This window comes from Shewanella sp. MF08487 (assembly GCF_050848685.1).
In the GTDB taxonomy this organism is placed as follows: Bacteria; Pseudomonadota; Gammaproteobacteria; order Enterobacterales; family Shewanellaceae; genus Shewanella; species Shewanella glacialipiscicola.
Window position 1 is genome coordinate 115344 of sequence record NZ_JBOZPB010000001.1, and the last position, 57671, is coordinate 173014.

At 44.5% G+C, this 57671-nt stretch carries 48 protein-coding genes and 1 pseudogene (2 of these 49 cut by a window edge); 24 read left to right on the top strand and 25 right to left on the bottom strand.

Going from position 1 to position 57671, the window contains the following annotated elements:
• A protein-coding gene (locus tag ACRN9H_RS00465) for an MlaD family protein (protein ID WP_432311988.1) crosses the window boundary here: on the top strand, positions 1–284 show its 3' portion. It extends 2356 nt beyond the left edge of the window; 284 of the gene's 2640 nt are visible here — the last part of the coding sequence; the start codon falls outside the window, past its left edge; the stop codon is at positions 282–284.
• A gap of 148 nt (positions 285–432) precedes the next feature.
• Here the strand turns inward: ACRN9H_RS00465 and ACRN9H_RS00470 are convergent, their stop codons facing one another.
• Positions 433–1659, bottom strand: coding sequence for a nucleoside recognition domain-containing protein (locus ACRN9H_RS00470; RefSeq protein ID WP_432311989.1), 1227 nt, complete (start codon positions 1657–1659; stop codon positions 433–435).
• A 240-nt stretch (positions 1660–1899) separates the two neighbouring features.
• On the opposite strand from ACRN9H_RS00470, the gene rsmF reads away from it, so the two are divergent.
• The gene (gene rsmF / locus ACRN9H_RS00475) at positions 1900–3360 is read left to right on the top strand and encodes a 16S rRNA (cytosine(1407)-C(5))-methyltransferase RsmF (RefSeq protein WP_432311990.1); all 1461 of its coding nucleotides are present in this window, start codon (positions 1900–1902) and stop codon (positions 3358–3360) included.
• Between the two features lie 242 nt (positions 3361–3602).
• Here the strand turns inward: rsmF and ACRN9H_RS00480 are convergent, their stop codons facing one another.
• The 9 genes from ACRN9H_RS00480 to apbC form a co-directional block, all read right to left on the bottom strand.
• Positions 3603–4391: a TatD family hydrolase gene (locus ACRN9H_RS00480; RefSeq protein ID WP_432311991.1), complete on the bottom strand. Its 789-nt coding sequence runs from the start codon at positions 4389–4391 to the stop codon at positions 3603–3605.
• Between the two features lie 140 nt (positions 4392–4531).
• Positions 4532–4858 carry a PilZ domain-containing protein gene (locus ACRN9H_RS00485; RefSeq protein WP_076499726.1) on the bottom strand — a complete coding sequence of 109 codons (327 nt, stop codon included), beginning with the start codon at positions 4856–4858 and terminating at the stop codon, positions 4532–4534.
• Between the two features lie 10 nt (positions 4859–4868).
• Positions 4869–5822: a DNA polymerase III subunit delta' gene (gene holB / locus ACRN9H_RS00490; RefSeq protein ID WP_432311992.1), complete on the bottom strand. Its 954-nt coding sequence runs from the start codon at positions 5820–5822 to the stop codon at positions 4869–4871.
• A complete protein-coding gene (gene tmk / locus ACRN9H_RS00495) occupies positions 5816–6442 on the bottom strand; it encodes a dTMP kinase (RefSeq protein WP_432311993.1) in 627 nt (208 codons plus the stop codon). The genes holB and tmk overlap by 7 nt, the downstream gene beginning before the upstream one ends.
• 18 nt (positions 6443–6460) lie before the next feature.
• On the bottom strand, positions 6461–7498 hold the full coding sequence (gene mltG, locus ACRN9H_RS00500) for an endolytic transglycosylase MltG (protein ID WP_432311994.1): 1038 nt from the start codon (positions 7496–7498) through the stop codon (positions 6461–6463).
• The gene (gene pabC, locus ACRN9H_RS00505; RefSeq protein WP_432311995.1) at positions 7495–8304 is read right to left on the bottom strand and encodes an aminodeoxychorismate lyase; all 810 of its coding nucleotides are present in this window, start codon (positions 8302–8304) and stop codon (positions 7495–7497) included. The genes mltG and pabC overlap by 4 nt, the downstream gene beginning before the upstream one ends.
• Positions 8305–8309: 5 nt before the next feature.
• Positions 8310–8891 (bottom strand): dCTP deaminase, encoded by a 582-nt coding sequence (dcd, locus tag ACRN9H_RS00510; RefSeq protein WP_432311996.1) that lies wholly within the window; start codon positions 8889–8891, stop codon positions 8310–8312.
• A 30-nt stretch (positions 8892–8921) separates the two neighbouring features.
• Positions 8922–9560, bottom strand: coding sequence for a uridine kinase (gene udk, locus ACRN9H_RS00515; protein ID WP_432311997.1), 639 nt, complete (start codon positions 9558–9560; stop codon positions 8922–8924).
• A gap of 11 nt (positions 9561–9571) precedes the next feature.
• Positions 9572–10687, bottom strand: a complete 1116-nt coding sequence (gene apbC / locus ACRN9H_RS00520) for an iron-sulfur cluster carrier protein ApbC (protein WP_432311998.1) — start codon at positions 10685–10687, stop codon at positions 9572–9574.
• Between the two features lie 160 nt (positions 10688–10847).
• Between apbC and metG the strand changes: the two genes are divergently transcribed.
• Entirely contained in the window at positions 10848–12917 is a 2070-nt protein-coding gene (gene metG, locus ACRN9H_RS00525; RefSeq protein ID WP_432311999.1) for a methionine--tRNA ligase, read from the top strand.
• A gap of 270 nt (positions 12918–13187) precedes the next feature.
• Positions 13188–14144 carry an AEC family transporter gene (locus tag ACRN9H_RS00530; protein ID WP_432312000.1) on the top strand — a complete coding sequence of 319 codons (957 nt, stop codon included), beginning with the start codon at positions 13188–13190 and terminating at the stop codon, positions 14142–14144.
• Between the two features lie 156 nt (positions 14145–14300).
• On the opposite strand, the gene ACRN9H_RS00535 is transcribed toward ACRN9H_RS00530, so the two are convergent.
• Together ACRN9H_RS00535 and ACRN9H_RS00540 are read right to left on the bottom strand one after the other, a co-directional pair.
• The gene (locus ACRN9H_RS00535) at positions 14301–15053 is read right to left on the bottom strand and encodes a Nif3-like dinuclear metal center hexameric protein (protein WP_432312001.1); all 753 of its coding nucleotides are present in this window, start codon (positions 15051–15053) and stop codon (positions 14301–14303) included.
• A 40-nt stretch (positions 15054–15093) separates the two neighbouring features.
• Positions 15094–15564 carry a glycine zipper 2TM domain-containing protein gene (locus ACRN9H_RS00540; RefSeq protein ID WP_432312002.1) on the bottom strand — a complete coding sequence of 157 codons (471 nt, stop codon included), beginning with the start codon at positions 15562–15564 and terminating at the stop codon, positions 15094–15096.
• Positions 15565–15618: 54 nt separating this feature from the next.
• Here ACRN9H_RS00540 and aat point away from each other — a divergent pair, with 54 nt between their 5' ends.
• From aat to infA, 3 genes are all read left to right on the top strand, one after another.
• Positions 15619–16332 (top strand): leucyl/phenylalanyl-tRNA--protein transferase, encoded by a 714-nt coding sequence (aat, locus tag ACRN9H_RS00545; protein ID WP_432312003.1) that lies wholly within the window; start codon positions 15619–15621, stop codon positions 16330–16332.
• Positions 16319–17029 carry an arginyltransferase gene (locus ACRN9H_RS00550; protein WP_432312004.1) on the top strand — a complete coding sequence of 237 codons (711 nt, stop codon included), beginning with the start codon at positions 16319–16321 and terminating at the stop codon, positions 17027–17029. Before aat ends, ACRN9H_RS00550 begins: the two co-directional genes overlap by 14 nt.
• Before the next feature lie 81 nt (positions 17030–17110).
• Positions 17111–17329, top strand: coding sequence for a translation initiation factor IF-1 (gene infA / locus ACRN9H_RS00555; protein ID WP_006081934.1), 219 nt, complete (start codon positions 17111–17113; stop codon positions 17327–17329).
• A gap of 116 nt (positions 17330–17445) precedes the next feature.
• Here the strand turns inward: infA and clpA are convergent, their stop codons facing one another.
• On the bottom strand, positions 17446–19713 hold the full coding sequence (clpA, locus tag ACRN9H_RS00560) for an ATP-dependent Clp protease ATP-binding subunit ClpA (protein WP_432312005.1): 2268 nt from the start codon (positions 19711–19713) through the stop codon (positions 17446–17448).
• A 44-nt stretch (positions 19714–19757) separates the two neighbouring features.
• Positions 19758–20066, bottom strand: a complete 309-nt coding sequence (gene clpS / locus ACRN9H_RS00565) for an ATP-dependent Clp protease adapter ClpS (protein ID WP_263189082.1) — start codon at positions 20064–20066, stop codon at positions 19758–19760.
• A gap of 194 nt (positions 20067–20260) precedes the next feature.
• On the opposite strand from clpS, the gene cspD reads away from it, so the two are divergent.
• A complete protein-coding gene (cspD, locus tag ACRN9H_RS00570) occupies positions 20261–20467 on the top strand; it encodes a cold shock domain-containing protein CspD (RefSeq protein ID WP_006081937.1) in 207 nt (68 codons plus the stop codon).
• A 153-nt stretch (positions 20468–20620) separates the two neighbouring features.
• Here cspD and ACRN9H_RS00575 read toward each other — a convergent pair whose 3' ends face one another.
• A complete protein-coding gene (locus ACRN9H_RS00575; protein WP_432312006.1) occupies positions 20621–22846 on the bottom strand; it encodes an NADP-dependent isocitrate dehydrogenase in 2226 nt (741 codons plus the stop codon).
• A 361-nt stretch (positions 22847–23207) separates the two neighbouring features.
• Here ACRN9H_RS00575 and rluE point away from each other — a divergent pair, with 361 nt between their 5' ends.
• From rluE to ACRN9H_RS00615, 8 genes are all read left to right on the top strand, one after another.
• A complete protein-coding gene (rluE, locus tag ACRN9H_RS00580) occupies positions 23208–24011 on the top strand; it encodes a 23S rRNA pseudouridine(2457) synthase RluE (RefSeq protein WP_432312007.1) in 804 nt (267 codons plus the stop codon).
• Positions 24012–24057: 46 nt separating this feature from the next.
• Complete coding sequence (locus tag ACRN9H_RS00585) at positions 24058–24552, top strand: NUDIX hydrolase (protein ID WP_432312008.1); 495 nt, start codon at positions 24058–24060, stop codon at positions 24550–24552.
• A 251-nt stretch (positions 24553–24803) separates the two neighbouring features.
• Positions 24804–25922, top strand: a complete 1119-nt coding sequence (gene mnmA, locus ACRN9H_RS00590) for a tRNA 2-thiouridine(34) synthase MnmA (RefSeq protein ID WP_432312009.1) — start codon at positions 24804–24806, stop codon at positions 25920–25922.
• Between the two features lie 3 nt (positions 25923–25925).
• Positions 25926–26543 (top strand): high frequency lysogenization protein HflD, encoded by a 618-nt coding sequence (hflD, locus tag ACRN9H_RS00595; protein ID WP_432312010.1) that lies wholly within the window; start codon positions 25926–25928, stop codon positions 26541–26543.
• Positions 26544–26572: 29 nt separating this feature from the next.
• The gene (gene purB / locus ACRN9H_RS00600; RefSeq protein WP_432312011.1) at positions 26573–27943 is read left to right on the top strand and encodes an adenylosuccinate lyase; all 1371 of its coding nucleotides are present in this window, start codon (positions 26573–26575) and stop codon (positions 27941–27943) included.
• A 117-nt stretch (positions 27944–28060) separates the two neighbouring features.
• Positions 28061–29215 (top strand): JmjC domain-containing protein, encoded by a 1155-nt coding sequence (locus ACRN9H_RS00605; RefSeq protein ID WP_432312012.1) that lies wholly within the window; start codon positions 28061–28063, stop codon positions 29213–29215.
• A 483-nt stretch (positions 29216–29698) separates the two neighbouring features.
• On the top strand, positions 29699–30697 hold the full coding sequence (locus ACRN9H_RS00610) for a sulfotransferase (protein ID WP_432312013.1): 999 nt from the start codon (positions 29699–29701) through the stop codon (positions 30695–30697).
• A gap of 22 nt (positions 30698–30719) precedes the next feature.
• Entirely contained in the window at positions 30720–31817 is a 1098-nt protein-coding gene (locus ACRN9H_RS00615) for an aspartyl/asparaginyl beta-hydroxylase domain-containing protein (protein ID WP_432312014.1), read from the top strand.
• Positions 31818–31862: 45 nt separating this feature from the next.
• Here ACRN9H_RS00615 and ACRN9H_RS00620 read toward each other — a convergent pair whose 3' ends face one another.
• Both ACRN9H_RS00620 and ACRN9H_RS00625 read right to left on the bottom strand, forming a co-directional pair.
• Complete coding sequence (locus ACRN9H_RS00620; RefSeq protein ID WP_432312015.1) at positions 31863–33434, bottom strand: tetratricopeptide repeat-containing sulfotransferase family protein; 1572 nt, start codon at positions 33432–33434, stop codon at positions 31863–31865.
• A 340-nt stretch (positions 33435–33774) separates the two neighbouring features.
• A complete protein-coding gene (locus tag ACRN9H_RS00625) occupies positions 33775–34230 on the bottom strand; it encodes a DUF4826 family protein (protein WP_432312016.1) in 456 nt (151 codons plus the stop codon).
• Positions 34231–34510: 280 nt separating this feature from the next.
• On the opposite strand from ACRN9H_RS00625, the gene ACRN9H_RS00630 reads away from it, so the two are divergent.
• The gene (locus tag ACRN9H_RS00630) at positions 34511–35551 is read left to right on the top strand and encodes a Glu/Leu/Phe/Val dehydrogenase dimerization domain-containing protein (protein WP_432312017.1); all 1041 of its coding nucleotides are present in this window, start codon (positions 34511–34513) and stop codon (positions 35549–35551) included.
• 187 nt (positions 35552–35738) lie between these two features.
• Complete coding sequence (locus tag ACRN9H_RS00635; RefSeq protein WP_432312018.1) at positions 35739–36083, top strand: hypothetical protein; 345 nt, start codon at positions 35739–35741, stop codon at positions 36081–36083.
• Positions 36084–36213: 130 nt separating this feature from the next.
• Here the strand turns inward: ACRN9H_RS00635 and ACRN9H_RS00640 are convergent, their stop codons facing one another.
• The 4 genes from ACRN9H_RS00640 to ppsA all read right to left on the bottom strand — a co-directional run bounded on the left by ACRN9H_RS00640 (position 36214) and on the right by ppsA (position 42877).
• On the bottom strand, positions 36214–36630 hold the full coding sequence (locus tag ACRN9H_RS00640; protein WP_432312019.1) for a MarR family winged helix-turn-helix transcriptional regulator: 417 nt from the start codon (positions 36628–36630) through the stop codon (positions 36214–36216).
• 143 nt (positions 36631–36773) lie between these two features.
• A complete protein-coding gene (locus tag ACRN9H_RS00645; protein WP_432312020.1) occupies positions 36774–37244 on the bottom strand; it encodes a DUF1285 domain-containing protein in 471 nt (156 codons plus the stop codon).
• A 123-nt stretch (positions 37245–37367) separates the two neighbouring features.
• Positions 37368–40409 carry a D-2-hydroxyglutarate dehydrogenase YdiJ gene (gene ydiJ, locus ACRN9H_RS00650; RefSeq protein WP_432312021.1) on the bottom strand — a complete coding sequence of 1014 codons (3042 nt, stop codon included), beginning with the start codon at positions 40407–40409 and terminating at the stop codon, positions 37368–37370.
• Between the two features lie 98 nt (positions 40410–40507).
• Positions 40508–42877, bottom strand: coding sequence for a phosphoenolpyruvate synthase (ppsA, locus tag ACRN9H_RS00655; protein ID WP_432312022.1), 2370 nt, complete (start codon positions 42875–42877; stop codon positions 40508–40510).
• Positions 42878–43001: 124 nt separating this feature from the next.
• Here ppsA and ppsR point away from each other — a divergent pair, with 124 nt between their 5' ends.
• Both ppsR and ACRN9H_RS00665 read left to right on the top strand, forming a co-directional pair.
• Positions 43002–43814, top strand: a complete 813-nt coding sequence (gene ppsR, locus ACRN9H_RS00660; RefSeq protein WP_076499664.1) for a posphoenolpyruvate synthetase regulatory kinase/phosphorylase PpsR — start codon at positions 43002–43004, stop codon at positions 43812–43814.
• A gap of 183 nt (positions 43815–43997) precedes the next feature.
• The gene (locus ACRN9H_RS00665) at positions 43998–45062 is read left to right on the top strand and encodes a 3-deoxy-7-phosphoheptulonate synthase (protein ID WP_432312023.1); all 1065 of its coding nucleotides are present in this window, start codon (positions 43998–44000) and stop codon (positions 45060–45062) included.
• 167 nt (positions 45063–45229) lie between these two features.
• Here ACRN9H_RS00665 and ACRN9H_RS00670 read toward each other — a convergent pair.
• Positions 45230–48613: pseudogene (locus ACRN9H_RS00670) on the bottom strand (chitinase C-terminal domain-containing protein).
• Between the two features lie 367 nt (positions 48614–48980).
• Between ACRN9H_RS00670 and ACRN9H_RS00675 the strand changes: the two are divergent.
• Both ACRN9H_RS00675 and ACRN9H_RS00680 read left to right on the top strand, forming a co-directional pair.
• Positions 48981–49445 carry an acyl-CoA thioesterase gene (locus ACRN9H_RS00675; protein WP_432312024.1) on the top strand — a complete coding sequence of 155 codons (465 nt, stop codon included), beginning with the start codon at positions 48981–48983 and terminating at the stop codon, positions 49443–49445.
• Positions 49446–49665: 220 nt separating this feature from the next.
• Positions 49666–50355 carry a response regulator transcription factor gene (locus tag ACRN9H_RS00680; RefSeq protein ID WP_432312025.1) on the top strand — a complete coding sequence of 230 codons (690 nt, stop codon included), beginning with the start codon at positions 49666–49668 and terminating at the stop codon, positions 50353–50355.
• A 125-nt stretch (positions 50356–50480) separates the two neighbouring features.
• Here the strand turns inward: ACRN9H_RS00680 and cysB are convergent, their stop codons facing one another.
• Complete coding sequence (gene cysB / locus ACRN9H_RS00685) at positions 50481–51464, bottom strand: HTH-type transcriptional regulator CysB (RefSeq protein ID WP_432312026.1); 984 nt, start codon at positions 51462–51464, stop codon at positions 50481–50483.
• Between the two features lie 228 nt (positions 51465–51692).
• On the opposite strand from cysB, the gene zomB reads away from it, so the two are divergent.
• Positions 51693–52472 (top strand): flagellar motor control protein ZomB, encoded by a 780-nt coding sequence (zomB, locus tag ACRN9H_RS00690; RefSeq protein ID WP_432312027.1) that lies wholly within the window; start codon positions 51693–51695, stop codon positions 52470–52472.
• Positions 52473–52646: 174 nt separating this feature from the next.
• Here the strand turns inward: zomB and topA are convergent, their stop codons facing one another.
• Positions 52647–55289 carry a type I DNA topoisomerase gene (gene topA, locus ACRN9H_RS00695; RefSeq protein ID WP_432312028.1) on the bottom strand — a complete coding sequence of 881 codons (2643 nt, stop codon included), beginning with the start codon at positions 55287–55289 and terminating at the stop codon, positions 52647–52649.
• Positions 55290–55620: 331 nt separating this feature from the next.
• Between topA and astB the strand changes: the two genes are divergently transcribed.
• Entirely contained in the window at positions 55621–56955 is a 1335-nt protein-coding gene (gene astB, locus ACRN9H_RS00700; protein WP_432312029.1) for an N-succinylarginine dihydrolase, read from the top strand.
• Between the two features lie 126 nt (positions 56956–57081).
• Here the strand turns inward: astB and ACRN9H_RS00705 are convergent, their stop codons facing one another.
• On the bottom strand, positions 57082–57671 hold the end of the coding sequence (locus ACRN9H_RS00705) for a hypothetical protein (RefSeq protein WP_432312030.1). It continues 1963 nt past the right edge of the window; 590 of the gene's 2553 nt are visible here — the last part of the coding sequence; the start codon falls outside the window, past its right edge — the gene reads right to left on this strand; its stop codon occupies positions 57082–57084.

A 57671-nucleotide genomic window follows, 5' to 3' on the forward strand; every position in this document is an offset into this window, starting at 1 on the left:
CACAGGGTAACAGTGTATTGATGCAGGCCCATATCGAGGCACAGTACAGTCACTTAGTGAATCAAAGCAGTCAGTTCTGGGATGCCTCAGGGATTAAAGTCGATGTCGGCCTCTTCTCTGGTGCCCAAATCGAAGCGGGCTCGCTGGAAACCTTACTCGCTGGCGGCATCAATGTGGCGACTAAGGACACAACTCAAGAGGGTAATCGTTTAGCGACTGGTGCAGTATTAAGATTGCAACACAAAGCCGAAAACGAATGGCAGGAATGGGCGCCAGCCCAGTAATCCAGCGCATTACAATCCCTAATTAAAGCTGTTAAAAATTAGTCAAAGCTGTTACAAATCAATCAGGCGCATTATGCGCCTGATTGATTTTTAGCTTCTCGAACTGTTATTGGCACATTCTAGGGTGCTCAAGACACTTGCCATCCTGTTAACCATAAAACCAATAGCAAACGGCAATCGCGGCACTGATCCCCGCAAAATCGGCGGTTAATCCACAGGCTAAAGCGTGGCGGCCGTGACGAATACCCACTGATCCAAAATACACCGCTAAAACATAAAAAGTGGTTTCGGTACTGCCCTGAAAAATGGCTGCGAGCCTGCCAGCAAAAGAATCGACGCCATGGTGATCCATTGTCTCAAGCATCATGGCTCTGGCGCCTGAGCCACTAAAAGGTTTCATCAGCGCAGTTGGCATCGCATCGACAAAACGGGTATCAAAACCCAATATCCGCACGCCAGTGACAATCAGCTGCAATAAATAATCCAGAGCACCAGATGCGCGCAGCAAACCAATGGCCAATAACATAGCGAGCAGATAAGGGATCAACTGAATTGATTGAGCAAACCCTGCTTTTGCCCCATCAATAAATTCATCATAAACCGCCACCTTGCGAATACCAGCAACAATCACGAAGGTAAATACCAGTAACAGTAAGATACCATTGCCCATTACCGTCGATACTGTACCTATCGCCTGTGCACTTAAGGTCATTAAATAAAACCCACTCGCCACTAAGCTAGAGAGCATCAAGGCGCCGTAACCGAGCACCACCGAGTTCAATAATGAAATCCGCTGCACTAATGCTACAACCAGTAAGCCCGCCAGTGTTGATGCTGAGGTTGCCAGTAAAATCGGCAGAAAAATATCCGCAGGGGCAGCAGCACCTTGCTGGGCGCGGTAAAGAAATACAGTTACTGGCACTAAAGTGACAGAGGAAGTATTGAGTACTAAGAATAAGATTTGCGCATTGGTCGCCACCGTTTTTAATGGATTTAAACTCTGCAAATCATGCATCGCCCTTAAACCAAGCGGCGTGGCGGCATTATCCAAGCCAAAAATATTCGCCGTTAAATTCATAGTAATGCTGCCAAAGGCGGGATGTCCCTTAGGGACTTCGGGCATCAAACGGCGCAGTAATGGCTCAAACACAAAGGCGATAGCACCAACCACACCGGCCTTCTCGCCTACCTGCATCAATCCCATCCACAGGGAAAGCACGCCAATCAGTCCAAGGGATATTTCAGCGGCAAGCTTAGCGCTAGCAAACAATGCCGCTACCGAAACCGATAAAACGTCAAAGTGACCATTGAACAACTGCACCGCAATTGCGAGCAGTGCCGTGATAAAAAAAGCTAACCACACACGATTTAACACACCTATCCCCCTTTATTTTACTTATTTTTATTCTATTAGCTTAACGCTGTAGTGCGTTAACTTTGGCGGCTCAATTCAATATCTGTACGATTGTCAGTACCTATCGTGTTAAGTCGTCACATCCACAGAGTATCAAAGGAGAAAATCTCAGCCCTAATAAGGGATTATGATATACTTGCGCCAGTTGAAACACAGTCTATTTCCCTCTCGTGCAATGAAATCAATGGTCCAATGAAGTCAATGGTTCAATTAAATCAAAATTTTATCAACACAATCACCCAAGAACTCCCCGCCCATTTATCCATGGACGAGTTTATTGCCGCTTGCGACAGGCCGCTTAGACGTTCTATTCGGGTCAATACCTTAAAAATCAGCAGCAACGACTTTAAGACTCTGATGCAGCCTAAGGGCTGGACGTTCCAGTCGATTCCTTGGTGTGAAGACGGATTTTGGATCAGTTACGATGAAGAAGAACAACTCGGCAATGCCTTAGAGCACATTCAAGGCTTATTCTACATTCAAGAAGCCAGCTCTATGTTGCCGCCAACCGCACTTTTTACGCCTAGTGCATTTACGACTAGTGCAAAGTGGCAGTGCGTACTCGATCTCGCCTCTGCGCCGGGTTCAAAAACCACTCAAATGGCCGCGTTAATGCAAAACCAAGGTTTATTAGTGGCCAATGAGTATTCGGCAAGCCGCGTGAAAGTCTTACACGCCAACGTACTGCGTATGGGCGCAAGCCACTGCGCACTGACCCATTTCGATGGCCGTGTTTTTGGTGAATACTTGTATGAAAGTTTTGATGCTGTGCTCATCGATGCGCCCTGTGGCGGCGAAGGCACGATACGTAAAGACGTCGATGCGCTAAAGCATTGGAGCCTAGACGATGTGTTGGCGATTAGCGAAACCCAAAAAGCCTTAATTGAATCCGCATTTCTCGCCCTGAAACCCGGCGGCAGTTTAGTTTACTCGACCTGCACCTTAAATCGCCTCGAAAACCAAGGCGTATGTGAGTATTTAAAGCAAGCCTACGGCGATGCCGTGCAATTTGAATCCTTACATGATTTATTTGATGGTGCAGAAAAGGCCACTACTGCCGAAGGTTTCTTACATGTCTGGCCACAGATTTACGACAGTGAAGGTTTTTTCGTCGCGAAATTAACCAAAATCGCCTCAGTGCCGCGTTTACTGCCCGAGCCTAAACTGCAGAAAAATTTCCCCTTCACGACTACATCAGCGAAACAAGCCCAAGGGATCAAAGACTATTTTCAGCAGGATTTAGGCATCAGCTTACCGGACGAACTCATCATGGTTCGCGATGATGAATTTTGGTTATTTCCGCACGAATTCAACGCTTTTATCGGCCGTATGCGCTTTCAGCGTATTGGCATTAAACTCGCAGATAACAGTAAGCACGGTTTTAAAGTCCGCCATGAAGCGATTATTGCTTTAGCGGGAAAACAACTTAGCCCAACGGCAAAAACGGTCGATGTGAGCGATGTTGAAGCTAAAGAGTATTTGATGGGGCGAGATATTCCCTTAGCTACGGCAGGCAAAGCCCAAGGTGAAGTGATCGTCTGTTATGGCGGCGCGCCATTAGGCATGGCGAAACATTTAGGCAATAAGTTAAAAAACAACCTGCCCAGAGACTTAGTGAAAGATAAAGTGTTATTGCTACCAGAACAGACAAAATCGTTATAGTTCTGCTGTTTTTTAGCGATAAATAACCTAAAAAAGGGGAAGGTGAACGCGACTCTAGGGCAAAAGCTCGACTACACTGAGTCTATATGTAAAGCGCACTGCATGGCGCTTTCACCTGTAGCGCACGGCTCTTCAACGAGCCATTCCCCTAGGCCCAAACAGCTTTAATCGTTTTGGGCCTTTTTTTATGCATGTACGCTGACAATCACGCAATCGCATAAAGTGATTAAAAGCACTTGCAGCTAACGGCCAACTAAACGCGCTGCATCTTTGAATAAATTAAAGAAGTTATTGCTGGTGTATTCAGCAAGATCTTCGTAACGCTCACCTCTAAGCTCAGCCACAAACTCAGCAACATCGCGCACATAGGCGGGCTGATTCTCTTGTCCACGGTGTGGAATAGGCGCCAAATAAGGCGAATCAGTTTCTACGAGCAGACGATCCTGAGGCACTTTGCGGATAACGGTTCGCAGATCACCGGCATTTTTAAAGGTAACGATACCTGACACTGAAATATAAAAGCCGAGATCAATCGCCGCTTTCGCCATCTCCCAGTTCTCGGTAAAGCAATGCAGCACGCCGCCGACGTTATCCGCATTGCCCAGCTTAAGCATATTGATGGTGTCTTCACGTGCATCACGGGTATGCACAATCAAAGGTTTATTCACTTCTACCGCAAGGGCAATCTGCTGCTCAAAACATTGCTGTTGTAGCAGTTTAGTGTCGTCTGCATAAAAATAATCTAACCCCGTTTCACCAATCGCGACCACTTTAGGATCGGTGGCAAAGCGGCGAATTTGCTCAACATCGAGGCCTTCTTTAACGTCTAATGGATGCACACCCGATGACAAAAATACCTGTTCGAAGGCTGCAACTTTATCTCGCATCGATTCAAATCCTTGTTGGCGGACATTGACGCACAACATATAATCGACGCCACGAGCTTTAGCACTAGCAAGAATATTTTCAAGAGTTTGTTGATCAGGCGCCGCTTTGAGGCGATCAAGATGACAGTGTGAATCAATAAGCACAGAGATTTCCAAGCAGAGTAACAAAATGACGACAAGGATACCCAGCCAAGGGATCGAGGTCAAATTCGACAGCAATGAATAATAGGTTTGGACAGCGAGTAAACACTAAAAAATACGGCAATAATGCAAGTGGGATATACCTACATAGTACAGGTTAAATCCCCAGAGGCGAGTTCGCGGGACAGTAACTTTTCGATATGGTGCTTATGACTATCTGGCTCAGACACAATTTTAATCCCAATGCCCACAGGACGTCCACCCGAAGCACCTAAAGGATTTATCCAGACCACTATACCGCGAAATTCATTCATAAGCGTTGCGCCCGGTAAACGATACGAAATCGTCAGGGGTTGACCGAGATAATGGCTTTCGCTGGTTGCAATGAATAATCCTGCCGGCTTAATAAAAGGCATATAGGCGCGATATAGCTGATGTAACGTATCAAAATTAACGACGAGATCTACCATGGTTTATTACTTATTTTATTATCTCTCTATATTCTAAGACATAACTTTGACACAAGGCCAGATAATTGACGCTCGGCATTGTACTTAAGCTATGACACATTCCCATGATCTTTGCCGCCAAGTTCCCGATCTGCGCTTGAATAAACGCATCTTGATGGCTGTTTTTCAATAAAACCTGTCGCATAAGTAGGTATAGAACCTTAAGAACATCAATTATTTGTTGTTCACTTATCATTAACAAACTAGCACACAGATGACCCGACGACAAACTTTGAGCCCAATCTTTGCGAAACTGTAGCAAGGATTGATAACGGCTTTGTTGGGCACCGTCAGATAGCAAACTCTCTGCCAACTTTAGCGGTCCACCCACCACGCTCAGACACCAAGTGACATCCTCTTGGATATCACATTGCTGCGCTAACCAGTTTTTGATGATCTCTCGACTTGGCACAACGAAGGGAATGCGTTGGCAGCGGCTGCTGACCGTCGCCATTAGACGTGCAGGCGTATCCGACTGCAATATCAGTAAAGTATCTTTACCGGGTTCTTCAAGAGTTTTAAGTAGCGCATTGGCAGCGGCGGAGTTAAGCCGCTCACTATGATGAATAAGAGCGATACGTCGGCCATTTTGCTGTGCTGTGGCGGTTAGACGAGTACAAAGCTCACGAATTTGATCGACCTTAATTTGATTACCGTCGGCGGCAATATGGTAAAAATCAGGATGATTACCCGCATCAAAGAGCTGACAAGACTTACAAAAACCGCAGGCTCCCACTCGCGTAGGTTGCAAACACATGGCCGCACGCGCCATAAAAACAGCCAACAATTCGCCGCCATAGGCAGAATCAATACCGACGAGCTGAGCATGGGGGATTTTTTGCCTGGTTAATTGCGCTAAAAATGCTTGTCTTGGTGCTTCGAGCCAAGGCAATTGCTCAGACGTAAATTCCAACCCGGCTACCATGCCATCGCCTGTAACACAGCTAAGATATCCTTATGGACTTCGGCCATGGTTTGACTCGCATCAATAACAATAATACTGTCATCTTCGCTGGCAAGTTTAAGGTACGTAGCGCGAGCCCGCTCAAAAAAGTCAATCGCTTGCTGCTCAATTCTATCCAGTTCACCGCGCTTAGCTGCGCGCCTAAGTCCAAGCTTAGGATCTAAATCTAGGTACAAGGTCAAATCGGGTTTGAATCCTTTTAGCGTGGCATGACTCACCGCCTCCACTAACGGCATTAAGCCGCGGCCACCGCCCTGATAGGCAAGCGACGATAGATTATGCCGATCGCCCAATACCCATTGACCCTTTGCAAGCGCGGGTTTAATCACATTGGCAACCAACTGAGCTCTAGCGGCATAGATGAGTAAACACTCGGCTTCATCACACAGAGGATCGCTTACATCGGCTATTTTGACTAAATCGCGGATACGTTCAGCAAGCGGCGTACCACCGGGCTCACGGGTACAAATAGGCGCTTGTCCAGTGTGTTTTTCAATAAAATCACGAATAAGGTTAATCGCACTCGACTTACCAGCGCCTTCTAAACCCTCAATAACAATAAATTTTGCATAAACTGACATGGGATTACTCTGCGTTTTTTACTCGGGTGACTTTTCTAGCGTCGTCGGTTTTTTCTTACGCTGATATATATCAACGGCGCGGTTGTGTTCTTCAAGCGTGGTTGAAAACACATGTGTGCCATCGTTACGCGACACGAAATAAACATATTTCACACTGGCGGGCTTAGATACGGCCGCAAGTGATGCTTTACTTGGCGCGGCAATAGGCGTAGGGGGTAAACCAAAGATACGATAAGTATTAAAGGGTGTTTCTTCGACTAAATCTTTACGGGTGATATTACCTTTATAGCGCTCACCCATGCCATAAATAACCGTCGGATCGGTTTGCAGACGCATGCCTTGGTTGAGACGATTAACGAATACTCCGGCAATTTGATCGCGTTCATGGGCTTGGCCGGTTTCCTTCTCCACTATCGAAGCCAAGATCAGCATTTCATAGGGAGATTTTAACGGCAAATTCGGCGCCCGTTCTGCCCACGCTTTGGCAAGTTCTTGCTCCATCATCTTATAGCTTTGAGTCAGCAGGACTTTTGCATTAGCCTCAGCGGTATAATGGTAAGTATCAGGAAAAAATTTACCTTCGGGTAACGCTGAATCATCGCCCTGCTCCATCAATACCGCCACAAAAACCTCTGGTGACATCTGTAGATGCGGTGCATTGGCTAATTGTTGTTCCCACTCTGCAATAGTTTTCCCCTCAACTAACGTCAAACTGAAGGTTTTGACTTTGCCAGCGATCAAATCATTGAGTAAATCAGTAATCGTTTGTGAAGGTGATATTTCATAAAGTCCCGTGCGAATTTTGGCAAGCTCAGGACGAAACTTAAGCAGCCACTTGAGTTTCCAAGTATCTTGGATCACGCCGTCGTCAGTGAGTTGTTGTGCTAGTTGATTCACACTGGTGCCGCGTTCAACCGTCAACTCTTTAGGCTCGCTGAGACTCAGCGGCGTTTGACTGTATTCGATAACCGTTTGATAGCCCCAAAAGGCGCCCACACAGGCTAACGTTAACAGGGTCAATAAAGTTGAACTGGCAATAACAATGATTTTTTTCATAGAGTAAGTAAAAGTGTCTGTCTAAGTTGCGCAGTAATAGGAGTGCGGGTGAATGTAAGCGAATCAATCGCCAGCACATCCACAATGCCTAAAATGCTGTTAGTGATAAACGCTGAGTCAAATTCGATTAAACGCTCAGCGCCAACGGGCAAACATTCGATATTTAGATGCTGTTCAAGCAAGGCCAGCATCACGTGCTCACGCATCACTCCCGCCACGCCGCACTGGGCTAATGAAGGGGTTAGTACCTGATTGCCTTTGATAAAAAATATGTTAGCCATTGAAGATTCGATTATATTATCTTCAATATCAGCCACTAGCCAGTCGTCAAAGCCCTGCGGTAAAATATGAGATTTAATCAGCACTTGCTCAAGCCGGTTTAAATGCTTAATTCCTGCCAACAGAGGCTGCAACCCCAATCGTACCGACGAAGTTTTAAGGCTAATACCCATTTGTTGCCACTGGGCATAATGGCGCGGGATAGCATGAACTGAAACAATTTCGGTAGGCTTAACTATTTCTGGCGGTGTATAGCCTCGGCCACCCACACCACGAGAAACTATTAGCTTAATACAATGCAGTGGATACTCAATGGCTAAAGCCTGAAGCTGCTGTTGCAATGCTTCACTCATTTGCCATTGAAATCCAAGTCTTGCGGCGCCTATGGTTAAACGAGCTTGATGGGTTTCAAAAAATAAAATCCCCTCAGCGCCAGTTCGCATAGTCGCAAACAGGCCATCCCCGTAGGCAATACCTCGATCAGAAGGATCCACATTCGCCTGTGGTACACCATTTACCCAAATCACCAGAACTAGTCCTGACTGATACGGCTAGCAACCGCTTCTTGCTGATCTTTGTATTTAGCATTCTTGCGAGTGTTATAAGGACGCGCAACCGCATGATTTAAGCGTTCAAAATTAAGCGCGCCTATGGTCATACGTGGGCGCAGCGCCAATGGTAACTTGCCGCTGTTATAAAACTCGAGCACGATTTTACCCTGCCAACCTGGATCGATTCGGTGTGCCGTCACGTGTACCATTAAGCCTAATCGTGCCAATGATGAACGGCCATCAAGCCAACCGACGATGTCAGCAGGTAAAGTTACGCTCTCGTAAGTCACAGCCAAAGCCAATTCGCCAGGATGCAAGAAAAATGCTTCGCCATCGGGGATTTCGATAATCTCACTCATCACCCGATCGAGCGCCGCTTGCATCTCAGCACTTGGACCACTCAAGTCGATAAAAGGCGCGGTATGATCTTTAAAGACGCGAAACTGTCCACCCAAGCGCACATCAACACTGACGCCTGAAATAGCTTCTATGCCCGGGCGAGGTTCTATTACGATAGTGCCGTTATCAAGGGCCTGTTCAATTTCGATATCAGTTAAGCGCATCTTGCCTATTACTCCTTGGTTTTTATCTCGTTATTTTGCCAGTAAATGTTGGATACGAGTCTTTAAAATATCGGTCGCTATACGATTTTTGCCGCCACGGGGAACGATAATATCGGCGTATTGTTTCGATGGTTCAATAAACTGTAAGAACATAGGACGCACGGTTTTTTTGTACTGTGAAATCACAGATTCCATCGTACGACCCCGCTCGGCCACATCCCGAGTTAAGCGACGTAGGAAACAAATGTCCAGCGGCGTATCCATAAACACACTCGCGTCCATCAGGGCACGTAGCTTAGGATCGGTCAGCAATAAGATACCTTCTAAAATGATCACCTTTTTCGGTGTCATCTTTAAGGTTTCCGCGGTGCGGGTGTGTTCTGTATAGCTATAACAAGGGATATCAACAGCTTCGCCAGATTTAAGCAACTGTAAATGGGTGCACAACAGTTGGTGGTCTAACGCTTTTGGATGATCGTAATTCGTTAATATCCGTTCATCCATAGATAAATGACTCTGATCGCGATAATACGCATCTTCATTAATTACCCCTATTTGATCTGTGCCTAAATCACGGCGCAATTCGTCAAAAATCGTTTTGGCAATTAAACTTTTGCCCGATGCTGACGCGCCTGCAATTGCGATAACGACACACTGCTGAGAATTCATACCCTTAAACCTTACTCGTCATCTGAAACACTAATAGAAACTGTTTTCTGGCTTTGCTTTAAAGCCAATTCGGCGCCCACTTTACGGGCAATTTCCCGATAAAGAGCGGCCACTTCGCTGTCTGGATCGGCAACGACCGTCGGTGCACCGATATCCATTGCTTCACGAATATTAATATGTAGCGGCAAAGCCCCTAACAATGGCACGTTATAACGCTCGGCCATTTTACTGCCACCGTGCGTACCAAATGGATGTTCTTTATGGCCACATTCAGGACATAAATGAAAACTCATATTTTCGACAATACCCAGTACTGGAATGTTCACTTTTTGGAACATGTTGATGCCCTTTTGGGCGTCAGCCAGTGCAATATCTTGCGGTGTAGTCACAATAACAGCGCCACTGACGGGCACTTTTTGCGATAACGTAAGCTGAATATCCCCTGTACCTGGCGGCATATCAATCACTAAATAATCCAACTCAGGCCATTGGGTTTCGTTCAGTAGCTGCGCCAGCGCGCCAGCGGCCATAGGACCACGCCATACGGCCGCTTCATCACCACTGAGCATAAAACCAATCGATTGCGCCGCAATACCATGGGCACTGGCAGCGGTCATATGTTTGCCATCGGGAGAAAGCGGTCTGAAATTAGGAATACCTAACATCATCGGCACTGACGGACCGTAAATATCCGCATCGAGGATGCCGACTTGTGCGCCTTCTGCCGCTAACGCTAAAGCAAGGTTAACCGCAGTAGTTGATTTACCCACACCACCTTTACCTGATGCAACTGCAATCACTTGTTTTACATTAGCAATAGGTGCAATAGCCGATAACGCTGAATAAACTTTAGGTTGAAAATCAATTTCGCATTCAACCTCATCGATAGCATCAAGGACTGCGAGCTTGTTGGTTAATGCCATCACAGTATCGCGATACTGTGTCATGCAAGGGTACGGATAAACTAAGCCAAGCAACAAACGCTTACCTTCCAACGCAAGTTTGTTTACGCATCCTGCGCTCACTAACCCCTTTGATAAATACGGGTCAACAAATGAATCGAGAATAGCCAGAACAGGCTCGAGAAGATCGTCATTTAAACGATAATCGGTTTGTATTGAAGACAAAAGAATTACCCCCACTGATAAATTTGTGCAAGTGTACCAGATAATGCTTAAAACATTAGCGCAGTTTTAGCTCGATCAACTCAGGTTTTGATGAAAGTCATCCTGTAATCAGTTAGTATCTCTACCAATATTTTTGGCCCACCACGATATTTGAGAACAGATGGCAACTTCACAACGTAAAATTCTCGTGACCAGCGCACTTCCCTATGCAAACGGACCGATCCACTTAGGTCACATGTTGGAATACATCCAGACTGATATCTGGTCGCGTTATCAAAAGCTTCGTGGACATGAGTGCCACTATATTTGTGCCGATGACGCCCATGGCACGCCAATCATGCTTAAAGCACAGCAATTAGGCATAGCGCCAGAAGACATGATTGCCCAAGTGAACAAAGAACATCAGCAGGATTTTGCCGATTTCAATATTGCATTCGATAACTATCACAGCACCCACAGCGAAGAAAACCGCGTGTTAGCGAACGATATTTATCTCAAACTGCGTGCCAATGGCTACATTAAAAGCAAGAGTATTTCTCAGTTGTTCGATCCTGAAAAATCCATGTTTTTGCCTGACCGTTTCGTTAAAGGAACGTGTCCTAAGTGTAAGTCGCCTGACCAATACGGCGATAACTGCGACGCCTGCGGCGCGACTTATAGCCCAACCGAACTGATAAATCCTAAATCAGCGGTATCGGGTGCAACACCAGTAATGAAAGATTCTGAGCACTTTTTCTTTGACCTACCCGCCTTCGAAGGCATGCTAAAAGAGTGGACCCGCTCGGGCGCTCTGCAAGTCGAAATGGCCAATAAACTCGATGAATGGTTCGAACAAGGTTTAAAACAGTGGGATATTACCCGTGATGCACCGTATTTTGGTTTCGAAATCCCCGATGCGCCGGGCAAATATTTCTACGTTTGGCTCGATGCGCCAATTGGCTACATGGGTTCATTCAAAAATCTGTGTGACAAACGCCCAGAGTTGAGCTTCGATGAGTTTTGGGGTAAAGATTCTACAGCGGAGGTTTATCATTTTATTGGTAAAGATATCGTTTACTTCCACAGCTTGTTCTGGCCCGCTATGCTGCACGGCTCAGGCTATCGCCAGCCAAACAGCGTCTATGCACACGGCTATGTAACAGTCAACGGTGCGAAAATGTCAAAATCCAAAGGCACTTTCATCAAGGCGCGCACGTATCTAGACCATTTAGATCCTGAATATTTACGTTATTACTACGCCGCCAAACTCAGTAGCCGTATCGACGACTTAGACTTGAATCTAGAAGATTTCGCCCAGCGAGTTAACTCAGATCTAGTCGGTAAATTAGTGAATTTAGCCTCACGCACCGCCGGTTTTATCACTAAACGCTTCGATGGCAAGCTCGCGAAAATTGCTGATACTACGCTGACCGAAGCGTTTTTAGCCAAGCAAGACGTGATTGCTGAATTTTACGAGACTCGCGAATACGGCAAAGCCGTGCGCGAAATCATGGCACTGGCAGATATTGCCAACGGTTTTGTGGCTGATGCCGCGCCTTGGCAAATGGTGAAACATGACGATCAACAGGAAGCAGCCCATCAAGTGTGTTCAAACGCCTTGAATCTGTTCCGTATTTTAGTGACGTATCTCAAACCTGTATTGCCACGTTTAGCTCAAGATGTGGAAGCCTTCTTCCAATTGCCACTGACTTGGGATGCATTGGGCCAAGATTTAGCGGGTCATGAAATCGCCCCATTCAAGGCAATGATGCAACGTGTTGAGCTAGATAAAGTCAATGCCATGGTTGCTGATTCCAAAGATAACCTGCAAGTCACGGCCGATGCGCCAAAGACAGCAGCACCTGAAAAAACAGCTAAAGCTTCATCGGTTAGCAGTGAACCGCTGGTTGACGATCCGATCAGTGAGACCATCAACTTTGATGATTTTGCGAAAATCGATCTACGTATCGCTCGCATTGTTAAAGCCGAACATGTTGCAGATGCCGACAAGTTACTGAAGTTACAACTCGACATCGGTGGCGAAACGCGCCAAGTGTTTGCAGGCATTAAATCAGCCTATTCGCCAGAAGATCTCGAAGGTAAGTTGACTGTGATGGTAGCTAACTTAGCACCACGTAAAATGCGTTTTGGCATGTCAGAAGGCATGGTTTTGGCCGCTGGTCCTGGTGGCAGCGACCTGTGGATTTTAGAACCCCATGAAGGCGCACAGCCTGGCATGCGGGTTAAGTAATCGGCACTAGATAACGCTCGAAAAATCAATAAGGCCGCATTTTATGTGGCCTTATTTGTTGGTATCGTTCGTGGGCACTGAGTATCTCTTATTTCTTAAGCTGTTGAATGTAAAGATTGAGTTTAAGAGGCCAAGTTTACAACACATAGTTTAAGAGATTAAGTTGATGCACGCATCTCTATCACCACAACATTTGCTGCAGTGTGGTATTCATATCTGTGACAAGTCTAAAATCGACAGGATTTTAAGTGAAGAACTCAAGGAATGACTATGGAAATGATCATTGAGCAGTTACTGTTTTCTGCATCAATAACGGGTCCTATTTGTTTAATGCTAGCACTCGGCGTGCTCCTAAAACGCACCCAAATCATCAATGACAACTTTATTGAGGTCGCATCAAAATTAGTCTTTAACGTAACACTGCCTGCATTGCTGTTTCTCAGTATCATCAGCTCCAATCACGATCTTGCCTCCAGCGCCCCCTTGATTGGCTATGGTTTAGCGGCCAATTTCCTGTTTTTTATATTATCCACCTATGCAACTGGGCGGCTATTTCCCAAGCACAAAGACCAAGGTGTGATCATTCAAGGGGGATTTAGGGCCAATACCGCCATTATCGGCTTAGCTTATGTTTCCAACGCCTATGGCAGTTCTGGCGTTGCCTTAGCCGCGGTCTATGTCGCCTCGATGACGCTGCTGTATAACATTCAAGCGGTTATTTGCCTAAGCCCTAAAGGCGAAGAATCCAGCCAACGCGCATTTGGCGTGATCATCAAGACCATCACCAAAAACCCGCTGATCATTGCCATTATGGTCGGCATGTTGTTCTATTTATTTGCTATTCCAGTACCGAAAATGGTGCTCGATGCGGGACAATACTTTGCCAATATGACCCTACCCTTAGCACTACTGTGCACTGGCGGTTCGCTCGATATTGGTTCACTCAAACATGAAAAGCATTCGACTTGGTTCTCAACCTCATTGAAACTGATCTTTGCCCCACTTTTTATCACGATTGGAGCCTTGCTGTTGGGCTATCGAGGGATTGAGTTAGCACTGGTTTTTTTAATGAGTTCTGCGCCCACTGCAGCCGCAAGCTATGTGATGGCCCGCTCCATGGGAGGCAATGCGCCCCTTGCGGCCAATATTATAGCCCTAACCACAGTCTGCTCGCTGGTCACTTGCACACTAGGCATTTTTATATTGTCAGCTTTGCGGCTGATTTAGTTACCTCGTTACCGCTAATCTTGGTCAATAGCAGCTTGTATAAACGCTAGAGAAACAGGTTTGAGAAATAATAAAATAATAAAAAAGCGAGCTGAGTTCGCCTTTTTTTAAGGATCATACGGTTAGATTGTCATCATAGCCGTCTAAAGATATGAGTTAAACTGGATTAGTAATATCAACAAAATGATGCACTAAACCAAACTCACGGGCGAGATGACGGCCTAAAGCTTGAATACCAAAACGCTCGGTCGCATGGTGCCCTGCGGCAAAGTAATGTATACCCTGTTCGACTGCACTGTGGAACGTTCGCTCGGACACTTCGCCACTGATAAACGCATCTACACCAAGACTGGCGGCTAGATCAATATAATCTTGCGCACCACCGGTGCACCAGGCTATATGTTGGATTTTAGCATTACCATCACCGATATGCAGTGGTGCTCTGCCTAAAGCATTTTCAAGGGTTTTAGAAAATTCGCTAGCACTAACGGCAAGATCAAGTTTGCCACGCCACAACAGCCCCTGAGCCACCTCTTCGATGGCTTCTGCGTCGACGATCCCAAGCAGTCTCCCCAAAGTCGCGTTATTACCCAGCATTGGATGGGCATCTAAGGGTAAATGATACCCAAACAAGCTAATATCATGCTTGAGCAGCGCCTTAATTCGGCGTTGCTTCATCCCAGTGATCACTTCCGGCTCGTTCTTCCAAAAAAAACCATGATGGACCAAAATCGCATCGGCATTTAAACGAATAGCTTCATCTATCAAGGCCTGACATGCCGTCACCCCCGTGACTATAGTGCTAATGTCATCCTTACCTTCTATCTGCAACCCATTGGGCGCGTAATCTTTAAAAGCCGACACATGTAAAAAATCAGCTAAATATTGGATTAATTCTGTCCGAGTCATAGCAGCACCACTTACTTTTTACTAAAGATGATAATTAAGCCTACATGGCTAAGTCGACACGCACGCCACTTTGCAGATAGACCACTCGCACTCTGTCACCCGCATTGAATACCATGCCAGAGTCGTAATCTTGGATCACCATAACCTGCGTACCATCTTCTTGATTAATCATTAATTCAACCAATTTTAACGATTGCGTCGTCGTACCACTACCATATCTATTACCAATGCCACCACCAATTAACGCACCTAGAATGGTTGCTACATCTTGGCCTGAACCACCGCCAAATTGATGGCCAATCACCCCGCCCGCTAAGGCGCCGCCGAAGGTTTTCCAACCTTGATTGCGATCTTCAATTAACTGGGTTTCAGTAATATTACGTACTGAAGTAATATCACCATAGAGCACTTTCTCAACAGGTACAGCTTGATTACGCTCATAACCCGCAGTGGCAGGACTGATGATAAAAGCAAAAATAAACATAAAGCTTGCTAGAGTAGGTTTCCACATATCTGAATTTCCGCTAACGTAGTAATAAGGCCAATAACTAAATCATACTCAATTGTGAAGTCTCTGTCTTTTCTGAATCACGAATTTGAAGCTTTTCCTTCACCCGAACTCGCCTTGACCGATCCTAATGGTTTATTGGCTATTGGCGGTGACTTACGTCCTGAACGTTTACTCTCGGCTTACTACAACGGCATTTTCCCTTGGTTTAATGAAGACGATCCCATTTTATGGTGGTCACCCGATCCCCGCGCAGTGTTCATTCCCGGTGAAATCCACATCAGCACCAGTTTGCGCAAGTATTTAAAAAAGCAACCTTGGCACATTACAATCAATCAAGCGTTCACCGATGTAATGGCCGGATGTGCTCAGCCCCGTCTAAAACAGGACGGGACTTGGATCTCTCAAGAAATTCAAATGGCCTATCGCGAGCTGCATCATAAGGGTCATGCCCATTCTATTGAAGTATGGGAGGACGAACACTTAATTGGTGGGCTTTACGGCTTAGCAATCGGCCAAGTGTTTTGCGGTGAATCGATGTTCCACCGTAAAACAAATGCATCAAAGGCCGCCGTTGCAGCACTGCAACAACATTTACTTAAAATGGGGTTTAAACTAATAGATGCGCAAATCATGAATCCTCATCTTGAGAGCTTAGGAGCGAAAGCGATAAAACGCCTTGATTTTATTCATCGATTGACTGAACTGCGTAATAATCCTGTCGATCCTAAAACGTGGACTATTAAAGAGATTCACCTTGAACTCAAGTAAAACATCGATTGCTATCGGTATCAGCCAAATTTTCCCTTGCAGCTACCTAGATGGTCAGCAAGAGCAACTATTGGTTATTCAAGAAGACACGCTCGATCCTATTTTATTCGAGCGTTTGCTCGCGGTGGGTTTTCGCCGCAGTGGCAGCTCGATTTATAAACCTCGATGCCCACATTGCAGTGCGTGTCAGCCTATCAGAGTGCCAGCGCACGAATTTGTGCCATCGAAACGCCAAAAACGTACCTTAGCCAAAAACCAAGATCTGACATGGCGAGTGACCTCTGAGCAAACCGCTGAACAATACGCACTGTATGAACATTACATTCGTGAGCGACATTTTGACGGCCCCATGTTTCCGCCAAGTGAGGAGCAATACAACCATTTTCTCTTTTGCCACTGGCTGCCGCCCACGTTTATCGAAGTCTATGACGGTGAAAAATTATTGGCGGTTGCCGTCACCGATACGCTACCCCAAAGTCTTTCGGCGATTTACAGCTATTTTGACCCAGATGAAGAACAACGCTCGCTTGGCGCACTGTTAATTTTAATTCAGTGCCGGCTGGCAAAACTAATGGGCAAAGAATTTGTTTATCTCGGATATCAAATAGATGAAAATCGTAAGATGTCTTACAAGCGTTTATATCGCCCTTATCAAATTCTCACGCCTCAAGGCTGGGAGTCTTCCCAAGTTTGCTAAGTACTTCCCCTTTACAGCAAGGGGAATTTGGGGCATGATACGCCCGTTTTTTATATTCGAAGGCTAATGGGATAATTATTAATGGCGAAAGAAGACAACATTGAAATGCAAGGCACTATCCTTGAAACCTTGCCAAACACAATGTTTCGTGTAGAGCTTGAAAACGGTCATGTGGTGATAGCCCACATTTCAGGCAAAATGCGCAAAAACTACATCCGGATCCTCACTGGCGATAAAGTTACCGTCCAGCTGACTCCTTATGATCTGACCAAAGGTCGTATTGTCTTCCGCGCACGCTGATATAGCCTCTTAGATTTAAAAACCCGGCAAGGCCGGGTTTTTTTGTTTGCGAAAGATGAAAAAAATGGCTGCAATTGCAGCCATTTTTATATCTAAAAATAATTATTAATCAATAACTAAGCTTTTGTTGTGGCTTTTTCAAGGCGTTCAGTGCGAATAACAATCTCGCCCTCTTTAACATCTACATGTGCAACACCGCCTGATTCTAACGCACCGAATAAAATCTCGTCTGCCAATGGACGTTTGATCAATTCGGTCACGACGCGCGCCATAGGGCGTGCGCCCATGTTCTTGTCATAACCTTTCTCAGCAAGCAAGGTTCTGGCTTCATCGCTGACGTCTAAAGTAACGTGCTTAGCATCCAATTGAGCCTGTAATTCCACCAAAAACTTATCAACTACTTTGGCGATAATCGTCATGTCCAAATGATTGAACCACACGATAGAATCGAGACGGTTTCTAAATTCTGGCGAAAATACCCGATTAATTTCAGATAATGCATCTTGGGTATGATCTTGCTGAGAAAAACCAATCGATTTACGAATGGTCTCCTGCACTCCCGCGTTAGTAGTCATCACTAAGGTGACGTTTCTAAAATCCGCCTTACGACCGTTATTATCGGTCAATGTCCCGTGATCCATTACCTGCAATAGCAAGTTATAGACATTAGGGTGGGCTTTCTCTATTTCGTCTAATAACACCACGCAATGCGGATTTTTAATCACTGCGTCTGTCAGTAATCCGCCTTGGTCATAACCTACATAGCCTGGAGGCGCACCAATCAAACGTGACACTGTGTGGCTTTCCATGTACTCAGACATATCAAAGCGTATCAGTTTCATCCCTAGGCAGTTCGCTAGTTGATTTGTGACTTCAGTTTTACCCACACCGGTTGGGCCAGCAAACAAAAAACTGCCTACTGGTTTTTTCTCTGTCCCTAAGCCACTGCGCGATAAGCGAATGGCCGAACTCAGACTCTCAATGGCCTTATCTTGGCCAAAGACCACCATCTTAAGGTTACGCTCAAGGTTACGCAGTAAGTCTTTATCCGTAGCCGATACCGACTTCTCAGGGATACGCGCCATTTTCGCCACTATCGACTCAATCTCGGCTTGGCCTATGGTCTTTTTACGTTTGCTCATAGGCAACATCACCATACGCGCACCCGCTTCATCGATCACATCAATGGCTTTATCGGGTAAATGTCTGTCATTGATGTGCTTGGCCGACAATACCGCAGCGCTGCTGATCGCAGCCTGGGTATAACGAACCCCATGATATTCTTCGTATTTAGACTTAAGACCCATTAAAATCTTTGTGGTTTCTTCCACTGAAGGCTCATTGATATCCACTTTTTGGAAACGACGGGCAAGCGCGCGGTCTTTTTCAAAAATACTTTGATATTCTTGGAAAGTCGTCGAGCCCATGCAGCGCAGATTACCGCTGGATAGCAAAGGTTTTAACAGGTTGGAGGCATCCATTACCCCGCCAGAAGCTGCGCCCGCACCGATAATGGTGTGGATCTCATCGATAAATAAAATGGCGTGTTTATCGGCAGCTAACTCTTTTAGCAGGTTCTTAAAGCGCTTTTCAAAATCGCCGCGATATTTTGTCCCAGCCAGTAGCGAGCCTAAATCTAAGGAATAAACAGTCGCTTCTAACATCACATCGGGCACTTGCTTATTCACAATTCGATACGCTAGACCTTCGGCAATCGCCGTTTTACCGACACCCGCCTCACCCACTAACAGTGGATTATTTTTACGGCGACGGCACAGGGTTTGAATCGCGCGCTCAATTTCTTGATCGCGACCAATTAAAGGGTCGATATCACCTTGTTTAGCCAGCTGGTTTAAGTTGGACGCAAATTGCGACAACATGCTGCGCTCTTCACTGCTTTCGCCCTGTTCTTCGACACGTTCTTGATCTTGTGGCGACTCTGCATCATCATTTTTCGCAAAGCCATGGGAAATAAAGTTCACCACATCTAAGCGGCTGATATCGCAGCGGCGTAATAAATATACGGCTTGGGATTCTTGCTCACTGAAAATGGCGACCAAAACATTGGCACCATTCACTTCATTACGACCCGATGACTGCACATGGAATACTGCGCGTTGCAGCACTCGCTGGAACCCAAGTGTTGGCTGGGTTTCTTTGTCATCGTCGATATCGGCAATGATTGGCGTTGTTTGTTGGATAAAGCTTGCGACTTCATCTCTGAGCTTATCTAGATTTGCGCCGCAAGCGGTTAACGCTTCTTGAGCAGCAGGATTGTCGATCAGCGCTAATAACAGATGTTCCACTGTCATGTACTCGTGACGCGCGTCTCTGGCTTGCTGAAACGCCAGATTCAAGGTGACTTCCAGATCTTTGTTCAGCATAAGCACCCCCAAAAATTAACAACAGACTACAGAGTTAAGCGATTTTATGCTTTCTCTAATGAACACAGTAACGGATGTTGGTTTTGTCTTGCAAATTGATTTACTTGTATCACCTTAGTTTCTGCAATCCCAAAAGGAAAAATTCCGCAAATACCCTTTCCTTGGTGATGGATCATTAACATAATATCAGTCGCTTCCTGCTCATTCTTGCGAAAGAAAACCTGTAAAACTTCAATCACAAAATCCATTGGAGTGTAATCATCATTATTGAGCACTACCTTATACATTGAAGGTGGCATCAACTCAGATTCGACACGTTCTTCAACGTGTTCAATATTTCCTATCTTCGCCATTTTTAATACTAGCCTCTCGTGTTGGCCTCTTCCAATTTGTTCCGATCAAATTAATTAGTTGTTACCCACTTGTTAATTTTAGCTTGACTTCCGCTTTTACTCCTTACATTCTGTTGTTCTGACGGTGAAAGAATAACCGTCTACAGCAGTTTTACTATCTTACTGGTAAGTAGACAACAGAAGGAAGTGGAAGTATGGCAAGCGGAACTGTTAAATGGTTCAACAACGCCAAAGGATTCGGGTTTATTTGCCCTGATCAAGGTGGTGAGGACGTTTTTGCACACTATTCTACCATTGAAATGGAAGGCTATCGAACTCTAAAAGCAGGCCAACCAGTTCAATTTGAAGTAGAAGCAGGCCCAAAAGGGATGCATGCGTCAGCCATTTCACCAACAAAATAATCTTTGGTGAGGCCAATGAGCCAATGATCTAAAAGGCAGGGATATATCCCTGCCTTTTTATTAGTATAATGCAATATTCCACTGCGACTTAATCCGATTATGTAAAAAAGGATCTGCATTGCAGATCCTTTTTCGTTATCTTCGCAGTTAAAATTAACCCACTAACAGCTTGTTTAACGTTGCGCTTGGACGCATGGCCTTTTCAGCTTTTGCCGCATCTAAACGGTAATAACCGCCTAAATCGACTGGTGCACCTTGTGCCGTCGCTAACTCGGCAACAATCACTTGCTCATCTACCGCTAACGCGTGCGCTAATGGAATGAAATGCGCTTGTAACTGCTCATCGCTCGCTTGCGCTGCAAGAGCTTGGGCCCAATACATGGCTAAGTAGAAATGACTACCACGGTTGTCGAGCTCGCCCACTCTTCTTGATGGCGATTTGTTGCTATCTAAGAATTGGCCAATGGCTTGATCTAAGGTATCGGCCAATACTTGCGCTTTAGGGTTACCCACAGTTTGGCTTAAATGCTCTAAAGACGCCGCCAATGCTAAAAACTCACCCAATGAGTCCCAACGCAAATGACCTTCTTTCTCAAATTGCTGCACGTGCTTGGGTGCACTGCCGCCCGCGCCCGTTTCAAATAAGCCACCACCGTTCATTAACGGAACGATTGACAGCATTTTTGCACTCGTGCCCAGTTCGAGAATAGGGAACAAGTCAGTTAGGTAGTCACGTAAAACGTTACCTGTGACGGAGATAGTATCTTTGCCATCTTTGATACGAGTCAAAGAGAAACGAGTGGCTTCTTCAGGCGACATAATACTGATATCTAAGCCATTAGTGTCATGTTCTGGCAGATACTGCTGCACTTTAGCAATAATTTGTGCATCGTGGGCACGCTTGCTGTCTAACCAAAATACGGCTGGAGTATTGCTTAAACGGGCACGGCGCACGGCCAGTTTTACCCAGTCACGAATTGGCGCATCTTTAACTTGGCACATTCTCCAAATGTCACCCGCCTCAACGTTGTGAGTCATTAATACTTTACCGCTAGCATCAACAACGTTCACCACTCCGTCAGCTGGAATTTCGAAGGTTTTATCATGGCTGCCGTATTCTTCTGCTTTTTGCGCCATCAAACCCACGTTAGGCACGCTGCCCATGGTTTTAGGGTCAAAAGCACCGTGTTCTTTACAAAACGCGATGGTTTCTTGGTAGATACCGGCATAGCAACGATCTGGTATCATGGCTTTAGTGTCATGCAGTTGACCATCTGGTCCCCACATTTGGCCAGATGAGCGAATCGCAGCAGGCATAGAGGCATCAATAATGATGTCGCTTGGTACGTGTAAGTTAGTGATACCTTTATCAGAATCCACCATAGCCAATGCCGGACGCGCAGCATAAACGGCAGCGATATCGGCTTCAACTTCGGTGCGAGTCTGCGCAGGTAACGTCGCAATTTTGGCATAAACATCACCAAAACCGTTGTTAACATCTACGCCTAACTCAGCGAAAAGCGCCGCATGTTTGTCAAATACTGGTTTGAAGAATACCTTCACAGCGTGACCAAACATAATAGGATCAGACACTTTCATCATAGTGGCTTTAAGATGCAGCGATAACAGCACATCTTCTGCTTTGGCGTTTTCGATTTCACGCTCATAAAAGCTCACTAAGGCTTTCTTGCTTAATACTGCCGCATCGATAATTTCGCCAGCCAATAACTTAAGGCCAGATTTAAGCACCACTTCTTGGCCATCTTTTTGTGTCAGTACGATATTCACGCTGCCAACATCTGACAAAGTCACTGATAGCTCGCTACCGTAGAAATCACCGTCGGTCATATGAGCAACGTGTGACTTAGAATCGCTAGCCCATTTACCCATAGAGTGTGGGTGTTTTTTGGCAAAGTTTTTAACTGATAACGGTGCACGGCGATCTGAGTTACCTTCACGCAGCACAGGGTTTACCGCGCTGCCTTTGATCTTGTCGTAACGTGTTTTAATTGATTTTTCAGCGTCGGTTTTAGGCTCATCCGGATAGTTGGGGATGACATAACCTTTTTGCTGCAGTTCAGCGATACAGGCTTTTAATTGTGGAATCGAAGCACTGATATTAGGTAATTTAATGATGTTAGCTTCTGGCTGATTGGCTAACTCGCCAAGCTCAGTCAAATGATCTGCAATTTTTTGTGCATCGGTCAGCTGCTCAGGAAAACTGGCAATAATACGGCCCGACAACGAGATATCACGGGTTTCAACCGCAACACCGGCAGCATTGGTAAACGTTCTGATAATAGGTAAAAGTGAAAGGGTAGCTAATGCTGGCGCTTCGTCTGTTTCAGTGTAAATAATTGTTGATGAGTTATCTTTCATGTTACATCCTACATTATTGTAAAATTTAATATTTTTTTATAATAATTTTATAGCATGGCAATCAAATTGGGGCACGGTAAAAATATCAATCAAGGCAATCGAGTCCACCTAAAACGATTGAATTTTCAATGTCCGTCGATTAATCGCGTACGCTAAAACGTGTTACAACGACTCATTAAAAGCGATATACCCAAGCCACCACTGAATACTGTATTTGGGGAGAGTTTGGATATAGAACTTTAGGCACAGATCACATTTTCTGGCCGACATCATAGAGCATTCGCAATAATATTCAAATTCCACTAAGGGCGAATGCCAAGTACACTAGAGCGACATTAACCGCCAATCAAGTTAGGTAAGCGTGTCTCAACCTCCTGTTAGCAAAAGTATCAACAAAAACAAGTTATCTCCTAAACGTGCCAATACTGGCGCAAGTTCCCCTGCCAAGCCTTCGACAAAACCCGCCAACAAAGGCCCAGCTAACAGAACCACTGTGGCTGAAGGTAAAGTACTTCCTGCGCGCAATGCCAATGGCAGTTTAAAGAAAGAACCTTTCAAAAACCCTAATCGTCGTGCGGTTGCCGCTGCTAAACCCGTCGTAAGTCAAACACTTGCACCGATTATCGTACTGTTTAATAAGCCTTTTGACGTACTTTGCCAGTTTACTGATGAACAGGGCCGTAAAACGCTAAAAGATTATATTCCTATTGCTGATGTATATGCGGCAGGCCGTTTAGACAGAGACAGTGAAGGCTTATTACTGCTCACTAATGATGGTCAATTACAGGCAAGACTGACTGAGCCGAAAAAGAAAACCTTTAAAATCTACTGGGTGCAAGTTGAAGGTGTCCCAAGCGAGGATGTGCTAACAAAATTGCGCCAAGGTGTTGAATTAAATGATGGTATGACATTACCCGCCAAAGTCAAAATCATGGACTCGCCCGATATTTGGCCACGCAATCCTCCGGTAAGAGAACGTAAAAATATCCCGACCACTTGGTTAGAAATCCAAATCCATGAGGGCCGCAACCGTCAAGTTAGACGCATGACCGCGCATATCGGTTTTCCGACTTTAAGATTAATCCGTTATAAAATAGGTCAATGGAGTCTAGATAATTTGCCATCGGGTGAGCACAAGTGCATTCGCCTTGGTGATGAAGTCTAAATTTTAGCCACATCTTTGCTGCTGACATCCACTCCAAGGAGACACCATGAATCAAAGATATAAACCCAATGTGACCGTCGCTTGTATTATTCATGCAACGTCACAGGACAAATATCTCATGGTAGAAGAGTGGATTGAAGGCGAGCAACGCTTTAATCAACCTGCGGGTCACTTAGAAGCGAATGAGAGCTTGATTCAAGCCTGTGAGCGTGAAGTGTTTGAAGAAACGGGGTTATCACTCAAGCCCCAAGGACTCGTCGGTATCTATCAATTTAGCGCCAGTGAAGAACTTGCCTTTGTGCGCTTTACCTTTTTCGTGCAGCTTAATGATATGCCCTCACCTACGCCGCAAGATAAAGCCATTCATAGTGCGCACTGGCTGAATTTTGAGCAAATTGAAGCGAAGCAATCTTTACTGCGCAGCCCCTTGGTACTCGATTGCCTAAAAGACTATCTCAATAACGTGCAAATAGGCCAAAGTTACCCCCTCAGCTTACTTAATAGTGACCGCCTCACGATAGCCCAAGCGAGTAAGGCGTGATAGAATACTGCCCCGCATAAAGTGCTCGTTAAACTTATGCATGTGCTAGTGCCTGTCGGTCTCAACGTGACTAAATAGTCAGCCAAAAATGTGAGTCGTCGGCCGTAAATGCGGATTTTAATAACTGCTCGCACTACATACATTTTTCACCCATATTTTTCAGTTAGGTTAAGCATTTTTGTTACACGTGCTATTGCGCAGCTTAAATTTAGCCACCTAACCAACACACATACTCAATGGTTTTAGGATTTATGACATCAATCGAACCCACTCATACAGGAAAAAAAGTCATTGTCGGCATGTCTGGCGGTGTAGATTCATCTGTTTCAGCTTATTTGCTTATGCAGCAAGGCTATCAGGTTGAAGGCCTTTTCATGAAGAACTGGGAAGAAGATGATAATAGCGAGTATTGTGCCGCCGCTGATGATTTAAAAGATGCCCAAGCCGTGTGCAATAAACTCGGAATTAAGCTTCACACCGTCAATTTTGCCGCCGAATATTGGGACAATGTGTTTGAGTATTTCCTCGCCGAATACAAAGCGGGCCGCACGCCAAATCCCGATATCATGTGCAACAAAGAAATTAAATTTAAGGCATTTTTAGAATTTGCCGACGAAATTCTCGACGCCGATTACATCGCCATGGGCCACTATGTGCGCCGCCGCGATAATATTGATGGCAGTACGCAAATGCTCCGTGGCGTCGATGGCAATAAAGATCAAAGTTATTTCCTTTACACGCTCAGCCACGAGCAAGTGGCCCGAAGTCTGTTCCCTGTCGGTGAATTGGAAAAACATGAAGTACGTGAAATCGCAAAAGAAATGGGCCTAATCACCCATGATAAAAAAGACAGCACTGGCATCTGCTTTATCGGTGAGCGTAAATTTACTGAATTTCTAGGGACTTATTTACCGGCACAGCCGGGCAATATCGAAACCCCAGAAGGCGAAGTCATCGGCACGCACCAAGGGCTGATGTACCACACCTTAGGCCAACGTAAAGGCTTAGGCATTGGCGGCATGAAAAACAGCAATGACGACCCATGGTATGTGGTTGATAAAAATCTTGATCGCAACGTATTGATCGTGGGTCAAGGCGGACACCACCCTCGTTTAATGTCTACGGGTATGACGGTTAATCAACTGCATTGGGTGGATAGAACCGGACCTGTGGATGGTTGTCATATCGCAGTGAAAACCCGTTATCGCCAACAAGACGTGCCTTGTACGCTGACCTACACCGATGAACACACCTTACAAATCATATTCGATGAGCCTGTTGCGGCGGTAACGCCAGGGCAATCTGCGGTATTTTATGATGGTGAAGTCTGCCTAGGTGGCGGCATCATAGATCAACTGATCCGAGGATAAAGCGTGAACGAACAACTCGTTAATCGAACCATGGCATTTGCAGGTATATTGCAAGCCATTGCCCAAGTTCAACATTTAGCTCGTCATGGCGAATTAGATAAAGCCGAGCTTGCGGCGAGCTTAAATACTATTCTAGTTACCAATCCCGACAATACTGCTGATGTCTATCAAGACAAAGCGCTATTGCAAAAAGGCTATAAGTTGATCTTGAATCAGCTCGGTGACGGCAGCCAAAAAGATGTTGAGATCACTCGCTATTTAGTTGGCGTGTTGGCCTTAGAGCGAAAATTAGTTCGCTCTAACAGCGGCTTAGCCATGTTAGCCGAGCGCATTAACCAAGTGCATCGCCAGCTACATCATTTTGAGATAACCGATGAACAAGTCATCGCCAATCTTGCCAGCATATACAGCGACATTATCAGTAATATAGGGCCAAAAATCCAAATAACTGGCAATCCAGCCTGCTTGCAACGCCCTATTGTGCAACAAAAAATTCGCGCTCTGCTGCTTGCCGCTATGCGCAGTGCTGTATTGTGGCGCCAACTTGGTGGTAAGCGTCGACACTTGGTCTTCGCCCGAAAAGCCATCATAGATACAGCCCAGAAAAGTCTTACCCTATAATAAAATTAGCGTTCATCAAGGAGCTACACATGGATCTTTCCGCACTAACGGCTATCTCTCCGGTAGACGGCCGTTATGGTAGTAAAACCGCATCATTGAGAGGAATTTTCAGCGAATTCGGTCTTACCAAGTACCGTGTTCAGGTTGAAATCAATTGGCTAAAACTGTTAGCCGACTGCCCCGACATCGCCGAAGTGCCACCATTGAGCGAAGCTGCTATCGCAGTGCTTGATGGCATTAAAGATAATTTCAACGAACAAGATGCGCTGCGTGTTAAGGCTATCGAAAGCACCACTAACCACGATGTGAAAGCGGTTGAATACTTCATCAAAGAAAAAATCGCGGGCAATAGCGAATTAGCTGCTGTGGGTGAGTTTGTTCACTTTGCCTGTACTTCTGAAGATATCAACAACTTAAGCCACGGTTTAATGTTGACTGAAGCCCGTGAACAAGTATTACTGCCCTACTGCAACGAGTTGCTGACTGCGATTAAAAAGCTGGCGATTGAATATCGATCTGTGCCATTAATGTCACGCACCCATGGCCAGCCTGCTTCACCATCAACACTGGGTAAAGAGATGGCGAACGTCGCGGTGCGCCTTGAACGTCAAATCAAACAAATCGCTAATGTTGAAATCATGGGCAAGCTGAACGGTGCCGTAGGTAACTACAATGCTCACCTGTCAGCCTATCCTGAAGTTAACTGGCATGAACTGTCTGAGCGTTTTGTGACTAGTCTTGGACTACATTGGAATGCCTACACCACTCAAATTGAACCGCATGATTATATTGCTGAGCTATTTGATGCGGTTGCCCGTTTCAACACCATACTGATTGATTTTGACCGTGACATCTGGGGTTATATTGCCCTTGGTCACTTCAAACAACGCACTATCGCCGGTGAAATCGGTTCATCAACCATGCCGCACAAAGTGAACCCCATTGATTTTGAAAACTCTGAGGGTAACTTAGGCATTGCGAACGCTATAATGCAGCATTTAGCCGCTAAACTACCGTTATCAAGATGGCAACGTGACTTAACTGACTCAACTGTACTGCGTAACTTAGGCGTGGGTATTGCCCATGCGTTGATTGCTTATCAAGCAACCTTAAAAGGCATAAGTAAGTTAGAAGTTAACGAAGCGCACCTGCGTGATGAACTCGATCACAACTGGGAAGTGTTAGCAGAACCCGTACAAACGGTAATGCGTCGTTATGGTATTGAAAAGCCATACGAAAAATTAAAAGAACTGACGCGCGGTAAACGTATCGACGCGCAGCAACTGTCAGTATTTATTGACGGGCTTGAATTACCAGACTCAGTGAAAGCTGAACTGAAGAAAATGACGCCAGCCAATTACATTGGTCGCGCCGAAACGTTTGTCGACGAACTGAAGTAAGTTTTTAACTGAAATTAGTTATTAACTGAAATTGGCGATGGACAATACTCTTTCATAAACAGAAATAAGGATTAAGGCGACTCACATCCCCTAGATGTGGTCGCCTTTTTTAACACTATGTATACACTCAATCTCGATATCGCCCAGTTTCTTAGTGAATACTGGCAAAAGAAACCTTTGCTTATCAAAAATGCCTTCCCACAGTTTGAAGATCCGATCAGTGCCGATGAATTAGCAGGCCTGGCCTGTGAAGAAGAAATCTCTTCACGCATCGTCGTCACTAAAGATGATAACTGGGAAGTGGTTCAAGGCCCGTTTGAAGATTACGACAGCTATGGCGAAACCCATTGGCAGTTGTTAGTGCAAGCGGTCAACCATTGGTACCCCGATTCGCAGCCATTGGTTGAAGCTCTGCGCTTTTTACCGGACTGGCGCTTTGATGACTTGATGGCATCTTTTGCCACCCCAAGTGGTGGTGTAGGCCCGCACGTCGATAACTATGATGTGTTTATCATTCAAGGCGAAGGTGAGCGTCGCTGGACTGTGGGCGACAATACCCCGCAACAACGCCGTGGTGGCAATCCCAACTCGCCGCTGGTTGAAGACTTCACGCCAATTATCGATGTGGTACTAGAAAAAGGCGACATGCTTTATATTCCACCTGGTTTCCCGCATTGCGGCGAAACTCTGACAGTGGCAATGAGTTACTCGATTGGTTTCCGTGCACCAAGCCAGCAAGAATTGGTCAGTGAAGTCGCCGATTACCTGCTCGATAATAACTTAGGTCAGCAGCGTTTCACCTCGAAAACTGAACCGAGTTCAGCCGGTATAGTCAGCCAAGATCATCAAGTGGGTATCATGTCACTCTTGAGCGAGCTGAGCCAAGATCCCAATAGCTACCAAATCGTGTTAGGTAAACTACTCAGCCAGAACCGTTTCGAGCTTGATTTGTGTGAAGGCGAAGAAGCTTACTGCATTGAAGATTTGCAAGATGCGTTTGCCCAAGGTGCAGGCCTCAGCCGTATTGGTGGTTTGAAAGTATTGCGCCTTGAAAATGACTCCGCGCCGCGATTATTCATCAATGGTGAAGTGTATGAGCTGCTAAATACACCAGCAGATATCATCGTGCTATTGAGCGATAAAGTGAGCTTAAACGCCGATGAAGCAACAGAGCTATGTCAGCACGAAGAAGTCCAAACCTTATTGTTGAAACTCATCAATCAAGGTTTTTATTACTTAAGTGATAGCGACTTAAACGATAGCGAAGAGTAATACTCATAGCGCATTCGTCTGTGACAAGTTGAAAATAAAACAGTATTAAAACAAATGCCGCTCACTCTCCTGAGCGGCATTTTTGTTAATCATTTGCAACTAATTTGATTTAATTACTCATCAAAGCTTTATTTTTGCGTGCGCATAAGATGAGTTTTTAGCATACGATTATCGGGCTAGCCAACATTGTATTATTGTCTTAGCAAATTAACGGCCAGCTTGAAATCACCTGATGAGAAAAAGCCGATACCCTGCCCCACCGCATAAACCTAACCATATATATCTAAAGGTAAAAAAGAAAATCCATTAACCGTGTTGAGTTACCCGCCATCAATCCCTCTGCATTATTGACGATAAAAAATCTTGCTTAACCGAACATTTTATAAAAAGGACGATGCCAACATCTTAACTTGGTATTTTGAAGTCAAAACCGTGTTCCTGTATGCTGTAGCCAAATTGTTATGTTAATACGGAGTAACACGATTGAGTGCTTGTTTTGATCGCCCCATAATTATTCTGTCTGCGCCTCGCTCTGGTAGTACCTTGCTCTTTGAAGTGCTGTCCCAGAATACCGCTCTATGTACGATAGGCGTCGAAAGCCATGCTGTTATTGAAACGATTCCTGAATTAAATGTAGCAATACGTGGTTTTCACTCCAATGCGTTAAATCAAGAAGATGCAACGACAGATATTATTCAACAGTTGCAAGAAGGGTTTACTGCACAACTGCGCCACGCAGACGGCTCTGGTGTTTCATTGTCTGATGCGCCCATACGTTTTTTAGAAAAGACCCCTAAAAACAGTTTACGTATCGACTTTTTAAACCAAGTATTTCCTGATGCCTTGTTTATCTATTTAGTCAGAGATCCTAAGGAAAATATCAGTAGTATCATGGAAGCATGGCGCTCTAATCGCTTTGTAACATATCCCCAATTACCGGGATTTGGTGATTGGTCTTTATTACTGCCAGCGAATTGGGCGCAGCAAAAAGGCAAAACGCAACAGGAAATCGCCGCGTTTCAGTGGCAACAGGCAAATGATGCCATCATGACAAGTTTACTCAAGCTGCCTAAATCCCGTTGGCACCTATTAACTTATGCTGATTTAGTGGCGAAACCTAGCCAACAGCTGGCAACGATTTGCCAATTTTGTGATATTCCCTTTGATAGCTCATTCCAGCAAATTTGTGCAACTAGCTTGCCCTACTCTCGATATACCATTTCAGCACCAACACCCAATAAATGGCTTACTAATGCAGCTGAAATACAACATGTATTTCCCGAGGTTAAATCGACTTTAAGACAAATTAATCAATTACTGGTGGAACGAGCAATTGAACCATTATCTGAGGAAGGCATTACGCTAAAGGACCATCAAGAGTCAATTCATCCCAAAGTGTTATATCAGGACATAAGTCGAAATGCGTTGTGCCCATGCCATTCGGGCAAGCGTTATAAACATTGCCATGGCACATTTATTTAACCGGTAAGATGATGAGATAATAATGAAACTTAAACGTGAATTTTACCGACTTCCGCTGCAGTTTGATGTAGCAAGAATGCAACAAGAAATAGCACAATTTACCGATGCAGAATGGGTACCACACCATGAAAATTTTGCGGGAAATTCGGCAATACCATTAATTTCCGTCAATGGTGAATTCAACAATGATTTTAAGGGTGCCATGTTACCAACATCGGCATTGCTGCGGTGCGAATACCTGCAGCAAGTCATTGCCTCATTTGGCGAGGTGATTGGCCGCACTCGATTAATGCGATTAGATTCAGGATGTGAAGTGCCTTTGCATTCAGATATTAACCATCACTGGTATAAGCGCGTCAGAGTGCATATTCCCATCGTAACGACTGAAGATGTAGTGTTCCAATGTAATGATAAGCGCGTACACATGGCAGCAGGAGACTGTTGGATTTTTGATTCATGGAAATTTCATAAAGTTGAAAACAACAGCGACCAAACTCGCATTCATTTAGTCGTAGACTTTGCGGGTTCAAGTCGTTTTTGGGCCATGGTTGAGCAAATGGATGAACAGATTGCGACGTCAGCTAAGTTCACTCACTATCAACCGCAGCACACCGTTAATATTCGTACTGAAAAACATAATTACCAAATCATCATGTCACCAGGCGAAGTCGAATTGTTAGTCAATGACTTAGTAGCTGATGTGCAATCTTGTCAGCTAAATACTACGCCAATAAAAGCATCCTTTAGCCAATTGCTAAAGGGGTTTGTCGCTGATTGGCGCGAGTTATGGTTCTTATATGGTGAAGAAAACACTGGCTGGCCTTTATTTCATCATTTACGAGATGAAACACTGAAGCAAGCAAGCCAGTATGACAAAGAAGTGTTTATCTCAAATGGCACTTCAGCAGTTAAAATTTTGGCGCAGTTAATAATAGGCCCATCAATGAATGTAGCACTGGCGCCACAACATACTATTAGTATTGAAAAATCGATGGGCACGCCATTACCCGACAAACGGAGTGGTACAACTACAGGGATCCCTATCGGATTAACTCGAAATAGCCCATGTTACTGTGGTTCTGGCGATAAATATAAAAACTGCCATGGGAAAATAACCTAGTTTTAGGTTAAGAAAAGGGCGTTAACAAGCCCTTTTCTATTAGCTTTATTGGCCTAATAAACGATGGCGAACATTAATATTAATCTGCTCAAAATCGACATAGTCTTGCCCCATAAATGCTCGATACTTTTCGCATTGACCTATTGCTTTAGTATTCATTGGTTGCCTAACTTGGCTTGCACTCGGGGTTAAAACGGGCCGTGTCGATTGATAAAAATGCAGGCAAGCTGTTTCAAAATCAACACCACAATAGCCGAGCAATTTAGGAATTTCATCGTCGGGCTGAGTAACCAGTTTCTCAAAACTAAGATGATAAATATCCTGCGGAAATTGGCGATCCCAATGCTCCATCAGTGTTAGGTAATTTTCCCAATAGACTTTGATGTTCTCGAATGAGTAGGAATAGTCATGTCCAAAGCTAAAGTATTGTTTAAACACACTTAGCGCATTATCCGTGGTATGTCGAATCACATTGATAATTTTAGCTTGTGGAAAAAGGGTTTTAATTAAACCAATATGGAGAAAATTATTAGGGTTTTTATCAATAACATAATCAGGAACCGTTGAAAAATACTGAGCCGATTGTTGCAAGTATTCTTGCTGATATTGATTAATTTTCTCTTGGCTCAAATGTGCCAATTGCTTGGCGTAACAGCCAGTTTGTTCAAGTTTTAACGCAATTCTTTCTATATAAGGTAGCTCGTCCGTAGCGCCAATTAAGCTATGACACGCAAGGATTTGCTCGACTAACGTGGTACCAGAACGAGGCATACCGACAATAAAAATAGGCACTTTTTGTTCAGTAACAGCGGTACGTGCCGTCAGTTCTGTATGTCGCAGTGACTGCACAATATTAATAAATGAGGATTTTTTAAATGGCTTTAGTGGCGCCAACAATTTATTGGCGTGTGCCATAGCCTCAAACGCCAATTGATACTGATTTGACTGCTCATAAAACCGATTCATGGTGTACAACAATAACGCTCGACTCGCATCCGACAGCGATGGAGAATTTAAGGCTGAGATAACCGCCGATTTATCATGTTCTGAAAATGTATAATTTTTTAGATCCGCTAGACTCCAAAATCCGGTAGCCATTTTATCTGGGTTTTCGATAATAAATTGGTGATAAAAATCCGTAGCGAGCTGCGTATTACCGGTTGCTTTATAGATATGGCCTAAATTTAATTTTACCGCAGGATGGTTATAATGGCTCACGGTACAAAGCGTTAACTTGTCAATTGCCAATGCCATATTGCCAGTCTGTAATGCGGCCATACCTTGCTTAAATTGCAGCTCTAACTCATCTGGAAAGAGAGAAATAAGGCGATTAAGCATATAAATTTGTTCAAAATAACGTTGCCTTACCTCGAGTAAATGCAATTTACCTCTCAGCGCACGCTCAAAGTTAGGATCAAGTGTTAAAATAGCATTAAATCTTATTTCAGCATCTTTAAAATCACTGGCTTTAAATGCAAGCTCCGCCAAAATCAATAATGCATCTAGGTTATGAGGTTGACGACGAATAACCTTGCGCGCATACATGCCCGCTGATGAAAATTGCTGTGAAGCAAAGTAGGCCTTAGCATCTTGTAGATATTGTTCTTCTCGGCTCAAAAAACGCCCTCCACCTTGTTAACTAGAATTTATCGAAATGTAAACAAAACCACGTAAAAACAGTATAAACAGGTTTGTCTTTGGGCTGAAGCCTTAACTGATTTGGATCTAATACGGCACGTTTTAACGTGTTTATTAAATGTGCAGCACTATTTCAGTATGGATAGTTATTGAGTATTGAGAGTGTCTAAAGCTTGGAAAACATCCATAAAAAAACCGAATAAATCGTTTACATTCGGTTTTAACGTATGCGTCGTTAATGTTACTCAATTAAGCAGCTGTAACCACATGACAGTTAGATTCTATTTGACTATTATTGAATACTGAAACGGTATCAGCCTTAAGCCTGCACATTCCATAGCTTATCGTCATTGTGCACAAGATATAAACTTTCAGCGCGCGATACCAGCAACTGTGCAAATTTGGCCTGAGTTGCATCACGGGTTGCACCGGAGCGAGCTAAGTTTTCAGCTTGCATTTGCCACATCATAGAAAAATGACGTACCGCATCACGGGCGGTCGCAGCGACTTTAACATCAACGAAATCTGACGGTAAATCCCCAGACATCACCCAATAGGTTTTGTTGATTGGACGCTTTGATTCAATTTTCCATATAGCCATATAAGGAACCAGATAACGGCTTTCATCGGCTAACACTTTACTTGGGATCACACCTTTTTCAGCCAAGAAACGATTCGCTTTTTGAAATTGAGTTCTGACCCACTCTTGACGTCGTGCTTCCGCCTCTTCAGCGGACAACTTTTGTTGAGTTTGGGCGACAGCTTGTTCAGTCATACTTCCATCCTATCTTATTGTTATAACGCGAACCTAATTCTTGGGATCAGTGCGCGATTCATTCTATTCGTTACATTAAATTCAGTACAATCCATTTTCAACCGCAAAGCTTACGTTTACGTAAAGTGGAAAGCTAAATTGCCACAAATAATCTATTTATTAAGTCATCATGCATGGTTGAGAGTATCGCTAAATGCTATGGTTCTGCAATAAATATAACAAGCAGTCGATAGAGGCTCACCTCGTCGGCTTTTTCATTGTGTATAGCGGAGAAATTCACGTGGCTGTATTTAATCATGTATCCTTTGATGAACATGAACAGGTTGTATTCTGTCATGATAAAGACAGTGGCTTAAAGGCCATTGTCGCCATCCATAACACCAACTTAGGCCCAGCCGTTGGTGGGTGCCGGATGTGGAATTACCAATCAGATGATGAAGCCCTGACTGACGTATTACGCCTTTCTCGTGGCATGACGTACAAAAATGCGCTTGCTGGTTTAACGATGGGCGGCGGTAAATCAGTGATTATCGCCGATCCCAAAAGACAAGACCGCGAAGCACTATTTCGTGCCTTTGGTCGTTTAATCAACAGTCTAGGTGGGCGTTACTATTCAGCAGAAGACGTTGGTACCACGACGGCTGACATCATGATAGCCCATGAAGAAACCCCTTATATGGCAGGTCTTGAGGGTAAAAGTGGCGATCCATCCCCCTTCACAGCCTTTGGTACGTTTTTAGGTATAAAAGCTGCAGTTAAACACAAGCTAGGACTCGACAGTGTCAAAGGGCTTAAAATTGCCGTCCAAGGTGTGGGTCACGTAGGTTATTATTTATGTAAGCATTTACATGAAGAAGGCGCGGTACTGATTGTTACCGATATTCATCAAGCTTCATTAGACAAAGTCGCTACAGACTTTGGTGCAACCGTTGTGGCACCACAAGATATCTACTCACAGGATGTCGATGTGTATGCACCTTGCGCGCTGGGCGCAACCTTAAATGATACGACACTGCCTCAATTAAAAGCCAAAATTGTGGCTGGCTGTGCCAACAACCAATTAGCCGAAGTTCGTCACGGCGAACAACTTAAAGAAATGGGTATATTGTATACGCCTGACTACGTGATCAATGCTGGCGGCATTATTAACGTGTCGTTTGAAAAAGATTACGACGCGGCTAAATCAACCGCTAAAGTTAAAGAAATTTACAATACACTCCTGAAAATTTTTCACCAAGCTGATGCCCAAAACCGCACGACTGGCGCAGTAGCAGATGAAATGGCTAAAGCTATTATTGAAGCGGCTAAAAAGTCATTTTAACGCCTACTCTCATACATGTAAAAAGCGACCTTAGGTCGCTTTTTATTATCTAAAATTTAATATCTCATTAACCGAATGATTTAAAAGCACTTTTAATTATCAAGCCATATATTCATTTTATTGCGCTGGAGAACGTCATATTTGTCTGCTTGAATTAATCTATCTGATCCCGGTAGAAGATAGCGTTATGATCCATTTTAAGTACGATATCACCCCAGATGTAGTAGAACTGCAAGCCAGTAATTGGAGTGGTTTAGAGCGAGTTTTTGTTAATGGCCAAATGGTATCGCATAAACTTAACTTTAAACCTCAGAGCGAACATACCATTCAACTTAAAGACGGCGCACCTTGTAAGTTTAAACTGCTTATCGATCCCCAGACCAATGAGTTAATGTGCCGAATTTATAAACAGAACAAGCTTGTCGCCAGCCTAAAACAAGGCAAAGAGAACGTGTTAGTCAGCCGTCGTTATTGGCAGCACATTGTGATAGTCATTAGCTTACTTTTCATCTTTACCCTTTACCTAAATTGATTAGGCCAGCTTTATTACGCTGAGTGGATTCTGGCTGATAGGGATAACAGAATAAGGAATTGATACATAAAATAGATACGTAAACGGCTCAATCGCAAGCAACCGCCATACAGGCTCGCTCACAATAGCGCTATGCCAACCGATTGATTTTATTTAATAGTAAGATAAACTGTTGCTGCTCTTCATCGCTGAGACTTGAGAGAAATTTTTCGTTGATCCGTTCAGCCTCACAAACTAGATCTTGCTCTAACGCTTTAGCTTCATCGGTTAGAAATATTTGAAAGGCGCGTCGATTATCGACTTCTTGATGGCGGGTAATAAGACCTTGTACCTGTAACTGATCGAGTAAACGCGTCATAGTGTAATTTGCCACATCGCAACGTTTAGACAGTTCTGTTTGGCTTATGCCCTCTTCTTGCCATAAAGCAAACAGCACAGGCCACAGTTTTATATCGAGTTGATAGCGCTTAAGTTGCAAATCAAGCTCATTTTGCAGCTCGATATTTAAGTGGGATACAAGATAGCCTAAGCTTTCATAACGATTCAAACGGCACCTCCTATAGCAAAACTTTAATGTTTCTGGGCTGACCTAAAACACCAACAACCTAACCCTGAGCGGGTTTTAATACTATCACCTAACCCTAATAAACTCGCTAACACAACAGCAGATGATGTTATTAACCTACGAACTCATTCCTCATCTAGATCAGATAAATTGAATTCATTCACAAAATTATAGTAACAAGCGCGACCTAATTTTCCCCATAAGCCTCGCTCAAGTGGCAAATAAATGCTGTCATTGGTAAGTTTCATTTTTTTGATATCAATACGATGGTGCTCGGTTTCAATGCTGGTTCGCACATCGAGTAATGTATTAAGTTTCAAAGGCTCAAAATCGATTATCAGCAGCGGCACATCTTCAACCTGTACTCGCACCTTTTCCACTGGGGTGATTAAGAAATACTCACACTCGACACAATGTAAAATGCTGGCGAACAACTTAGCAAATTTAGTCGGCAGCGATGTGCCTAGATAGGTCCAATCACCCAAGGCGTTAATGTTAAATAGTGGCACTTCGCTACACAGCGGTGCAGTGATGAATGCGTTATCGACTACGAGTTGCTTAAGTGTGTGTTGAATGCTTTGCGTAACTTTTTCCATCCATTGTCTCCGTCGTCCATAAAAAAACCAGCCTTGCGGCTGGCTTTAGTGTGACATTCAACAGTGGGATATACCAGTAAGGATAATAATGACTTTGCGGATAAATCTAAGTCGTAAATCCCCTTATATATTCGCTAGCTCGAGCAGCGCCTCCAGCGGATGCTTTGGTTTGTAACCCGCAAAACGTTTTACCTGACTACGGCACGAATAGCCTGACACTAACACTTGCGGCTGCTCAATTTTTGCTAACGTTTGCTGCCAAGACATGTCAAACAAGGCCTTAGAGCGCTCGAGGTTTTCCGCCTCATGACCATAGGTCCCTGCCATACCACAACAACCTAAATTGACTGCGGTTAACTTAGCGCCAAAATGGGCAAAGATTTTAGTCCACTCATTGGCGGTATTTGGCTTGGCCGTCGATTCAGTGCAATGACTAAACCACGTATATTGCTTATCTTGCGCAGCTTTTGCAGGTAAATCTTTGATGACATTCAGTAGCCATTCGTTGGCTAACTTGACCTCAAAATGACCGCGATTAGCCCCTAAGACTTCACGGTATTCATCGCGATAACACAAGACTAAAGCAGGATCGATCCCTACCATGGGCATGCCCAGTTTATGGACTTGATTCAGAAAGTCCGCACTCGACTGCGCCGTTTTCGCAAACTTATCTAAAAAACCTTTAATATGCGTTGGCTTACCATTGGGTTTATAGGGTAACAGCACAGGTTTTAAACCAAGTTTTTCAATTAACTGGATAAATCGATAAACAAGGCCTGAGTCATAAAAACTGTTAAAGGGATCTTGCACCACTAACACAAACTGCGCGCGCGCTTCTTCTGGAATCGCTTGTAATGCCGCTAAGTCATAACCACGGCTCGCATGACCATCAAGTCTTTGCTTTAAGGTTGGCACAGATAATGCCGGCGCATCCACATAACCAATCGCCTGTTTAATCACCCATTGGCTTAATGGATTTTGCGCAGCAAAGTTAGTCAGGCGCGGCGCAGCGGCCATTAATGGTAAGCTGTCTTCAATCCCAGCAACGAGGTAATCTTTGGCTGGCCTTAAATAACGTTGATAGTAAATATTAAAAAATTGCGCTCTAAATTTTGGCACGTCCACTTTAACCGGGCACTGCCCTGAACAAGCTTTACAGGCTAAACAGCCCTTGAGCGACTCCATCACTTCGTGTGAATAATCATAATCGCGTTTTGCATTGAAGGTATTTTGCACTCGCTGCAGCCAACCTAAGGGCTTTGCTTTTGCCAGTGCGTTTACGTCTACTCCTTCAGCCTCAAGCAGCCTTAACCACTCTCTCATGAGCCCAGCGCGCCCCTTGGGGGATTGCACTCTGTCACCCGTCACCTTAAATGACGGACACATAGGCGAATAACTGCTGTAGTTAAAACACAGGCCATTACCATTACAGTTCATTACATCGGGAAATGCATCCCGTACATCGATAGGAATTTGTCGGTCAAATTTACCGCGCTTAACACTATCGATATCGTAATAAAGCGCGCCCACCTTTTTAGGGGCTACCAGTTTGCCTGGGTTAAGACGATTATCGGGGTCGAACAAGCCTTTGATATCTTGCAACACACCGAAAAGTTCATCACCAAAGACAGCTGGACCGTATTCACCGCGCACGCCTTTACCGTGTTCGCCCCACATTAGGCCGCCGTATTTAAGCGTCAGTGCCGCGACTTGATCAGAAATGACTCGCAGTAACTTTTCATCTTCAACATCGCACATATCGAGCGCTGGACGAACATGTAACACGCCCGCATCCACGTGGCCGAACATACCGTATTGCAGATTATGCCCGTCGAGTAACGCGCGAAACTCCATAATGTAATCGGCGAGTTTTTCGGGCGGTACCGCGGTATCTTCTGCAAAGGCAATGGGCTTACGGCGACCTTTAGTGGCGCCGAGTAAGCCAACGGCTTTTTTACGCATGCCGTAAATTTTTTCGATACTCGGCTTATCTTGCGTCACTTGGTAACCCAATACACCGCACTCGCCTTTGCTGATCTGCTCAGTCAACACAGCTTCCAAACTCGCGAGCTTTTGCTCAACTTCGACCGTGTCACCTGCAAATTCGACCATATTAAGGCCATCAATAACTTTACCTGGCACTTCTTGGATAAGATCAGCCACAGAATGCCAGACAATATCTTCACGAGCTAAGTTAAGGACTTTTGAATCGACTGTTTCTACCACAGTCGCGCGCGCAGCCACTAACGATGGCGCATGACGTAATGCCGATTGGAACGAATCATACTTAATATTCACCATGGCGCGCTCGGCCGGCAGCGGGGTAATATTCAGTTTCGCTTCGGTGATGACAGCGAGAGTGCCCTCTGAGCCCGTCAGAATTCGTGATAAATCGAATTGCGTCAGGTTGTCATTCCACACGTGTTTTAAGTCATAGCCAGTGAGGAAACGGTTGAGCTTAGGAAATTGGTTTTCAATCTGAATGCGCTTTTCGCGGCATACCGCCGCCACAGCAGAAATCAGTTTCTGCCCCAGCGGATTATCACTGACATTATCGGGGTTACACAGTAGTCCCGCGTCTATGGGATGCGTATCCAGCACACTGCCATCAATCAACACACTGCGCAGCGCCAGCACGTGATCTGACGTCTTACCATAGACCAATGAACCCGCACCCGAGGCATCGGTATTGATCATGCCACCAATCGTCGCGCGGTTTGAGGTGGATAAATCGGGGCTAAAAAAATAACCATGGGGACGCAGTGCATCGTTGAGTGCATCTTTAATTACGCCGGCTTCCACTCGAACCCAGCCTTGCTCAGCATTTACTTCAAGCACGCGGTTCATGTAACGCGACACATCTAATATCAACCCATGGGTAAGCGACTGTCCGTTAGTGCCAGTACCGCCGCCCCGCGCACTAAACGTTACACTGCGATACTCATCAGTGGCAGCGAGTGTTAAGGCAATTTGAATATCCAACTGGTTTTTAGGATACAGCACAGCTTGAGGCAAAAATTGATACACAGAGTTGTCCGTTGCTTGCACTAAACGGGCACTGTAACGTTTATCTATGTCACCGGAAAAGGTGCTTTGCTCTAGCGCATCAAGGTACGCCAAATACACAGGCTCTAATGTTTGTTGATGTGATAGCAGGGGTAACATGGCTGGCTTCTGTCAATTATCGTTATAGCGCCATTATAAACAAAAAAAAGCCGCTAAAAAGCGGCTTTTTTAACATCTTTATGAAATTACGTTACAGATCACCCGTGGGCTTCAGCTAAATATAGCCAAGTATCAATCACGGTATCAGGATTAAGTGACACAGTATCAATGCCCTGCGCAACTAGCCAAGCCGCAAAATCGGCGTGATCTGAAGGACCTTGACCACAGATACCAATATACGCGCCCTTCGCTTTAGCCGCTTTAATCGCTAAAGAAAGTAACATTTTAACCGCTTCATCACGTTCGTCAAACAAATGGCTGATAATACCTGAGTCACGGTCAAGACCGAGTGTTAACTGAGTTAAATCGTTTGAGCCGATTGAGAAACCATCGAAGTGCTCAAGGAATTGCTCGGCTAATAGCGCATTTGAAGGGACTTCACACATCATAATGACGCGTAAACCATCTTTACCGCGCTCTAAACCTTGCTCTTTAAGCAAGCCGATCACTTGCTGCGCTTCATTCACGGTCCGTACGAACGGGATCATCACTTCAACATTTTTCAGACCCATGTCATTACGAACACGTTTGATCGCTTCACATTCTAGGGCAAAACAGTCACGGAACGATTCAGAGATATAACGGCTTGCACCGCGGAAACCCAGCATTGGGTTCTCTTCTTCTGGCTCGTATCTATCACCGCCCACCAAGTTGGCGTATTCGTTAGACTTAAAGTCTGACATACGCACGATCACTTTCTTAGGATAGAAAGCCGAGCCGATAGTCGCAATACCTTCAACTAAACGAGCAATGTAGAACTCAACTGGAGAATCGTAACCGGCGATCATCTCGTTGATTTCAGTTTGCAGCGCGGCGTCTTGTTGGTTGAACTCAAGCAGTGCCTTCGGATGAATACCAATCATGCGGTTGATGATGAATTCTAAACGCGCTAGACCCACACCTTCGTTTGGCAAACGGGCGAAATCAAATGCTCTGTCTGGGTTACCGACGTTCATCATGATTTTCATTGGCAGTTCAGGCAACGAATCAACACGGTTTGAAATTATTTCAAAATCTTGTTTACCTTCGTAAATAAAACCTGTGTCACCTTCAGCGCAAGAAACCGTCACAATTTGACCAGTTTTGATACGGTCAGTCACATCACCACAACCTACAACTGCTGGCACACCTAATTCACGAGCAATAATTGCCGCGTGACAGGTACGACCGCCACGGTTGGTGACAATCGCGCTAGCGCGTTTCATGATAGGTTCCCAATCGGGATCGGTCATGTCAGTTACTAACACATCGCCAGGTTGGATTTGATCCATATCAGCAATCGACGTTAATACTTTAGCAACGCCAGTACCCACTTTATGGCCGATAGCGCGACCTTCACAGATCACAGCGCCGCGGCTCTTTAAGTGATAACGCTCAATCAACTGCACATCTTCACGGCTACGTACCGTTTCTGGACGCGCTTGAACGATATACAGTTTGCCGTCATTACCGTCTTTTGCCCATTCGATATCCATGGCACGACCATAGTGTTGCTCGATTATCACAGCTTGTTTTGCCAACTCTTCAACTTCGGCATCGTTGATAGAGAATTGACGACGCTTATCTGCAGCGACATCTTCAATTTTAACTTGTTTGCCGTGAGTAGCATCATCTGAATACACCATTTGGATGAGCTTGCTACCGATATTACGGCGCACAACAGCCTTATGACCTAAGGCTAAAATAGGTTTATGAACATAAAATTCATCAGGGTTTACCGCGCCTTGAACAACCATTTCACCTAAACCAAAAGATGAAGTGATAAATACCACATCGTTATTACCAGATTCAGTGTCCATAGTGAACATTACACCTGAAGCCGCTTTGTCTGAACGTACCATACGCTGTACGCCAGCAGATAAAGCAACACCGTGGTGCTCGTAACCTTGGTGAACACGGTAAGAAATAGCGCGATCGTTAAACAATGAGGCAAATACGTGCTTAACAGCCACGAGTACAGATTCATAGCCTTTCACGTTTAAGAAGGTTTCTTGCTGCCCCGCGAAAGATGCGTCTGGCATATCTTCTGCGGTAGCTGAAGAACGAACGGCAAATGAAGCTTCGCTCGTTTCTGCGGCAAGTTTATCGTAAGCTTCACGAATCGCTTGCTCGAATGCAGGTTGGAATGGCGTGTCAATAACCCACTGCCTGATCTGTGCGCCTACTTTAGCCAACGCATTGACATCATCTACATCCAATGTGGCTAGAATGTCATAAATCTTCTGGTTAACTCCGCTTTGTTCAAGGAACTCATTGAAAGCATAGGAAGTTGTCGCAAATCCGCCAGGTACTTGAACACCGGCATTAGCCAGATTGCTGATCATCTCGCCTAGAGAAGCATTTTTGCCGCCAACCAAGTTGACGTCACCCATGCCTAATTCTTGATACCAGAGTACGTATTGCTGCACAGTTCTATCTCCGCAAGTTTATTTCAGTGGCCCCTTCACACGAGGGCAGCGGCATTTTACACTCCAGCTCAACATGCGTAAATCTATAATTTCATTTGTAATTTTATTACTACAAGAGGTCAGTATGGCACCAAAAGTATTCTATATTTCCGATGGGACAGCAATCACTGCTGAGGTCTTTGGTCATGCGGTTCTCTCGCAATTTCCACTAGAATTTGAGTCACTTACCATTCCTTTTGTCGAAACTCCGACCAAAGCCGAGCAAGTTAAGCGCCAAATTAATGATTGTTTTATTACAACAGGTGAGCGGCCGTTAGTGTTCCATTCGATCGTCAAACCTGAAATTCGCGACATCATCTACTCAAGTGAAGGCTTAGATTATGATTTTTTAAATACTTTTGTGGCCCCACTCGAACAACATTTAGGTGTTTCAGCTTCTCCAGTACTACATCGAACTCATGGAAAAGCCAATCACGGCTATGAAGCACGTATCGATGCCATTAATTTTGCGATGGATAACGATGATGGCCAAACCATGAAACACATGGATAAAGCTGATTTAGTGTTACTGGGGGTATCACGTTGTGGTAAAACGCCATCAAGTCTGTATTTATCGATGCAGTTTGGGATTAAGGCGGCCAACTATCCGTTTACCGAAGATGACATGGATGATCTTAAATTACCTGAAGCGCTTAAACGCAATAAGAAAAAACTCTTTGGCCTGACAATCGATCCAGTGCGTTTACACGAAATTCGCCAAAGCCGTATGGAGAACAGCCGCTACTCATCGCTCAAACAGTGCCGTTTAGAAGTCAAAGAAGTGGAAATGCTATTTAAACGCGAACGTATTCCCTATATCGACACCACCAATCATTCTGTCGAAGAAATAGCGACCAAGATATTGGATGTCACGGGCCTTGAACGGCATATGTTTTAAGATAAAAGAACAAAATTCACCCCGATAATCTGAGTGAATTTAACGCAAATGGATCTCACTTAAATTAAATTCATTGCACGGTTGCCGATAATTAACACAATTGGCACTGTGCAACTCGCTTCGATTCGTTATAATCCGAGGCAATCTGGCGAAAAAGCGCCGCACGCAAGCTCGGTATTTTGAATGACCATTAAAACAGACGAACTACGCACCTCCTTATTAGCAAAAGTCATCTCACCTGCGCAACTGGCATCTGAGTTCCCATTAACTCAAGATGCGGCAGATTATCTAGTTCAACAACGCCGTGAAGTCGAAGCCATTATTATGGGTGAAGATCAGCGTTTGTTGGTCATCATAGGTCCATGCTCAATCCACGATACCAAAGCGGCATTAGATTATGCGCAGCGCTTAGCCGTGTTACACCAAGAATTGAAAGATGATTTGTGTATTTTAATGCGCGTCTATTTTGAAAAGCCACGCACAATAGTCGGCTGGAAAGGATTAATTTCAGATCCTGATCTTGATGGCAGTTTTGAGCCAAACAAAGGTTTGCGCATTGCCCGCGAGTTGCTGCAACAAATCACCGAATTAAAATTACCGATTGCCACCGAATTCTTAGATATGGTGAACGGTCAGTACATCGCCGATCTCATTACTTGGGGCGCAATTGGCGCACGCACCACAGAAAGCCAAGTTCACCGTGAAATGGCCTCGGCACTGTCTTGTCCTGTAGGTTTCAAAAACGGTACCGATGGCAATATCAATATCGCCGTCGATGCAGTGCGCGCGGCGCAAGTGCCACATATCTTTTATTCACCGGATAAAGATGGCGCGATGGCCGTCTATCGCACCCACGGTAATCCGTTTGGTCATATCATTCTGCGCGGCGGCAAAACGCCTAATTACCACGCCGAAGATATCGAAAAGGCACGTCAACAACTTGCCTCTGTTGGGGTCACTCAACGCATGGTGGTTGATTTCAGCCATGGTAATAGTGAGAAGAACCACCTTAAGCAGCTTAACGTCGCTGATGCAATCATGGCGCAAATGCGGGCAGGCAGCACTGCCATCGCCGGTATTATGGCTGAAAGCTTCTTACAGGAAGGCAACCAGAAAGTCGTTGCAGACCAGCCACTCTGTTATGGCCAAAGCATCACAGATGCCTGCTTACATTGGGATGACTCAGAAGTCCTGCTACGTAAACTAGCAGCGGCTTCCCGCGAGCGAAAAGCATTGTTAGCAAAATAAGCCTGACGCTTGAAAAATATGTCCGAAGCGATATACATTTTCCAATAAAAAAACCGATCTTTGATCGGTTTTTTTATTAAGAGCGGTTTAATACCCATTGTATTTATAGCCGACAGCAACACACTACGACTGACGGCTTTGCACACTTTTATAGTGCATAAACAATGTTATAGATTACACACAAACGCCCAATCAGCAGAAGATCCAGGTGCTGCATTGGTCCACCACTTAGCTTGGTAAACAGCGCTACTGTTTTTCATCCGATCGCCCGTTGCTGCATGACTTGGATTTCCCTGATAGTCCTTTTGCGGGAAATTTGGATAAGAAGGAATACCCGCAGTATCGACACTCGCCGCTTCACAACTATCCACCACAGGTACTTGGCATTCAGGTAAACTTGGATTTGCAGCACAATCCACAGGTGGAACAACGGAACTCGCCGCACCAAATCCATATCGAGAGCCATTAAAACTCACAGTAAAGTTTGATGGCATAGAGACAGGCAAATAGTACTTAATCGTGCCGTCAAACGTTGCCCCAGGTGCGAGACTTTTCCAGGTTGGTAAGATAAAGCGAATATGGTGGAAATCATTCTCCAATCCGCCCACGTTATTTCCTGCCACATTGGAACCATCCGTTACCACAGTTAACCCCATACCCGATTGATCGGCAATTTCGGCTGAAGTTGAAGTTGAAATATCAAATTCAAACTCAGCACCGCCGGGTATAGTCACTTGGCTATTATTGGTGATGGTTAAGGTTGGCGTAATAGGATAGTTACTGTCGCCCACTTTATAGCCAGATAAGCTTGCCGTTAAGGCCAATGTTTGTGATGGCATTACCTGATTACTGGTGCGATTACCATACGGGGTTGCTTGCGCAAATCCGTTGTACGCAATGCTGGTCATAGTATCACCCACAAAGAACTCACCCTGACCATTGTTACGCTCTGGATACCAGCCGAAGTCACCTGCTAATTCCCAGAACATAACGCCTCCAATGCCGTTATCGACCACATATTGCACTTTACGCGCCATAGCTTGCTCGTCTTCAGTAGACAGATACACCTTTTTTATAGGGTTCCATAGCCATGAAGATTCCGCAACAGCGTCATAATGGCGCTCATAGGTGCCCGTCAGTCGATCGGCGACATTCGTTTGCGGATCTAATCCATAAAGGCTTAAATAACTGCCGCTGATACCGAGTTCCAAGTTTTTAGCATGCCACATAGGGTTTGAACCTGCGAACATCTCATCGCCACGTACATCACTATCGTGCCAGAGGTTATCAATTCCTTGAGCACCGTAACCACAGTTTGACGCCCCATCACCCGTACCCACAGGACAAGCCGTTTGATCCGGATATGCCGCTAAGCCCCATAGACCGTTGGTGCCACCACTGACATTTTGCCAACCACGGGTGTAGTAAGGAATACCGATATTGATCCGCCCTGCTGGCATAGAACCGCGGAAATAATGGTATGCCCAATCGGTATTGAGATAACCAATGCCGCCATATTGCGCCGTACTATAAACATCCCAATGCGCAAGTTCTGCATCTGTACCTGTGTCAAACAGCGCCGCATTGTGACCGACAAAATCGTTCCACGCGCCGTGCAAGTCATAGCTCATAATGTTGACGTAATCGAGATAACGGGTCATCTGATACGCTTCCATCCCACGCAACAAATAGCCCGATGCTGGCGCAGCAACAGTCAACATGTAGTGCTTACCATCTTGCTTGCTGGCTGCATCGAGTTTTTCACGCAGGGTTTTCATCAGCAGTTCGTACTGTTTAAACAAGGTCGCACGCTTTGGCTCTGACATCGCAAAATCATCAGGATTACCGGATTTAGCCATTGATGTCGCGTACTCATAGTCGATATCCGCCCCATCAAAGCTGTAAGTGCGTAAAAACGTCACCACAGAATCGGCAAAGGTTTCAATCCCTTGCGTCGTCTGAGTCATCTCATAGAAACCACCACTGGCAACACGATTGCCGTTATCATCAAAATAACCGCCCGTTTCAGCCCAGCCACCAATCGAGATTAAAGTCTTAACGTTTGGATGGCGTTTTTTATACTTATTGAGTAAGTTAAAATGGCCTTTGTAATTAAACTCGGGATCCATCTCAGCGCCTGCAACGCCCGGCCACTCTAATACTGTTGCCGCATTCGTCGCACTATTTGGGTCGCCAATAGAGACCTTGTTATTCGAATCAATATGCGCAAATGCATAATTGATGTGAGTAATTTTATCCCACGGAATATCACTTGCGAGATAACTCGGCTGGCCATTTTTACCCGTGCGCCACGAAGTAAAGTAACCGATAACGCGGCGGGCGTGATCGCTACCCATTTTTTCGCGGCCCTGTTCATCGTACACATCGCAATAGACTGAATCACCCACTAAACCTTCAGGACGGCAAGCCTCATTATCGGTTGGTGCTTGACCTACTTGGCCAATAACCGCCGTTGATAATGTTGTCAGGCCAAGATTATCAATCGCCTCAGCGGTGAAACGAATGTCACCGTTTTCAATGGCAGTCCATTGTGCACTCTATGGCGCGGTTGCATCTTCAGCAACGAGCACACCGTTAGCATAAAAGCGCACGCTGGCCACATCGCCATCACTGTCAGTCGCAGTTGCTGCGAGTGATAACACCGTGCCTAAATCTGTTTGAAAGTTGGCCTGCGGCGCGGTTAATGTCACGCTTGGCGCTTGATTAGCTGCGACAACATTGAGTTTGATGATTGCCGACAAGCCACTGGCATTGTGACTATCGTAGGCACGGGTTTGTATTTGATGCTCACCGACTCCAACAGCCTGCCACGTTGCCGAATAGGGTGCACTGTTATCAGTCGCAATCAATTGACTATCAAGATAAAACTCAACTTTAGTAATGCTATCACCCGTATCAGGATCGCTCGCATTCGCGGTAATGGTTACTGAGTCGCTAACAGTGACAGCGCTGTCATTGAGAGGTGACAAAATTTCTGTCGAAGGCGGTAAGTTTTCACTCGTAGCATTGATAACGGTTAGCACAACACTTTTCTCGGTCGTCGCACCTTTGTCATCGGTCGCTACCGCTTTAAGCTGAACACTGCCGATCGCATTAGTCGTCCAAGGGCTCGTTACCGCCTGACCATTGGCAAACCAATTTACGCTCGAAACGGTACCGTCAACATCAGATGCATCGGCCTGCAGCACGACAACATCCCCTAAATTCACACTCACATTGTTTTGCGGCTGCAAGATAACCAGTGTAGGGGCTTGGTTTTGCGCTCCATCACACACGCCTTTGTTTTCCCATACGCCCCACTGCCCTGTTTGGCTCGGGTTTTCATTCTGGGTCCACCACTTATTTTGATAGAGATAATTATCGTAGGTTACAGGCGTGACGGTTGCATAGATTTGGCTACTGTTCCAAGCTGCTATGTCTTGGCAACTCACTGCTGCAGCCGTTTGAGAATAACTCAAACCCGCCATAGCTGTGGCCATTAACCACGCGAATCGCTGTTGCTTCATTACCCAAGGTATATTACAGATCATGTTGAAATCCTCTTTTATTATAGTATGTTACCGAAATAGTCCTTTACACGATCACATACAACGTCAGATGACAACAAAGGGGTTACTGCGGAATATTCAAGGTAGCTCAATGTAAGTAATTTGTTAACCTTTAAAGTGTTATATTAAATAACTAGATATGACAAAATTTAAAAACCACATTACTTTTAATGACTTATACTTAAACGATGAGTTTAAAATATTATCTGCTATGCATAGCCGCCTAAAAAATTAGTAATAAACCGACAATAAAATCTGCTAGAGGCTCAAAATGAAGTGGTTTTCTATCTTTAAGAATTAAAAATCTCTATAATTCTGCCTTATTTGCTGCATTACCTTAGGTTGCTGTATGTCGCTTACGCCCATTTCTCCAAACACTGAAAATACCTCACGAACCGAAACCTCTGAAGCACAATTCCCAGAAGCGATTCAAACGCGAATCGACTCCTCTGAAGCGCGGGTAATCAAAGCGGTATTTCCATCCATCACCAACCATCACAATACGTTATTTGGTGGCGAAGCTTTAGCGTGGATGGATGAAACGGCCTTTATTGCTGCAACTCGTTTTTGCCGTAAAACCTTAGTGACTGTGAGTTCCGACAGAATCGATTTTAAAAAACCAATTCCCGCAGGCACATTAGCCGAACTGATCGCGCGGGTGATCCATGTTGGTAACACTTCATTGAAAGTTGAAGTGAACATCTATGTCGAAGACATGTATCAAGATCATCGAGAGCATGCAATACGGGGAGTATTTACCTTTGTTGCAGTTGACGAACAACGAAATCCCACTCAAGTGTGGACCAATCGATAATTTTTAAACGGTTTAAAGATACAAATTAGCCCGCTCTCTCGGGCTTTTTATCGCTACTGGGCGATGCTTATATCTGTTGAGAAAACAGCGCTAAAAATCTAACAACCAGAAACATATAAAAATTTTGTTGTTATTGATGAATAAAGCAATAGGCTCATTGATTACTTTTCTGTTACATTGAATTCAATCTTCACGCGCACCGAACATAATCATAAAAGCCATGAAGCTAGAAAACTTAAATATAATTATCGCAGATGATCACCCATTGTTTCGCAATGCACTACGTCAAGCACTCACGAGTGCTTTTGAGCATGCACAGTGGTTTGAAGCCGACAGCGCCGATGCACTGCAAGCGGTACTTGATGACCGCCATGTTGATTACGATCTTGTCTTACTGGATCTGCAAATGCCAGGTTCACACGGCTACTCTACACTTATCCATTTACGCTCACATTACCCTGACTTACCTGTTGTGGTAATTTCAGCCCACGAAGACATTAATACCATCAGCCGTGCGATTCATTATGGTAGTAGCGGATTTATCCCTAAATCGTCTTCTATGGAAGCCCTTAAAGAAGCACTCACGGCGGTATTATTCGGCGATATTTGGCTGCCAAAAGGTGCTGAAATTATTCCCATTGAAGATGACGCCGTTGATAAAATGGCCAGTAAATTATCTGACTTAACGCCACAACAATATAAAGTGCTGCAAATGTTTGCTGAAGGTTTATTGAATAAACAAATTGCCTATGATTTAGGCGTATCAGAAGCGACGATTAAGGCACACGCCACTGCAATTTTTAGAAAGCTCGGCGTACGCAATCGTACGCAAGCAGTTATAGCACTGGCACAGTTGGAAATGTTAGATAAAATGGATATCTCCTCGCTCGGCCATAACCCTTTATCTTGAACAGATGACAACGGGTTTATTCTGTCGTAAAACAAGTGGCTATAAAATCCATCAATAAAAATGCCGCTGATTCAGCGGCATTTTTTATTGACTACTTTTATTAACTGCGATAACGACATTGACCTCTATCGCATCGGTAAATTTTTATCAGCAAACATTTCATCAATAAGTTGTTGGTCCCGTAGCGCTACAGCTTTTTCAACTACATCGCGGGTTAAATGTGGTGCAAAGTGTTGAATAAAATCATACATATAACTACGTAAAAAACTGCCCTTTCTAAATCCGATTTTAGTCGTACTGTGCGCAAATAGATGACCCGCATCAATAGCCACTAAATCTTTATCCACGATAGGGTCAATCGCCATTGAGGCTATCACGCCAACACCTAAGCCCAAGCGCACGTAGGTTTTAAGCACATCGGCGCTGGTTGCACTAAATACAACACGAGGTTTTAAGTTTGCATGATTAAACGCTTTCTCAATTTCAGATGCACGATCAAAACCAAAAACATACGTGACCAATGGAAAACGCGCTAACTCTTCGATACTAATCAGAGCATTTTGATTACGCGTTGCAAGAGGATGATCCTTAGGTACGACGATAGAACGATTCCAATGATAACAAGGCAGCATAATTAAATCTGAGTATAAATGCATGGCTTCGGTCGCAATGGCAAAATCGGCATCACCGCGAGCCGCTTGTTCACTGATCTGCGACGGTGTCCCCTGATGCATATGCAAGTTTACTTTAGGATAACGATCAATAAACTGACGAATGATCGTCGGTAATGCATAACGCGCCTGCGTATCCGTCGTGGAGATGTTTAACTCGCCTTGATCAGGCTTAGTGTATTCTTCAGACACTTTTTTAATACTTTCAACTTTGCCCAAAATATCATTAGCAATGCTGATAACTTGCAGGCCTGCTGGTGTGACATGGGTTAAATGTTTGCCGCTACGTCCAAATATTTGGATCCCCAACTCATCTTCTAGCATACGAACTTGTTTACTGATCCCTGGTTGGGATGTGTACAAGTTTTCAGCCGTTGCCGATACATTAAGGTTATGCTTGACGACCTCGGCAATATATCTGAGTTGTTGCAGTTTCATTTTATTTCCTTGTATCTAACTACGCAAAATGCCATTAACAACTGAGTCGTAAAGTGCGCTCAGCTATAATCAATCGTTATAGTATATAGTAAAAACTAAAGTAAATTGGAATATAGCGCGTAAGTCTACAGATTCATACGACAGAAATGATAACCTAGGCTAAGATAACTATGCTAGTTTATTGATTTATTGTAGCATTAGTTCAATTGGATAAATAATGGAACATCTATGTCATTCACCTTGGTTCTGATCCTTATTGGTGCGCTTTTACTGCTTGTTATCGGAATTAACGTTTTACAACAACAAAAAGAACGTGCGGAGGCAGAGCGGCGCATTGAGTTTGCTCGTCAAAGGGCAATCATTGATGAAACCGAAGCAGTGCTATCAAATACAGGTATGATGCCCTGCAGCACCAATATCGTATTAGTGCTGTACCGTCGAGTGCAAGATGCGTTGCTCGCTGCTACGGCAACAAGTAATGGTCAGCAACAAGCAGATTATCAACGCCGCTTAACTGATATCAACAATCAAATAACGACCTTGCAATCTGGCCAACCTCAAACGCCGCCGATTGAAAACTTTAAATTACCCGATAATGACAAACAAATTTTAGCTTTAGTACAAACCTTAAAAAAGTTAAAAGCCATACTCAGAGCTGAACATAATAAAGGTAAAGTCGATCCGAATATCTTTGCTCAGGAAGAAAGCCGTATTGATAGCTTACAGCTCAGAATCAACGTAGATTCTATGCTTTCTCGCGCACGCGCGGCCAGTTTTATGAAACAATATGGTTCATCAAAACAAATGGTTACCAAAGCACTTGCGACTTTACACGCGATCAAAGCACAGACGCCTAACGATCCTTTTATCGCTCGTAAGGTAGATGAAGCCAAGCTATTACTCGACGAGATTATGGGGGCCCAGAAACAATCTGAACCCAGCGCAGCAAAATCTAAAAATGAAGATGATGATATTGATATGCTGTTTCAACCAAAAAAGAAATGGTGATTTATTGCCATTTTTTTTTATATATATACCCCGTCAGTGTTCTATTGTGAGTAAGCTCAATTCAGCGTTTTATATGTTAGCAATCTAACATTGTTTTTTATGATGACTGTAATAGTAAAAAAGCCAAGTCATTTGACTTGGCTTTTTTCATTTTCAATCAGAGTCTCGTAGACGTTAGCTTTTCTTAGTCTTCTTGGTTGTCGCCTCACTCACCCACTTACCATTGACATAATGTGCAGACCAGCCTGTCGCTTTACCGTCAACTTCAGTGGCAACATACTGCTCTTTAGTCTTACGGCTAAACTTAACGACCGCCTTATTACCTTCATCATCGGTAACAGGAGCATCGGCTAAATATTGATATTTAGGCCACAGTAATTCACGGTATTGAACGAGCTCTTCAACCAGAGGTGCCCGGGTTTCCCGTGATTTAGGGAACGTACTGGCTGCCAAGAAAATACCTGCCGCGCCATCACGTAGCACAAAATGGGCATCAGACTTAGTGCACTTAAGATCTGGCAAATAGATAGGGTCTTCTTTTGGTGGCGCGGCTTCACCGTTCTTTAATAATTTACGTGTATTTTTACATTCGCTGTTCGTGCATCCAAAGTACTTACCAAAACGACCGTTTTTAAGCTCCATATTGCTACTACAGCGATCGCACTCAATCAGCGGACCTTCGTAGCCTTTGATCTTAAATTGGCCTTCTTCGACTTCATAGCCTTCACAAAGAGGGTTATTACCACAGACGTGCAACTTACGCTTTTCATCAATCAGGTAACTGTCCATCGCCGTGCCACAGATACTGCAACGATGTTTTGCACGTAGCGCATCGGTTTCAGCATCTTCACTGTTTTCGCTAATAGCCTCAACGCCAGGCGTGAGGTTCATCGTTGTCTTACAACGCTCTTTGGGAGGTAATTCATAACCAGAACAACCAAGGAACACTCCGGTTGTGCCTGTGCGAATACCCATTGGACGACCACAAGTGGGGCATTTAATATCCGTCATCACCATTTGGTTAAGACGCATGCCGCCTTCTTCAGGATCGAGCTCCGCTTTTGCTAATTGCTTCGTAAAATCGGCATAGAAGCCATCAAGAACTTTTTTCCAATCAAGTTCACCGCGAGCCACATCATCTAATGTTTGCTCCATACTGGCGGTAAAGTCATAGCTCATTAAATCAGCAAAGCTACTTACTAAGCGCTCACTGACTATTTCACCCATTTTTTCAGCATAGAAACGACGATTTTCAACCTTCACATAACCGCGGTCTTGAATAGTTGAAATAATCGTTGCGTAGGTCGATGGGCGGCCAATGCCGCGTTTCTCTAATTCTTTCACTAAAGACGCTTCGCTGTATCGTGCTGGCGGCTTAGTAAAGTGTTGCTTAGGTTGCAACTCTTTTAATGCTAATACATCGCCTTGTGCTACAAATGGCAAAGTACTGTCTTCTTCATTTTTCTTTTTCAGTGCAGTTTGCACACGAGTCCAACCATCAAAACGTAATGTACGTCCGGTGGCTTTAAGCTCATAGTCACCCGCTTTTACGGTTAACTTAGTCGCATCATATTGTGCTGGTGTCATCTGACACGACACAAATTGGCGCCAAATTAGCTCATACAAACGCTGAGCATCACGCTCCATGTCTGATAATGTGGCGGCCTGCACGTGCACATTAGACGGACGAATCGCTTCGTGAGCTTCTTGTGCGCCTTCTTTAGAACCATAACGAATAGGCTCTGCAGGGAGATACTTATCGCCAAACTCTTTGGCAATCATCTCACGTAGATTCTCTACCGCTTCTTGACTTAAATTAGTCGAGTCAGTACGCATGTACGTGATGTGACCTGCTTCATAAAGTCGTTGAGCCATCATCATGGTTTTCTTCACACCAAAACCAAGACGCGTACTCGCAGCCTGTTGTAATGTAGAGGTAATAAAAGGAGCTGATGGTTTGCTTTGAGTCGCTTTATCTTCACGAGCAAGTACTGTGTAACTTGCCGCTGATAACGCTTGAACCGCGGCCATTGCTTGCTGTTCATTGATAGGATTAAAGGCCGCATCTAAATGCTTAACCACTTCCATCCGCAAGGCTTCTTGAGCGGGCGTGCTGAGCTCAGCATGCACATCCCAAAACTCTTCTGGCACAAAAGCTTTAATTTCACTTTCGCGTTCAACCACTAAGCGAACAGCAACCGATTGTACTCGTCCTGCAGATAAGCCCCGGGCGACTTTTTTCCACAGCAAGGGGGATACCATAAAACCCACCACTCGGTCTAAAAAGCGACGAGCTTGTTGGGCATTAACCATATTGGTATCGAGTGTTGACGGTTTACTAAAAGCATCTTGAATCGCTGTTTTAGTGATCTCGTTAAAAACAACGCGTTGATACCGCGAAGGGTCGCCACCGATAACTTCCTGCAAATGCCAGGCGATAGCTTCTCCTTCACGGTCTAAGTCGGTTGCGAGATAGATGGTGTCAGCAGAATCAGCCAGCGCCTGTAACTCTTTAACCACTTTCTCCTTACCCGGAAGAATTTGATACTTCGCCGCCCAACCTTTTTCAGGGTTTACGCCCATGCGAGACACCAGCGCTTGCTGATCTTTCACCTTTTTATATTGAGCTTTTTCTTCTGGCGACATTTTCTTCACTTCGGCAGCGGATTTAACCTTTTCATTGCCTTCTGAAGTCGATGATGTCGGCAGATCACGAATGTGACCTACGCTCGATTTAACGATGAATTCTTTGCCAAGATATTTATTAATAGTCTTAGCTTTGGCCGGTGATTCGACAATAACTAGCGATTTACCCATAGTTTACTTTGCGCCAAAAAATCTCAAGAAGGTGGAAATTGGCACCATATATAGAGGGTTGTGTGGATAGTTTCAAGTTAATCCCTCTTTTATATGTACCAGCGAGTCACTTTTTAATCAAAGTTGAAAAAATGTAAAAATATAATATGCGTAATTAAAAACTAATATTTCATTATTTGCCAGCAAGCAAGAAATAGTTATGCATTTATGGCCAAAAAGTCGCTTTGAGCACAAAAACGTGCGCTTGTGCGCTCAAAAAGCTTCACAGTATACTGGCACCCTCAGGGACACTATAAACAAATAATAACCTTCCCTATCACAAGGATAAGCAATGAAGCACTTTGAAGCGAATTTTGATGGACTCGTTGGACCAACACACAATTACGCAGGATTGTCTTTTGGCAATGTTGCCTCACTGAGCAACGCCGCCTTAGCTTCTAATCCCAAAGCCGCAGCAAAACAAGGGCTACAAAAAGCCAAAGCCCTGGCTGATATGGGTATGGTTCAGGGTATGTTAGCCCCTCAAGAGCGCCCAGACCTTTATACATTGCGCCGAATTGGATTTTCTGGCTCTGATGCCAATGTTATACAACAAGCCGCGAAAGAAGCGCCTATGTTGCTTAATGCCTGTTGTAGTGCATCCAGTATGTGGACAGCCAATGCGGCAACAGTCTCGCCGAGCGCTGACACTCGTGACGGAAAACTGCATTTCACCCCAGCCAACTTAGTCGATAAGCTACATCGCAGCATCGAGCCCCTCACAACGGGGCGCATACTAACAGCAACTTTCAATGATCCCCACTATTTTCATCACCATAGTCATCTACCTGAGCATAATAGCTTCGGTGATGAAGGCGCCGCAAACCACACAAGGCTTTGTAAAGAATATGGCCATGCAGGCGTAGAGTTATTTGTTTACGGGCAAGAAGCCACCAACCCTAGTACACCTAAACCGCAAAAATATCCAGCAAGACAGACCTTAGAAGCGTCGATGGCAGTGGCACGTTTACATCAACTTGAAGAGGATAATTGTGTCTTTATCCAGCAAAACCCCGATGTAATTGATCAAGGTGTATTCCATAACGATGTTATCGCAGTCGGTAACCAGAATGTATTGTTTTACCATGAGCAAGCTTTCTTAAATACCAAAAATAAAATTGATGAAATTAAACGTAAGCTTGATACTGAACTATATTTCATCGAAGTGCCGACTACAAAAGTCAGTATTAATGACACTGTAAAAAGTTATTTATTTAATACTCAAATTATCACGCTGCCCTCTGGCGAAATGGTCATTGTTGCTCCAACCGATTGCCAAGAAAACCCCGCAGTATTTACTTATTTAAATGAACTACTAACGCTAAACACGCCAATTAAGCAAGTGCTTTATTTTGATGTAAAACAAAGTATGCAAAACGGTGGTGGCCCCGCGTGCCTGCGTTTACGAGTAGCGATGAATGACATGGAAGTTGCTGCAGTAAATCAACATACCTTAATGAATGAGGGCTTATTTGGGCGCTTAAATACTTGGGTGGATAAACATTACCGCGACAGATTAACCACAGCAGATTTAGCCGATCCGCAATTAATTATTGAATCCCGCACCGCATTAGATGAACTGACTCAGATCATGAGGCTTGGGAGCCTTTATCAGTTTCAGAGGTAGAGTAATACGCAAAATTCTTTAGTTAGATGGAGCTTAGCTCATGGGCTGAACTGCGTGTTAATTAGATGATAAATTTGAATAAAGTAAAAGGGCACCTTCTGTGCCCTTTCTTATTTCTGAACGTTATTATTTAACATTAATCGGGATTGCTAAGACTTCAGTCACTAACTTACTTGGTGATTCCACCTCTACTAAAAACACCCCAGTATTGGGTTTATCTTCGCCTTTTATGGTTACCACAAATTCTCGGCCGCCATTATAATTACTGCTTGGCCATTTATATTCCGTACGACTCACCACTGAGCCTGCAGTTGCTTTAAAGCGTACTATCGTACCCGCTGGCATTTGTTGGTTATGTTGATCGGAAATAACAAAGCCAACAGATGCGCTGCCTTGGCCAAAAATTTGAATTTCAAATGGATCAGTATTCAATCTTTCATCAGGAGTTCTAGTTTCAACAACCGTTATGTATATTGGATTTCCATTACTATCAACACCATTTTTTTGTTGAACTTGTTTCTGGTCAATAATTTGTACATCCGCTGGCATCGTTGCAAATGCAGTACTACTTGACATCACCATAACTATACTAGAGCGAACATAAAGGGAGCGATTGTTTGTATCTCCGCAATTTCCGGAATTATCTGTTAGATCAGGTTTCGTATCAGCAGTGGCACATAACACACCATTGTATTTTTCATCTTTTTTATCAAATT

Coding starts and splice junctions, on each gene's coding strand:
- rsmF (WP_432311990.1), top strand. CDS start 1,900: ATGGTTCAATTAAATCAAAATTTTATCAACACAATCACCCAAGAACTC.
- ACRN9H_RS00485 (WP_076499726.1), bottom strand. CDS start 4,858: ATGGTAGATCTCGTCGTTAATTTTGATACGTTACATCAGCTATATCGC.
- holB (WP_432311992.1), bottom strand. CDS start 5,822: ATGGTAGCCGGGTTGGAATTTACGTCTGAGCAATTGCCTTGGCTCGAA.
- tmk (WP_432311993.1), bottom strand. CDS start 6,442: ATGTCAGTTTATGCAAAATTTATTGTTATTGAGGGTTTAGAAGGCGCT.
- mltG (WP_432311994.1), bottom strand. CDS start 7,498: ATGAAAAAAATCATTGTTATTGCCAGTTCAACTTTATTGACCCTGTTA.
- dcd (WP_432311996.1), bottom strand. CDS start 8,891: ATGCGCTTAACTGATATCGAAATTGAACAGGCCCTTGATAACGGCACT.
- udk (WP_432311997.1), bottom strand. CDS start 9,560: ATGAATTCTCAGCAGTGTGTCGTTATCGCAATTGCAGGCGCGTCAGCA.
- metG (WP_432311999.1), top strand. CDS start 10,848: ATGGCAACTTCACAACGTAAAATTCTCGTGACCAGCGCACTTCCCTAT.
- ACRN9H_RS00530 (WP_432312000.1), top strand. CDS start 13,188: ATGGAAATGATCATTGAGCAGTTACTGTTTTCTGCATCAATAACGGGT.
- ACRN9H_RS00535 (WP_432312001.1), bottom strand. CDS start 15,053: ATGACTCGGACAGAATTAATCCAATATTTAGCTGATTTTTTACATGTG.
- ACRN9H_RS00540 (WP_432312002.1), bottom strand. CDS start 15,564: ATGTGGAAACCTACTCTAGCAAGCTTTATGTTTATTTTTGCTTTTATC.
- infA (WP_006081934.1), top strand. CDS start 17,111: ATGGCGAAAGAAGACAACATTGAAATGCAAGGCACTATCCTTGAAACC.
- clpA (WP_432312005.1), bottom strand. CDS start 19,713: ATGCTGAACAAAGATCTGGAAGTCACCTTGAATCTGGCGTTTCAGCAA.
- clpS (WP_263189082.1), bottom strand. CDS start 20,066: ATGGCGAAGATAGGAAATATTGAACACGTTGAAGAACGTGTCGAATCT.
- cspD (WP_006081937.1), top strand. CDS start 20,261: ATGGCAAGCGGAACTGTTAAATGGTTCAACAACGCCAAAGGATTCGGG.
- ACRN9H_RS00575 (WP_432312006.1), bottom strand. CDS start 22,846: ATGAAAGATAACTCATCAACAATTATTTACACTGAAACAGACGAAGCG.
- ACRN9H_RS00585 (WP_432312008.1), top strand. CDS start 24,058: ATGAATCAAAGATATAAACCCAATGTGACCGTCGCTTGTATTATTCAT.
- mnmA (WP_432312009.1), top strand. CDS start 24,804: ATGACATCAATCGAACCCACTCATACAGGAAAAAAAGTCATTGTCGGC.
- purB (WP_432312011.1), top strand. CDS start 26,573: ATGGATCTTTCCGCACTAACGGCTATCTCTCCGGTAGACGGCCGTTAT.
- ACRN9H_RS00605 (WP_432312012.1), top strand. CDS start 28,061: ATGTATACACTCAATCTCGATATCGCCCAGTTTCTTAGTGAATACTGG.
- ACRN9H_RS00615 (WP_432312014.1), top strand. CDS start 30,720: ATGAAACTTAAACGTGAATTTTACCGACTTCCGCTGCAGTTTGATGTA.
- ACRN9H_RS00625 (WP_432312016.1), bottom strand. CDS start 34,230: ATGACTGAACAAGCTGTCGCCCAAACTCAACAAAAGTTGTCCGCTGAA.
- ACRN9H_RS00635 (WP_432312018.1), top strand. CDS start 35,739: ATGATCCATTTTAAGTACGATATCACCCCAGATGTAGTAGAACTGCAA.
- ACRN9H_RS00645 (WP_432312020.1), bottom strand. CDS start 37,244: ATGGAAAAAGTTACGCAAAGCATTCAACACACACTTAAGCAACTCGTA.
- ydiJ (WP_432312021.1), bottom strand. CDS start 40,409: ATGTTACCCCTGCTATCACATCAACAAACATTAGAGCCTGTGTATTTG.
- ppsR (WP_076499664.1), top strand. CDS start 43,002: ATGGCACCAAAAGTATTCTATATTTCCGATGGGACAGCAATCACTGCT.
- ACRN9H_RS00665 (WP_432312023.1), top strand. CDS start 43,998: ATGACCATTAAAACAGACGAACTACGCACCTCCTTATTAGCAAAAGTC.
- ACRN9H_RS00675 (WP_432312024.1), top strand. CDS start 48,981: ATGTCGCTTACGCCCATTTCTCCAAACACTGAAAATACCTCACGAACC.
- ACRN9H_RS00680 (WP_432312025.1), top strand. CDS start 49,666: ATGAAGCTAGAAAACTTAAATATAATTATCGCAGATGATCACCCATTG.
- cysB (WP_432312026.1), bottom strand. CDS start 51,464: ATGAAACTGCAACAACTCAGATATATTGCCGAGGTCGTCAAGCATAAC.
- zomB (WP_432312027.1), top strand. CDS start 51,693: ATGTCATTCACCTTGGTTCTGATCCTTATTGGTGCGCTTTTACTGCTT.
- topA (WP_432312028.1), bottom strand. CDS start 55,289: ATGGGTAAATCGCTAGTTATTGTCGAATCACCGGCCAAAGCTAAGACT.
- astB (WP_432312029.1), top strand. CDS start 55,621: ATGAAGCACTTTGAAGCGAATTTTGATGGACTCGTTGGACCAACACAC.